General features: G+C 36.7%; 50 protein-coding genes and 1 pseudogene (2 of these 51 only partly in view). 23 read left to right on the top strand and 28 right to left on the bottom strand.

The window, feature by feature from the left end:
• The 6 genes from CLV62_RS04640 to murI all read left to right on the top strand — a co-directional run.
• Nucleotides 1–1,421, top strand: partial view of an ABC transporter ATP-binding protein gene (locus CLV62_RS04640; protein WP_110309624.1) — the 3' portion only. Its footprint begins 346 nt before the window's first position; the window shows 1,421 of its 1,767 coding nt (coding positions 347–1,767); the start codon falls outside the window, past its left edge; it ends in the stop codon at nucleotides 1,419–1,421.
• Between the two features lie 138 nt (nucleotides 1,422–1,559).
• The gene (gene rimP / locus CLV62_RS04635) at nucleotides 1,560–2,027 is read left to right on the top strand and encodes a ribosome assembly cofactor RimP (protein ID WP_110309623.1); all 468 of its coding nucleotides are present in this window, start codon (nucleotides 1,560–1,562) and stop codon (nucleotides 2,025–2,027) included.
• Nucleotides 2,028–2,029: 2 nt separating this feature from the next.
• A complete protein-coding gene (nusA, locus tag CLV62_RS04630) occupies nucleotides 2,030–3,286 on the top strand; it encodes a transcription termination factor NusA (RefSeq protein ID WP_110309622.1) in 1,257 nt (418 codons plus the stop codon).
• Nucleotides 3,287–3,486: 200 nt separating this feature from the next.
• Nucleotides 3,487–6,456 (top strand): translation initiation factor IF-2, encoded by a 2,970-nt coding sequence (infB, locus tag CLV62_RS04625; protein ID WP_110309621.1) that lies wholly within the window; start codon nucleotides 3,487–3,489, stop codon nucleotides 6,454–6,456.
• 294 nt (nucleotides 6,457–6,750) lie between these two features.
• Complete coding sequence (locus CLV62_RS04620) at nucleotides 6,751–7,293, top strand: OmpH family outer membrane protein (protein WP_110309620.1); 543 nt, start codon at nucleotides 6,751–6,753, stop codon at nucleotides 7,291–7,293.
• A 43-nt stretch (nucleotides 7,294–7,336) separates the two neighbouring features.
• On the top strand, nucleotides 7,337–8,173 hold the full coding sequence (gene murI, locus CLV62_RS04615) for a glutamate racemase (RefSeq protein ID WP_110309619.1): 837 nt from the start codon (nucleotides 7,337–7,339) through the stop codon (nucleotides 8,171–8,173).
• Between the two features lie 125 nt (nucleotides 8,174–8,298).
• On the opposite strand, the gene CLV62_RS04610 is transcribed toward murI, so the two are convergent.
• From CLV62_RS04610 to CLV62_RS04580, 7 genes are all read right to left on the bottom strand, one after another.
• Nucleotides 8,299–8,604 (bottom strand): T9SS type A sorting domain-containing protein, encoded by a 306-nt coding sequence (locus tag CLV62_RS04610; RefSeq protein ID WP_110309618.1) that lies wholly within the window; start codon nucleotides 8,602–8,604, stop codon nucleotides 8,299–8,301.
• Nucleotides 8,605–8,680: 76 nt separating this feature from the next.
• Complete coding sequence (locus CLV62_RS04605) at nucleotides 8,681–9,595, bottom strand: ribonuclease Z (RefSeq protein WP_110309617.1); 915 nt, start codon at nucleotides 9,593–9,595, stop codon at nucleotides 8,681–8,683.
• A complete protein-coding gene (locus CLV62_RS04600; protein WP_110309616.1) occupies nucleotides 9,592–10,173 on the bottom strand; it encodes a 7-carboxy-7-deazaguanine synthase QueE in 582 nt (193 codons plus the stop codon). Before CLV62_RS04600 ends, CLV62_RS04605 begins: the two co-directional genes overlap by 4 nt.
• Complete coding sequence (locus CLV62_RS04595; RefSeq protein ID WP_110309615.1) at nucleotides 10,163–10,516, bottom strand: 6-pyruvoyl trahydropterin synthase family protein; 354 nt, start codon at nucleotides 10,514–10,516, stop codon at nucleotides 10,163–10,165. The genes CLV62_RS04600 and CLV62_RS04595 overlap by 11 nt, the downstream gene beginning before the upstream one ends.
• A gap of 85 nt (nucleotides 10,517–10,601) precedes the next feature.
• A complete protein-coding gene (locus tag CLV62_RS04590; protein ID WP_170120014.1) occupies nucleotides 10,602–11,729 on the bottom strand; it encodes an endonuclease/exonuclease/phosphatase family protein in 1,128 nt (375 codons plus the stop codon).
• Nucleotides 11,713–12,597, bottom strand: coding sequence for a rhomboid family protein (locus tag CLV62_RS04585; RefSeq protein ID WP_170120013.1), 885 nt, complete (start codon nucleotides 12,595–12,597; stop codon nucleotides 11,713–11,715). The genes CLV62_RS04590 and CLV62_RS04585 overlap by 17 nt, the downstream gene beginning before the upstream one ends.
• Entirely contained in the window at nucleotides 12,581–13,342 is a 762-nt protein-coding gene (locus tag CLV62_RS04580; RefSeq protein ID WP_110309613.1) for a rhomboid family intramembrane serine protease, read from the bottom strand. Before CLV62_RS04580 ends, CLV62_RS04585 begins: the two co-directional genes overlap by 17 nt.
• A gap of 322 nt (nucleotides 13,343–13,664) precedes the next feature.
• Here CLV62_RS04580 and CLV62_RS04575 point away from each other — a divergent pair, with 322 nt between their 5' ends.
• From CLV62_RS04575 to CLV62_RS04550, 6 genes are all read left to right on the top strand, one after another.
• On the top strand, nucleotides 13,665–13,931 hold the full coding sequence (locus CLV62_RS04575) for an HU family DNA-binding protein (RefSeq protein ID WP_050709651.1): 267 nt from the start codon (nucleotides 13,665–13,667) through the stop codon (nucleotides 13,929–13,931).
• A gap of 322 nt (nucleotides 13,932–14,253) precedes the next feature.
• Nucleotides 14,254–16,053 (top strand): arginine--tRNA ligase, encoded by a 1,800-nt coding sequence (gene argS / locus CLV62_RS04570; protein ID WP_110309612.1) that lies wholly within the window; start codon nucleotides 14,254–14,256, stop codon nucleotides 16,051–16,053.
• Between the two features lie 281 nt (nucleotides 16,054–16,334).
• Entirely contained in the window at nucleotides 16,335–16,889 is a 555-nt protein-coding gene (locus CLV62_RS04565; RefSeq protein WP_110309611.1) for a PspC domain-containing protein, read from the top strand.
• Nucleotides 16,890–17,050: 161 nt separating this feature from the next.
• Nucleotides 17,051–17,416 (top strand): PadR family transcriptional regulator, encoded by a 366-nt coding sequence (locus CLV62_RS04560; RefSeq protein WP_110309610.1) that lies wholly within the window; start codon nucleotides 17,051–17,053, stop codon nucleotides 17,414–17,416.
• A 33-nt stretch (nucleotides 17,417–17,449) separates the two neighbouring features.
• The gene (locus CLV62_RS04555) at nucleotides 17,450–18,868 is read left to right on the top strand and encodes a PspC domain-containing protein (RefSeq protein WP_110309609.1); all 1,419 of its coding nucleotides are present in this window, start codon (nucleotides 17,450–17,452) and stop codon (nucleotides 18,866–18,868) included.
• 199 nt (nucleotides 18,869–19,067) lie between these two features.
• Nucleotides 19,068–19,532: a DUF3836 domain-containing protein gene (locus CLV62_RS04550; protein ID WP_110309608.1), complete on the top strand. Its 465-nt coding sequence runs from the start codon at nucleotides 19,068–19,070 to the stop codon at nucleotides 19,530–19,532.
• An 86-nt stretch (nucleotides 19,533–19,618) separates the two neighbouring features.
• Here CLV62_RS04550 and dusB read toward each other — a convergent pair whose 3' ends face one another.
• A complete protein-coding gene (gene dusB, locus CLV62_RS04545) occupies nucleotides 19,619–20,605 on the bottom strand; it encodes a tRNA dihydrouridine synthase DusB (protein ID WP_110309607.1) in 987 nt (328 codons plus the stop codon).
• 1,004 nt (nucleotides 20,606–21,609) lie between these two features.
• On the opposite strand from dusB, the gene CLV62_RS04540 reads away from it, so the two are divergent.
• From CLV62_RS04540 to CLV62_RS04520, 5 genes are all read left to right on the top strand, one after another.
• Nucleotides 21,610–22,455, top strand: a complete 846-nt coding sequence (locus CLV62_RS04540; RefSeq protein WP_110309606.1) for a prephenate dehydratase — start codon at nucleotides 21,610–21,612, stop codon at nucleotides 22,453–22,455.
• Between the two features lie 125 nt (nucleotides 22,456–22,580).
• Nucleotides 22,581–23,753, top strand: a complete 1,173-nt coding sequence (locus CLV62_RS04535; protein WP_110309605.1) for a pyridoxal phosphate-dependent aminotransferase — start codon at nucleotides 22,581–22,583, stop codon at nucleotides 23,751–23,753.
• Nucleotides 23,754–23,765: 12 nt separating this feature from the next.
• The gene (locus CLV62_RS04530; protein ID WP_110309604.1) at nucleotides 23,766–24,323 is read left to right on the top strand and encodes a GNAT family N-acetyltransferase; all 558 of its coding nucleotides are present in this window, start codon (nucleotides 23,766–23,768) and stop codon (nucleotides 24,321–24,323) included.
• Between the two features lie 101 nt (nucleotides 24,324–24,424).
• Nucleotides 24,425–25,486: a bifunctional 3-deoxy-7-phosphoheptulonate synthase/chorismate mutase type II gene (locus CLV62_RS04525; RefSeq protein WP_110309603.1), complete on the top strand. Its 1,062-nt coding sequence runs from the start codon at nucleotides 24,425–24,427 to the stop codon at nucleotides 25,484–25,486.
• Between the two features lie 82 nt (nucleotides 25,487–25,568).
• The gene (locus tag CLV62_RS04520) at nucleotides 25,569–26,342 is read left to right on the top strand and encodes a prephenate dehydrogenase (protein WP_110309602.1); all 774 of its coding nucleotides are present in this window, start codon (nucleotides 25,569–25,571) and stop codon (nucleotides 26,340–26,342) included.
• Nucleotides 26,343–26,467: 125 nt separating this feature from the next.
• Here the strand turns inward: CLV62_RS04520 and sufB are convergent, their stop codons facing one another.
• Nucleotides 26,468–27,916, bottom strand: coding sequence for a Fe-S cluster assembly protein SufB (gene sufB / locus CLV62_RS04515; protein ID WP_110309601.1), 1,449 nt, complete (start codon nucleotides 27,914–27,916; stop codon nucleotides 26,468–26,470).
• Nucleotides 27,917–28,239: 323 nt separating this feature from the next.
• Between sufB and CLV62_RS04510 the strand changes: the two genes are divergently transcribed.
• From CLV62_RS04510 to queA, 5 genes are all read left to right on the top strand, one after another.
• Entirely contained in the window at nucleotides 28,240–29,118 is an 879-nt protein-coding gene (locus CLV62_RS04510; RefSeq protein ID WP_110309600.1) for a cell division protein FtsX, read from the top strand.
• Nucleotides 29,119–29,168: 50 nt separating this feature from the next.
• Nucleotides 29,169–29,432 carry a DUF3098 domain-containing protein gene (locus tag CLV62_RS04505; RefSeq protein ID WP_110309599.1) on the top strand — a complete coding sequence of 88 codons (264 nt, stop codon included), beginning with the start codon at nucleotides 29,169–29,171 and terminating at the stop codon, nucleotides 29,430–29,432.
• Between the two features lie 44 nt (nucleotides 29,433–29,476).
• Entirely contained in the window at nucleotides 29,477–30,271 is a 795-nt protein-coding gene (locus CLV62_RS04500) for an undecaprenyl-diphosphate phosphatase (protein WP_110309598.1), read from the top strand.
• Nucleotides 30,272–30,427: 156 nt separating this feature from the next.
• Entirely contained in the window at nucleotides 30,428–31,108 is a 681-nt protein-coding gene (gene truB, locus CLV62_RS04495) for a tRNA pseudouridine(55) synthase TruB (RefSeq protein ID WP_110309597.1), read from the top strand.
• A gap of 311 nt (nucleotides 31,109–31,419) precedes the next feature.
• Nucleotides 31,420–32,469 (top strand): tRNA preQ1(34) S-adenosylmethionine ribosyltransferase-isomerase QueA, encoded by a 1,050-nt coding sequence (queA, locus tag CLV62_RS04490; protein WP_110309596.1) that lies wholly within the window; start codon nucleotides 31,420–31,422, stop codon nucleotides 32,467–32,469.
• A 115-nt stretch (nucleotides 32,470–32,584) separates the two neighbouring features.
• On the opposite strand, the gene xylE is transcribed toward queA, so the two are convergent.
• The 17 genes and pseudogenes from xylE to CLV62_RS04405 all read right to left on the bottom strand — a co-directional run bounded on the left by xylE (nucleotide 32,585) and on the right by CLV62_RS04405 (nucleotide 54,699).
• Nucleotides 32,585–34,141: a D-xylose transporter XylE gene (xylE, locus tag CLV62_RS04485; protein WP_110309595.1), complete on the bottom strand. Its 1,557-nt coding sequence runs from the start codon at nucleotides 34,139–34,141 to the stop codon at nucleotides 32,585–32,587.
• 82 nt (nucleotides 34,142–34,223) lie between these two features.
• Nucleotides 34,224–35,552: a xylose isomerase gene (gene xylA / locus CLV62_RS04480; protein ID WP_110309594.1), complete on the bottom strand. Its 1,329-nt coding sequence runs from the start codon at nucleotides 35,550–35,552 to the stop codon at nucleotides 34,224–34,226.
• 57 nt (nucleotides 35,553–35,609) lie between these two features.
• A complete protein-coding gene (locus tag CLV62_RS04475; RefSeq protein ID WP_110309593.1) occupies nucleotides 35,610–37,085 on the bottom strand; it encodes a xylulokinase in 1,476 nt (491 codons plus the stop codon).
• A gap of 79 nt (nucleotides 37,086–37,164) precedes the next feature.
• Complete coding sequence (locus CLV62_RS04470) at nucleotides 37,165–37,890, bottom strand: NUDIX hydrolase (RefSeq protein ID WP_110309592.1); 726 nt, start codon at nucleotides 37,888–37,890, stop codon at nucleotides 37,165–37,167.
• A gap of 337 nt (nucleotides 37,891–38,227) precedes the next feature.
• The gene (locus tag CLV62_RS04465) at nucleotides 38,228–38,596 is read right to left on the bottom strand and encodes a DUF488 domain-containing protein (protein WP_110309591.1); all 369 of its coding nucleotides are present in this window, start codon (nucleotides 38,594–38,596) and stop codon (nucleotides 38,228–38,230) included.
• A 117-nt stretch (nucleotides 38,597–38,713) separates the two neighbouring features.
• Nucleotides 38,714–40,132: an adenosylhomocysteinase gene (gene ahcY / locus CLV62_RS04460; protein ID WP_110309590.1), complete on the bottom strand. Its 1,419-nt coding sequence runs from the start codon at nucleotides 40,130–40,132 to the stop codon at nucleotides 38,714–38,716.
• 197 nt (nucleotides 40,133–40,329) lie between these two features.
• Complete coding sequence (locus CLV62_RS04455; protein ID WP_110309589.1) at nucleotides 40,330–41,148, bottom strand: DUF3108 domain-containing protein; 819 nt, start codon at nucleotides 41,146–41,148, stop codon at nucleotides 40,330–40,332.
• 28 nt (nucleotides 41,149–41,176) lie between these two features.
• The gene (locus tag CLV62_RS04450; protein WP_110309588.1) at nucleotides 41,177–43,168 is read right to left on the bottom strand and encodes an Ig-like domain-containing protein; all 1,992 of its coding nucleotides are present in this window, start codon (nucleotides 43,166–43,168) and stop codon (nucleotides 41,177–41,179) included.
• Between the two features lie 82 nt (nucleotides 43,169–43,250).
• Nucleotides 43,251–44,729, bottom strand: coding sequence for an oligosaccharide flippase family protein (locus CLV62_RS04445; protein WP_170120012.1), 1,479 nt, complete (start codon nucleotides 44,727–44,729; stop codon nucleotides 43,251–43,253).
• Between the two features lie 216 nt (nucleotides 44,730–44,945).
• Entirely contained in the window at nucleotides 44,946–46,577 is a 1,632-nt protein-coding gene (locus CLV62_RS04440) for a hypothetical protein (RefSeq protein ID WP_110309586.1), read from the bottom strand.
• A gap of 120 nt (nucleotides 46,578–46,697) precedes the next feature.
• On the bottom strand, nucleotides 46,698–47,471 hold the full coding sequence (locus CLV62_RS04435) for an SDR family NAD(P)-dependent oxidoreductase (protein WP_110309585.1): 774 nt from the start codon (nucleotides 47,469–47,471) through the stop codon (nucleotides 46,698–46,700).
• Nucleotides 47,472–49,109, bottom strand: a complete 1,638-nt coding sequence (locus CLV62_RS04430; RefSeq protein ID WP_110309584.1) for an ArnT family glycosyltransferase — start codon at nucleotides 49,107–49,109, stop codon at nucleotides 47,472–47,474.
• 31 nt (nucleotides 49,110–49,140) lie between these two features.
• Nucleotides 49,141–49,239, bottom strand: a pseudogene (locus tag CLV62_RS04425) (DUF2179 domain-containing protein); the annotation flags it as partial.
• The gene (locus tag CLV62_RS22335; RefSeq protein ID WP_110309583.1) at nucleotides 49,238–49,957 is read right to left on the bottom strand and encodes a DUF3667 domain-containing protein; all 720 of its coding nucleotides are present in this window, start codon (nucleotides 49,955–49,957) and stop codon (nucleotides 49,238–49,240) included. The gene CLV62_RS22335 and the pseudogene CLV62_RS04425, both read right to left, overlap by 2 nt.
• A 3-nt stretch (nucleotides 49,958–49,960) precedes the next feature.
• The gene (locus CLV62_RS04415; protein WP_110309582.1) at nucleotides 49,961–50,827 is read right to left on the bottom strand and encodes a YitT family protein; all 867 of its coding nucleotides are present in this window, start codon (nucleotides 50,825–50,827) and stop codon (nucleotides 49,961–49,963) included.
• A gap of 11 nt (nucleotides 50,828–50,838) precedes the next feature.
• On the bottom strand, nucleotides 50,839–54,063 hold the full coding sequence (gene leuS, locus CLV62_RS04410; RefSeq protein ID WP_110309581.1) for a leucine--tRNA ligase: 3,225 nt from the start codon (nucleotides 54,061–54,063) through the stop codon (nucleotides 50,839–50,841).
• A 171-nt stretch (nucleotides 54,064–54,234) separates the two neighbouring features.
• Nucleotides 54,235–54,699, bottom strand: a complete 465-nt coding sequence (locus tag CLV62_RS04405) for a TspO/MBR family protein (RefSeq protein WP_110309580.1) — start codon at nucleotides 54,697–54,699, stop codon at nucleotides 54,235–54,237.
• 152 nt (nucleotides 54,700–54,851) lie between these two features.
• Between CLV62_RS04405 and CLV62_RS04400 the strand changes: the two genes are divergently transcribed.
• Complete coding sequence (locus tag CLV62_RS04400) at nucleotides 54,852–55,751, top strand: TIGR01777 family oxidoreductase (protein WP_110309579.1); 900 nt, start codon at nucleotides 54,852–54,854, stop codon at nucleotides 55,749–55,751.
• Between the two features lie 110 nt (nucleotides 55,752–55,861).
• Here the strand turns inward: CLV62_RS04400 and CLV62_RS04395 are convergent, their stop codons facing one another.
• Nucleotides 55,862–57,475 (bottom strand): ABC-F family ATP-binding cassette domain-containing protein, encoded by a 1,614-nt coding sequence (locus CLV62_RS04395; protein WP_110309578.1) that lies wholly within the window; start codon nucleotides 57,473–57,475, stop codon nucleotides 55,862–55,864.
• Nucleotides 57,476–57,551: 76 nt separating this feature from the next.
• On the bottom strand, nucleotides 57,552–57,671 hold the 3' end of the coding sequence (locus tag CLV62_RS04390) for a PDZ domain-containing protein (RefSeq protein ID WP_110309577.1). 1,317 nt of this gene lie beyond the right edge of the window; 120 of the gene's 1,437 nt are visible here — the last part of the coding sequence; the start codon falls outside the window, past its right edge; it ends in the stop codon at nucleotides 57,552–57,554.

Raw genomic sequence — 57,671 nt, 5'->3', positions numbered from 1 at the left:
AGATCTTGCCTATAAAATACTTTGACACACATCAGCATGGTGACTTAATGAGCCGCTACACCAACGATATAGATAAGATTAGCGATGTCTTAACCGATAGTCTATCCGACTTACTATCTAGTGCACTGACTCTTATAGGTATCATTTGCCTGATGCTTTACATAAGTCCTGTTCTCACATTGGTAAGTATGATCACTGTCCCCCTCATGTTTCTGAGTGCTAAACTGATTGTAAAGCAGAGTAAGAAATACTTCAAAGCCCAACAAGAAAAATTAGGCAAGGTAAACGGCTATATAGAAGAAATGATAAGCGGACAGAAAGTTATCAAAGTATTCGGGCATGAGAAAAAAGTAGAAGCCGATTTCGATACACTGAACCAAAACCTAAGAGGAAAAGCCGAAAAAGCTCAATTATATTCAGGTATGATGATGCCTATCATGCAAAACCTGAGTACGTTGAACTATGTAATTATTACTATCGTCGGAGCATTACTTGCCATTTTCAGAGGTTTTGATGTTGGCGGATTAGCTGCCTTTCTTCAATATTCAAGACAATTCGGACGTCCGATTAATGAACTTGCCAGTCTATATAACAACATACAGGCTGCAATAGCAGGTGCTGAACGTATCTTCGAAGTGATAGACGAAGCTCCCGAACCGGAAGATTCACCTAATGCGATTACACTCCCCCATATAAAAGGCGATGTAGTTATGAAAGATGTTTATTTTGGATATAAGCCTGAGAAAATAATATTAAAAGGAATCTCTCTAGAAGCAAAACCGGGAGAAAAAATAGCATTAGTCGGAACTACAGGCGCAGGAAAAACGACAATATTAAACATGTTTCCCCGTTTCTTTGACATCAAATCAGGAGAGATTACTATTGATGGTATTTCCACAAAAGAAATAAAACGCGAAAACCTAAGGCAATCAATGGCAATCGTTTTACAAGATACACATCTATTTACAGGTACCGTACGCGAAAATATCCGATTTGGCCGATTGGAAGCTACAGACCAAGAGGTCGAAGAAGCTGCAAAACTAACCGCTGCCCACTCTTTTATAAAACGCCTGCCACACGGATATGACACTATGCTTGAGAATGATGGAGCGAATCTAAGTCAGGGACAACGACAATTACTTAACATCGCCCGAGCCGCTGTAGCCAATCCTGCAATACTACTCTTGGATGAAGCCACAAGCAACATTGATACCAGAAGCGAACTTCTCATACAGAGAGGACTGGATAAGTTAATGGAAGGCAGAACCAGCTTTATTATCGCCCATAGGCTTTCCACAGTTCGGAATGTAGACAGAATATTAGTCCTCGAACACGGGCAGATTATAGAACAAGGCAGTCACAAAGAATTATTGGAGATGAAAGGAAAATATTATTCGCTGTATGAAGAACAGTTTAAGTGAGTCTTTGTTAGTTAATGATTCGAAAATAAAAAAGTCTTAAAATTTGGAATGTGATATATTTTCCATTATATTTGCATCAATATTAAAGGGGGAGGAGGCTAAAGCTTTCTCCTTTTTCATTCGTTGATATAAATACAGATGATTAATAAATTAGAAATACGAGATATCGCCGAAGACTTTCTGGTAAACTCCGATACGTTTTTAGTAGACGTAATCATAAGACCCGGAAATATTATTATTGTAGAAGTTGACAGCCAAGAAGGAGTCAGCCTGGAAGATTGCATTAAGTTAAGTAAACATATTGAATCGAAACTTGACCGTGATGCTGAAGATTTTGAACTGGAAGTGGGATCTGCAGGAGTAACCTCTCCCTTCAAGATAACCAGACAATATGAGGTAAACATAGGCAATGAGGTCGAAGTTTTGACTAAAGGAGGACAAAAAACGACAGGAGTACTCAAAAGCTGCGATGACAGTGCATTTACCGTGACTATCACCAAAATGGAAAAGCCCGAAGGAGCTAAACGTAAAGTAGCTGTTGAAGAAGATTTGTCTTTCAAATACGATGAAGTAAAATATACAAAATATCTAATCAGATTTAAATAACTATGGCTAAGAAAGAAGTTATAAGCATGATTGATACCTTTTCAGAATTTAAGGACCTGAAAAATATCGACCGTATGACAATGATAAGTGTTCTTGAAGACTCATTCCGCAATGTGATTGCGAAAATGTTTGGGACAGACGAGAATTACGATGTCATTATCAATCCTGACAAAGGAGACTTGGAAATCTGGCGCAATCGTACGATAGTAGAAGATGATGCACTGGAAGATCCAAATATAGAGATTTCTCTTTCCGAAGCTAAAAAAATAGATAAAGATTTTGAAGTCGGTGAAGATGTTACCGATGAAGTTTTCTTTGAAGACTTCGGACGCAGGGCGATCTTAAACTTACGCCAAACTTTGGCTTCAAAAATTCTTGAACTTCAAAAAGACAGCCTTTATAATAAATATAAAGAAAAGATTGGAGAGATTGTTTCCGGAGAGGTATACCAAATCTGGAAAAAAGAAATCCTTCTTTTAGATGACGATAAAGAGGAACTTTTACTACCTAAAACAGAACAAATCCCAAGTGACTTTTTCCGAAAAGGAGAGCACGTGAGAGCTGTAGTAGAAAGAGTTGACAATAAGAATAATAATCCTAAGATCATTCTTTCGAGAACTTCTCCTGTATTCTTGGAAAGATTATTCGAACTTGAAGTTCCCGAAATAAACGACGGATTAATAACAATAAAGAAAATAGCACGCATACCGGGCGAAAGAGCTAAAGTTGCCGTAGAATCGTACGACGACCGCATCGACCCCGTAGGAGCTTGTGTGGGAATGAAAGGATCACGTATACATGGTATCGTTCGTGAGTTGAGAAACGAAAACATCGACATCATCAACTACACATCGAACATGAACCTGTATATACAGAGAGCTTTAAGCCCTGCTAAAATCACTACTATCAAACTGAATGATGAAGAGAGAAAAGCTGAGGTATTCCTTCGCCCCGAAGAGGTTTCTCTTGCCATCGGTAAAGGTGGACTAAACATCAAACTGGCTAGTATGCTTACAGGATACACCATCGACGTATATCGTGACATCGATGAAGTTGACGAGGAGGATATCTACCTGGACGAATTCGGAGACGAAATAGACGAGTGGGTAATCGAGCAACTTAAGAAACTGGGATATGTAACTGCCAAGAGTATTCTTGCAGCCAGTAAAGAGACAATTGCAAAAGAAGCCGATCTGGAAGAAGATACCGTTGAGGAGCTTTTTGCTATTTTACGAGCAGAGTTTGAAGATGAAGAATAACTCTTATTTGGTAATTCTATGATTTCTTAATACTTTTGTATAATCCGAGTTAAGTAAAATATTTTATTTTGCAATTATAATTAACTTTGATTATTGTGCTTACCAAAGCAATAAAAAGGTCTGAGACCCTAAGTATTTGACGGATGCTCAAAAATTTATTCTTTTCAGCCTGTTCAATTTTCATGATTTAAAAAAAACGTATGTCTATAAGATTAATTAAAGTTTCAAAGGATTTGAATGTAGGGATCAATAGTCTTGTTGAATTCCTGCAGAAGAAAGGCTTTGCTGTCGAAGCAAATCCTAATACGAAGATTGACGATGAACAGTATGACCTTCTTGTAAATGAATTTGGCAAAGACAAGAAAATAAAACTAGCCTCCGATAGAAACAAAGAGTTACAAAAGGAAAAGAAGAAAGCTACTCATGACGATTCTTCGGAAGAAGAAGATGAGGATGATGTGGTAATTCCACAACACAGAAAGGTTGAGGAAATAAAAACAGTTGTACCGGAAGATATAAAACCACATATTCAGATTGTAGACAAAATCGATTTGGACAATCTAAACAAAAGTAAAAGTTCAACTTTGACAAAAGAAGAAAAGACAGAGGTAGTTGAGCCTCTACATGTTGAAAAAGAAGAAAGCAAACCTGTTGCTCAAAAAGAAGAGCTGGAAAAACAGGAAGAGAAAGTTGCTGCAAAAGCACCTGAAGTTGAGAAAACAGAGAAAGTTGAAAAAACCGTAGAAGAACCGATAATTGCAGAACCGGTAGTGGTTGCTGAAGTTAAAGAAGAAGCTAAGGTTGTTGTAACAGAAGAAAACACAACAGAAGCAGGTCAATCGAATTCGCCGGAAGGTGACGATGATGTATTCCGACTTAATAATCCTTCTATTAAATCGAATATTGTGCTAAAAGGTACTATTGACCTTAGTGCAATTAACGACAAAACTCGTCCTGCTAAAAAGACAAAAGCAGAAAAGAGAAAAGAACGTATTGATAAAGAATTATCTGACACGAAGAAAGTAAAAGAGAATACCGTTAAACTTTTGAAGAAAGAAAGCGTAGACGAACAAAAGAAAACTCTTAAGCTTGACGATCCGGATGATCCTGCAAGAAAGAAAAGAGCCCGTATCAAAAAAGGGAAAGTGGATATCGAGAAAGGTATTGCTGCTCCCGGAGGAACAAATCCTCACCTTCAAAAAGATAACAAGGCAAAACAAGTCAATACAAATGTACGCAGACCAATTCTTACACCTAAAGCAGCTGTAACAGAAGAGGACGTTCAAAAACAAATAAAAGAAACTCTTGCCAGACTAACCAACAAGGGAGGTAAGGCCAAAGGAGCTAAATATCGTAAAGAAAAAAGAGACGCTGTTTCTCAACGTCAACAAGAAGAGCTTGAACAACAAGAACAAGAGAGCAGAATTCTGAAGATTACCGAATTCGTTACAGCTAATGACTTAGCTAACATGATGAATGTTCCGGTAATTAAAGTAATCTCAACTTGTATGAGCATCGGTATGATGGTATCTATCAACCAACGTTTAGATGCAGAAACAATCAATATCGTTGCCGAAGAGTTCGGATTTAAGACTGAATACGTAAGCGCCGAGGTAGTTGAAGCAATCTCTGAAGAAGAAGATAATGAAGAAGACTTAGAGCCACGTGCACCAATCGTTACCGTAATGGGACACGTTGACCACGGTAAGACTTCATTACTGGATAGAATCCGTCAAACTAATGTTATTGCAGGTGAAGCGGGTGGTATCACTCAACACATCGGAGCATACAATGTAAAGCTTAAAGACGGCAGACCGATGACATTCCTCGATACTCCGGGTCACGAAGCCTTTACAGCGATGCGTGCCCGTGGTGCTAAAGTAACGGATATTGCGATTATCATTGTTGCAGCTGACGATAACGTTATGCCTCAGACAATAGAAGCAATCAACCATGCTGCCGCAGCCGGTGTACCAATGGTTTTTGCCATCAATAAAATAGATAAACCGGGAGCAAATCCTGAAAAAATAAAAGAAACTCTTGCAAACATGAACTACCTTGTAGAATCGTGGGGAGGAAAATACCAATCGCAAGAGATTTCAGCCAAACAAGGTATAGGTATTGATGAACTTTTAGAAAAAGTATTGTTAGAAGCTGAACTTCTTGAATTAAAAGCCAATCCTAACAAACGTGCAACAGGTTCTGTTATAGAATCCTCTCTGGATAAAGGACGTGGATACATCTCCACTATACTTGTTCAGAACGGAACATTAAAACAAGGAGATATTGTTTTAGCAGGAACTTATTTTGGACGTGTAAAAGCAATGTTTAACGAACGTAATCAACGAATCGAAACAGCTTTACCATCTGCACCCGTATTAATCTTAGGATTAAACGGAGCACCTCAGGCGGGAGACATGTTTCACGTTTTGGAATCGGAACAAGAAGCAAGAGATATTGCCAGCAAACGCGAACAATTGCAACGTGAACAAGGATTACGTACTCAGAAAATACTTACACTTGACGATATAGGCCGTCGTATTGCTATCGGTAACTTCCAACAATTAAATGTAATTGTGAAGGGTGACGTGGATGGATCGGTTGAAGCACTTTCCGACTCTTTAATACGTCTGTCTACCGAAGAAATACAAGTGAATGTTATTCACAAAGCAGTAGGAGCTATCTCCGAATCGGATATTACACTTGCCGCAGCATCTGATGCAATTGTAATTGGTTTCCAGGTACGTCCATCGGTTGCCGCCAGAAGAATAGCAGAAAAAGACGGAGTCGAAATTCGTTTATACTCTATCATCTATGATGCGATTGAAGAGATTACTGCTGCAATGGAAGGTATGTTATCACCCGATATCAAAGAAGAGATCACTGCAAACGTTGAAGTACGTGAAGTATTCAAAATTACCAAAGTCGGTACAGTTGCCGGTTGTATGGTGAAAGAAGGTAAGATTAAACGCTCTAATAAGATACGTATCATCCGCGATGGTATCGTGATCTACTCCGGGGATCTGGGCTCATTGAAACGTTTCAAAGACGATGTGAAAGAAGTTGCATTCGGATACGAATGTGGACTGAACATTCACAACTACAATGACCTGAAAGTTGGAGATATAATTGAAGCGTTTGAACAAATTGAAGTAAAGAAAACATTATAATAAAAAGATTTTATTATATTTGTAACCATAACCTAAGAACCAATTGATAGTTGTAACCAAGCAATCATGCCTTGATCGGTGGTATCCCACAAAATATACCACCGAAAACACACAACTATCAATCAGGTACGGCGGTAGAGGCCCGATAAATCTACGCTGAATCTTTGTATTAAGTAAAGGAAAGTATATCATTAAATACTTTCGAATTATAACAGACTATTGCTGTTATGCTTACCAAAGCAACAAAAAGGTCTAAGACCTTAACCATTCAATAATATTAATTTTCATTCTATTATGATGGCCAAAAGAATATTTCTTTCTGCATTACTTATTATATCAATTACATTCATCCATACTATTTCAGCACAGTCAATTCAGACGACTAGCGAAAAAACTGCATACATCAATTCTATTGAATTACTGGAGACAATCCCAGGTAAGGTAGCCGCTTCCAAAGCAATCAGCGAATTGAATCAGAAATACAAAGATGAACTGGCGGTAATGCAAAATGATTACAATAATAAGTATACCGACTTTTTATCCAACCAAAATAAATTAGCCGAAAGCATTAAGTTGAGACGTATGCAGGAACTATATGAATTGGAACAGAATATAAACCGTTTCATGAAAGTAGCTCAGGAAGACGTTGAAAGTCAGGAAGCACAATTGATCGCTCCCCTCCGCGAGAGACTAAAAGAGGTTGTTAATCAGATAGGAATAGAGCAAGGATATACCTGCATATATGACAGGGCTAATCCTGCTATTGCATTCCTTACGCCCAACGCTATCGATGCAAATCCATTGGTAAAAGCCAGATTACAATCAAACAGAAGATAAATCCATCGGATTTTACTTGCCCCCAGATCAAAGAGGCTCAATTATGAAAAAGAATCTCACTCCAGGATCAATCGGAGTATTCGACTCAGGATACGGAGGATTAACCATTCTCTCCGAAATACAAAAGCTACTTCCTCAATACGATTATATTTACTTGGGCGATAACTCGAGGGCACCTTACGGAACCCGATCATTCGATGTAGTATATGAATTTACGAAGCAAGCTGTTTTAGCTCTCTTTGAGCAAGGCTGCAACCTTGTTATACTGGCTTGCAACACAGCCTCAGCAAAGGCGTTGAGAACAATCCAACAAAACGACCTGCCCCATATCAATCCGAACAAAAGAGTACTTGGAATAATACGTCCTACTGCCGAAATTATAGGTAATATAAGTAAAACCCGTCATATAGGTATTGTAGGAACTCCCGGAACTATACAATCGGAATCGTATTCGATAGAAATAAATAAATTATATCCTGACATTATAGTTAACACCCATGCTTGCCCTATGTGGGTTCCAATAGTAGAGAATAACGAATTTAATAGCCCCGGAGCCGATTATTTTATACAGAAAGATATGAATAGTATCTTAAGCAAAGATGAATCTATAGACACGCTTATATTAGGATGCACCCACTACCCTCTTTTACTTGATAAAATCAGACAATATGCACCATCCGGGTTACAGATATTAACTCAGGGGAAATATATCGCTGAAAGCCTCGAAAACTACCTTAACCGCCACCCTGAGATAGAGGAAAACTGCACTAAACATGGAGAAACTAAATATTACACGACAGAATCTGCATCTAAGTTCAAAGAGTCTGCATCCATATTTCTAAATAAGGAAATAGAAGTAGAAAGAGTCAACATAGAATAAAATACAAAGTCTTTGGCTATTTTGTCGAATACTTTACACATACAAATTGAACTCTATAATAATACATTATAGGGTTATTTTTTGTTAGATAGGAAATGGAGAGGTGATAAAATCAGAAAAAGCGGTTATTTAACTACCACTTTCTTTGTTACATTATCTGATTTGAGGATATAATATCCTTTAGGAAGATTTACACGGTTGGAATTTGTTCCACTATTAACGTTGAAAGTCATAACTTTAGTTCCCAAAATATTAAAAACCTCTATAGTACCATCTTGTGGCAGGTTTTCTACTACAAACTTTTCGCCATTGATGGTTAGTTCAACTCCTTGTTTTTCAGAGTCAAACCCATCTTTCCTATCTTGAGAGAACCCCACGAAAGGCAAAGCAAAGAAGGCTGCCAGTATTAATATTTTTATTATCTTTTCCATTTGTTAAATTAGATGCTTACAAATATAATGCTTTTTAGTTAAATTCAACTGGTAAAACACTTTTTTTTTCAGCGTTTTACAATTTTTCCAATAATAATTCGTTAGCAAGAATAGTATGAGGAAAAATCTTCACTGCCTCATCCAAAAACAAGCTGTCGTCAGAGTATCTTGACGAGTAATGACCCAGCATTAATTTCTTCACATTGGCCTTCAAAGCAATCTGTGCAGCCTGCCTTGCCGTTGTGTGTCTGGTATCTCTTGCACGAGCCTTATCCTCTTCCAGAAAAGTAGCCTCATGATACAACAAATCCACTCCCTGTATAATCGGAATTATATCCTCCTTGTATGCTGTATCTGAGCAGAATGCATATTTACGGGAAGCATCCGCCGGTTTAGTCAATCTATTGTTGAGAATAACTTGACCATCCTCTGCAATATAATCCGCACCTTTTTTTATACCTGCCAGATCTTTTATCGGAATATTATAAAATTTAATAGCTGCTCCATCCAGATGTAAATCATTCTCAGCTTCTTCGAAAAGAAATCCCGCACAAGCAACCCGATGATCTAATGGTATAGTGGAAACTTTTACAGATCGATCCTGATAAATTACTTCATGTTTGGTATGATCAAAGGGCTTTATTATTACCTGAAACGATAAATCTTTACAAAAATAGTCTAATTGAGGACGTAAAAGTTTCTCCAGATCGGCAACCGCATGTATAACTAAATCACCGGTTCTACCTAATAAGCCCAAAGTAGATATCAAGCCGATCAAACCAAAACAATGGTCACCATGTAAATGAGAGATAAATATTTGATTCAGACGATTGAAACGTAAACGGGCTCTTCTGAATTGCAGCTGAGTACCCTCACCGCAATCTATCATGAATAATTTTTCTCTGACATTTAAAACTTGTGCTGTGGGAGCATGTTGCATGGTTGGCAAAGCTGAGCCACAACCCAATATATGTAATTCAAATTTATTCATTCGATATGTATCAATTTATGCACCTGCAGGCTTAAACTCCACTGCGGATTCTCTTTCACCAAGTCAACACAGTAACTGACATTATCCGGATTAATCTTATCCCCATCGAATATAGGACTCACAAAATATTTATCAGCTTTTGGAAATACCGATACATCTGGCAATATATTCCCTCTTTCAATTGGAATACGGATTTCATTTACCACAGGAATCTTCTTACGAATGTCCTCATATTTCATTTTAGGACTGCACGTAATATAATCTATCAGAGATGGTACGCGTCGTGTACCGTTTGTTTCTATGGCTTGTTTATAACCTTTATCTCTAAAGAAAGCCACATGCTCATCTTTTAACTGAATAGTAGGTTCACCACCCGTCCAGATAATCCATTTACAAGGGTATACAGCAATAGCCTCAGCTATCTCATCCAAAGTCATATCATCACCTTCTGCAAAATCTGTATCACAAAAAGAACATGTCAGATTACACTGGGTCAGTCTGATAAATATAGAAGGCTCTCCTACTCTACCCCCTTCACCCTGCAATGAATAAAATATTTCATTTACGTTAAGCTTCATATATAGCAGATGTTTTAGGTGTTTCGCAAACTTCGACAGCATATATCTGCGGAATTTCTTTCACGAAAATAGTATACAACTCACGTGCTATGTTTTCGGCTGTAGGATTTACTGAAAACACATCATTCAGGTGCCTGTGATCTAAAGTGTTGTCTATATATTCTTTTATAATACTCAACTCTCTGTAATCTTTTACAAAACCGACCTCATTTAAAGTCTCCGACTTAAGATGAACGGTAATAATATAGTTATGCCCATGCAATCTTGAACAAGGATGATCTTCGGAAAGTCCTTCTAATATATGAGATGCTGAAAAAGCAAACTGTTTACTAATTTTATACATAACTTTTTTTTGAAAATAAATATTCACTGATTATTAAATTGCTCTAACCAGCCTAAGCATTCAATAAAAAACCAGATCTAAGACCTTATTTAAAACTTAAATAAGCCCAAACGGGATAATGGTCCGAAAGTTTAACTTTATCTACTGTACATTGATACGCTTTCAAATTCTTCGAATGCATGATAAAATCTATTCTGAACCAAAAATAATTCTCGTGATAAGTTATTCCCGGTCCAAAACCTGTTTCAGCATATGAATCCAATAAATCCTTCTTTATTGTTTTATACGAATAAGATATCGGACTATCATTAAAATCTCCACAAACAATTACCGCATCAGTAGTTTGCTCTGCCACATAGCGAGCTACCATATCCACCTGAGGGGCTCGCTTCCTGTATGCCAAACCTAGTTTATTATCCAGATTTTGAGCAACTTCATCAAATTTACGGGAATCTCTGACTCTAAGAAAATCTCTATAAAGCTTTTTATCCTTCATTGTTAATCTATTAGATTCCAAATGATTATTTATCACAGTGATTATCTTACCATTTACATCTATCTTATACATCGCAACTCCGTTGTCTGAGGAAACAATAGGAATACTCTGAATAGCTTTGATCGGGTATTTAGAAAAACAAGCCAAACCATAAGCATACCCTCCATTAGTCGGACGCAAAGGTATCACCGAATAATAGGGATACACTTTCAGTACCTTCTGTAAGTTTCTCGTACTGGCATGCTTATCACTGGTAGAAGCCATGTACTCCTGCATACATATGATATCGGCATCTACCGATTTCAGATATTGAACCACAGGCATATCTGCCGTCCACTTCTTGTCCAGTTCCCAATTAAACCCTCTTACATTATAAGACAATATCTTAATACTTCCTTCAGGGGGGCTACTCCGAAATATATTAACAGGGAAATAAGTGATAATCGGACTATAACATATAACCAAAACCACGATATTCAACAGCACCACTTTCCATCTTGATGCAATGCACCAGAAAACAAGTAACAATAAATTAGCTACCAATATAAAAGGGAAAGCCAAACCTAAATAAGCAAATATAAGAGTTCGGGCAGGCGAAATACTCCAACTAAGAAAAGAGCTTAACAGCAATAGTAAGGTAAATATATTTACCCCAAGAACAAAAGATCGAAAGGTACGTCTTAAATATTCAAATATCTGCTTACTTGTTACTGGCATCAAATAATCGTTTTTTTTCATCATCATTCAAGCTATTGTAGCCAGACTGTTTTATCTTGTCCAAGATACGGTCTACCTCCAGAGATTCGCTATGCTTACGCTGATTATAACTTGCATCGTCTTTCGAATTATAATTATTACGCGTAACCCTCATCTTTGGCTTAGCTTTAAATAGATTAACAATCTTATCGATCAAAAGATTAATCCAACGTGTAATATCTTTTCCTTTTCGGTACTGAATTGCGTAATAATAACCGATCAAAGCTCCTCCTATATGAGCAATATGTCCTCCGACATTAGAGCTTCCGCCCAAAGCCAGAAAATCAAGGACAAATATAAATATTGCAATGTATATAATTTTCACACGTCCAAACAGGAGCATCATCACTTCCTGATCTTTATTGTAAAAAGCAGCTCCGAATATAATTGCCATAACCGAAGCCGAGGCTCCGATCATAGATGAAGGATTCATTTTCAGGAAATAAGGTATCGTATTAAATGTCAAAATATAAAAGAGTGCACCGGCAAGCCCGCCCAACACATAGAGGGCAACCAAATTTTTGGGTGTAAAATAAGTCAAAAATATACGTCCGAACCAATACAGCATAAGCATATTAAACAGAATATGCAATATCTCGTAGTGAACAAACATATACGTAAACAACACCCAAATATGTTTGGCTGTAGTACCGATATTAGAAGACACCTCGATATACGCCTGCAAATCGGGAGTTTGCAGCTCAAATAAAACTGCGAACACTCTCAATAATCCAATAACAAGAAACACAGCCACATTGACAATTATCAATTGTGACAATGAATCGCGGTATTTTATGTTATTAAATATTGTTTTAATAGAATTTCCCATCCCTCTTATTATTTCTCCTCCAATATAATACCAGTATAAACCCTGTCAACAATCCACCCAAGTGAGCAAAGTGTGCTACATTATCTCCGGCTCTATCCCATACTCCCATAAATAGTTCCATAATTCCATAAAGAATAACAAAGTATTTGGCTTTAATAGGAACAGGAAAAAACAGAAGCATCAATTCAACATTAGGGAATAACATCCCGAATGCGACAAGAATCCCAAAAACGGCACCCGATGCCCCCACCATTGTCTGATTTAACAAGGCATTGAAATTGCCCAACAATGGATCGGCATAGTTTCGACCCGTACTGATCAGTTCCGCTCCATTTTTATATATCTCCGCAAGAATATCGGGAGACAATGCACTTTCTGCCGAATTGATACGTATATACACAACCAACATATTAAATAATGCAGCTCCGATACCTGTCGTAATGTAATAAAAAAGGAATCGTTTCCCTCCCCATATCATCTCCAATGTTCTGCCGAACATAAAAACGGCAAACATATTAAAAAACACATGCGTGATTCCTGAAGGATCGTGCAAAAACATGTATGTGAAGAGTTGGTGAGGATAAAACAAATCCGACTTAAAATAATGGAGTCCCAGATAAGTCGAAATATCTATTCCTTTATTGGCAAATACAACCTGTACAAGCCAGAACAACACATTTATAATAATTATATTCAATGTTACCGGTGGCACCGATGCAAACATTCCTCCTCTACTCTGATTCATATAAGTAACAGTAAATATTATTTTTACATTTTGAAACTACAAGTATCTCTCGCTATTATACTAACCAAAGTAATAAATAAATCTGAGACCTTATATATTTTTCTATACTCTAATTTTAGGCAAATTTACGTATATTTTTCGTTAGCACAGCTCTAAGAGGCTTAGTTTGGTATTTTTTTAGATCAAAACCCCTTTTAAGGGCTGTTTTTTTATCTTTTTTTTTGATAGTTACTAAACTATAATCTATATTTGGTGTTTAAATATGTAAGTAAGTCGTTAAAATACAGTTTAATTAATTAATTTATTTTTTTATTGCAATATTATGAATAAAACTGAACTGATTAATGCTATTTCAGAAAAAGCTGGACTAAGCAAAGTTGACTCTAAAAAAGCACTAGATGCATTTATTGAAACAGTAGGTGCCGAATTGAAAAAAGGTGAAAAAATTGCTCTTGTGGGCTTCGGTACATATTCTGTATCAGAAAAAGCTGCAAGAAAGGGTATCAATCCCAGAACTAAAGAAGCTATTGATATTCCAGCAAAAAAAGTGGTTAAATTCAAAGCCGGAGCTGAATTATCTGACCTGTAAAATCAGAGCACAAAGATTTAGAAAAGAGGGAAAAGATCTGTAATCTTTTCCTTTTTTTATGTGCGCTTATGATATTATAAGTAAAGGAAAATATTTAATAAACATAACTATCTACCGGCGTTTTGCCCGACCAAAGCAATAAATAATTTTGCAGACTTAAAAGACACCAATAAAAAGCATTCCATTTTCAGAGTATAATAAGCTTCGACTAATGCGCTTATCCAAGTAATAAAACAACCTGACACCTTACCTTTTCAATCCTTTTTTGTAGCTTTGCACCTTAAATTTACAATAGAAAATAAAAGACGAAACTTTTTTAATAATGAAAGTAGAACAAACAATACTGACAAGTATTATTTCGGCAATCAAACATTTATATAATACGGAAGTAGATAGCTCTTTGGTTCAGCTCCAAAAAACAAGAAAGGAATTTAAAGGACATCTTACACTTGTTGCATTTCCTTTTCTGAAAATTTCGAAAAAAGGACCCGAACAAACAGGTCAGGAAATTGGAGAATGGCTGAAAGAAAACAGTCCCGAAGTTGCAGACTTTAACGTTGTAAAGGGTTTTCTAAATCTCGAAATAAACTCATCATGCTGGGTCGGGTTGCTTTCTGATATAAACTCCGAGGAAAATTACGGGATAGTACAACCAACCGATAATTCGCCGTTGGTAATGATCGAGTACTCATCGCCCAATACCAATAAACCTCTCCATTTAGGACATATCCGTAACAACCTCTTGGGATTCGCTCTTGCAGAAGTACTGAAAGCAAACGGATTAAATGTAAAGAAAACCAACATCGTAAATGATAGAGGTATACATATATGTAAATCGATGCTTGCCTGGAAAAAATGGGGTAATGGGGCAACTCCTGAATCTACGGGAGAAAAAGGAGATCACCTTGTAGGTGAATATTATGTTCTATTCGACAAACATTACAAAGCTGAACTGGACAAACTTCAAAGCGAAGGGCTTAGCAAGGAAGAAGCAGAAGCAAAATCGAGCTTAATGGCGGAAGCACGTGAGATGCTTAGAATGTGGGAAGCAGGAGACACCGAAACCGTAGAGTTATGGAAAACCATGAACAGTTGGGTATATGCAGGGTTTGGTGAAACCTACAAAGTATTAGGTGTAGACTTCGACAAGATATACTACGAATCGGAAACCTATCTGGACGGAAAAGAGAAAGTTCTTGAAGGTCTCGAAAAAAATATATTCTACAAAAAAGAAGACGGATCGGTATGGGTTGATCTTTCAGCGGAAGGCCTCGACCAAAAGCTACTGCTTCGTGGCGACGGCACATCCGTGTATATGACTCAGGATATCGGTACTGCCGAGCAACGTTACAAAGATTTTTCTATAGACAAGATGGTCTATGTAGTAGGAAATGAGCAAAATTATCATTTTCAGGTATTATCTATCATTCTTGATAAATTAGGCTTTCAATTTGGGAAAGACTTAGTTCACTTCTCCTACGGAATGGTTGAACTACCCAAAGGTATGGGACGAATGAAATCGAGAGAAGGAACTGTAGTAGATGCCGATGATCTGATTGAAGACATGATAACTACTGCACGGGAAACCTCTGAGGAATTGGGCAAACTTGACAATTGCACGGATGAAGAAGCTGCTAATATCGCACGTATAGTTGGTCTGGGTGCTTTGAAATACTTCATCCTGAAAGTCGATCCTAAAAAGAATATGGTATTCAATCCGGCTGAGTCGATAGATTTCAACGGAAACACGGGTCCATTCATTCAATATACATATGCGCGTATACAATCGGTATTAAGAAAGGCTGCGGAGCAAGGATTGAGTATCCCTCAAAGTTTAGAGAAAGAAACAAACCTTACCGAAAAAGAAACTGCGCTTATACAACTGATTGCCGAATTTGCAAGCACCCTCAAACAGGCGGGAGACGAATATAATCCTGCACTTATTGCAAATTATGTGTATGAGCTGGTAAAAGAGTATAATCAGTTTTATCACGATCACTCTATCTTAAAAGAAGAAGATAAGAACATAAAAGAATTACGATTAACCTTGTCCGCTAATGTGGCCAAAATAGTTAAAACAGGTATGCAGTTATTAGGTATCGAGGTTCCTGACAGAATGTAGGGTCTCAGACCCTTTTATTGATTAGTCTCAATAAAAATAATAGCCTCAGAGAGGAAGTGTATCTAATGCACTTCCTCTTTTTTTCGCCCTTCACAGTTAAATAAAGTTAAATAAACAAATAAGAAAAACACAATAAAAATCTGTATCACAACACATTAAACCAAAACACAAAACCTAGTACAATCCACAAGAAGGTATTATGTATTGCATAGTACTAAAATTATTACATATATTTGCATAACATAAATCATTGCATAGGAGAAAAGCTAAAAATTACAGATATGAAAAAAGTAGTAGAAGTCAATATCGGAGGAATCAATTTCACAATTGAAGATGATGCTTACATTCAATTGAAAGCATATTTATCGAGATTCGAAGCATCCTTACCAAAAGAAGATGCAAAAGAAATAATGGAAGATGTAGAAGCCAGAGTTGCCGAAATATTTCAGAAAGAAATAAAATATCCCAATCAGGTCATTGGAGAAGATTCAGTAAGAGTCGTTATTCAATGTCTTGGGGAAATAGACTCAACTATAAATTCGAATAGTAATTCACAACAAAAAACAAGTAAAAAAATGAAAACAAATAAGAAACTATATCGCAACATGGAAGACAAAGTCTTTGCTGGCGTTTGCGGAGGTCTTGCCTCCTATTTCGAAATAGACACAACAATAATCAGAGCCATCTTTGTTCTTGTATTCTTCTTCGGCGGTTCTGCCCTGCTCGCCTATATTATCCTTTGGGTAATTATGCCGAAAGCTGAAACCGTTATCCAAAAGATGGAAATGAACGGAGAACCTATAACTCCCGAAAATCTTAGAAATTACAGCAAATAAAGCCACAGATCTCTCTTTTGTGACAAACAATATTGCATCCAAGGCCTCGGACTTTCTTATTACCTTGGTATATAAAATATTCAAAGGCAATTATAGCGATAAGGCATCGCTTCAACTATTTAACGTTACTTATTATAACTAACGCATTAAAAAATCAGAATATGGAACCAATTAATGTAGACAACATAAAAGCTCAGATGAGAAAAGGCATTCTCGAGTATTGCATCTTAAGCATCCTTTCAGAAGGTGACGCCTATGCATCTTCGATCATCAATGAGTTGAAAGAATCGGAAATGATAGTGGTTGAAGGAACTTTATATCCCCTGTTAACCAGACAAAAGAATCAGGAGTTACTGTCGTACAGATGGGAAGAATCTACTCAAGGGCCACCCCGTAAGTATTACTCTATCACAGAGAGAGGCAAAGCAGTATTAGCAGAGCTCGACAATGTATGGGCAGATCTGGTAAATACGATTGCCCGCATCCGGAAAAATCAATTTCTGAATGTCCCTGAATCAAATAGTTGATAACAAATAACTACAACTTAACAAAGTACCAAAATGAAAGAGACAATAAAAGCCAGTATAGGAGGATACGCATTCACATTAGATGCAGACGCATACGAGATATTGAAATCTTATCTTGATAATCTGAAGCTCCATTTCGAGAACAAAGAAGACGGCACTGAGATTATTGCAGACATAGAAGCTCGTATGTGCGAACTCCTGCAAATGAAAGCAAGTAAAAGTGAAAATATAATCACGCTGGAAGATGCTAACAGCATTATAGGTATCATGGGGAATCCTGTTGATTTTGAGGAAGAAGCAACAGACACTGATAATAACAGCCAACCCGAAAAGCCTGAGAATACAACAATCCGCAAAAAATTATACAGAGATAAAGAAAACGGAGTTCTCGGAGGGGTTTGCGCCGGACTGGCAAAATTTTTCCACCTCGATCCTGTCATAGTCAGAGTTGCATACGCAGCCAGTATTGCGTTAGCAGGTTTTGCTACGGATAAACTGGCCGGTTATCTCCTTGCTTCCTACTTTCTATTATGGATAGCCATGCCCAAAGCCAGAACTATGGCTCAAAAACTGGCTATGTCGGGAGAAGATCCAAGTATAGAAGCTATAGAAAACAGGACAGCCAAAATTCCAAGAAAAAGAGAAAGCCACATGGGATCTGTACTAGGTTCTATTATTAAAGCAGTGTGTGGAACTATCATATTCATGATTGGAATAGGAATAATTCTACTTGGAGGATTTGCAATATTCTTTCCTGCGATAGTAGACCTTCCTTCTGTTGGCGACTTCTTAATCATATTTGGCTTCTACTCCAGTAATATCAATATTGCATTGGCAATTTTATGGTTCTTACCTGCAATCTGTTTAATATACTTAGGGATTATAATATACACAAAAATCACCCCTAAAGATTTCGTCATATTTGGTATTGCATTTCTGATATGGATTGGTGCAGGCTCTTATATAGGAATAATATCAACCAAACAGGCAAAAAATTATTACGAAGATGCCGATTTCACAGAAAGAGTCCATATAAATACCACATCCGATACGCTGCATGTAAGGCTTCATCCCGATTTACAGAGTGCATATCATTGGGGAAAAAATGAAAATGAACTATATACTTTAGACGGCGATCCTAAATCTTGGTTTGTTTTTCCAAAAGTTCGGGTAAATCAGGATACTATCTATAAAAATTTTGAAATAAAAATAAAAAAGACGGCCTTTGACAGGAGTTTTCAGGCAGCAAAAGCAAAAGCAACGGATGCTAAATTCAGCTATAATATACACGATTCACTGGTACTGCTCAAACCTCATTTGTACAACAGAAATCATCCGTGGAACAGAGAATTATTTGAAATCGAGATAAACAGTCCTCTTAATAAGACAGTAATAATAGATGAACCGATTAATTATCGTCACCATTTTTCTGACTACTGGGATAACGACTAAGTAATCAACAAGGTACATAAGTACAGGAGTAACTCTCAATGCTGTCATCCTTTTATATAACGGACGGGGTAATCACCGTCCCTAGCAAACAGCTCTCTAAAAAAAAGAGAAAATATACTAAAAAGCATTGGATTGTAACAAATAACCTCTTCGAGGAGTCTTATATCTAAACAGCCTTTAATTACAAATACTCAAGATCATGAAAACAATCATAATTACCTTAGCTATTTCAGCTCTTGCACTGATAGCCAATATTGAAAACGCCTCCGGCAAAGAAAGTCTCTATAAAAACAATGAAGTAAATAAACAAGGGCAAATAGTAAAAACAACTGTTTGCAAAGGTGAAGACGACAAAAATCTCATACTTATTAAGCAATACGAGAATAAGTATGACAACAATGGAAATCTTCGGGAGAGAGTATTATCTGTATGGAATTCTAATCAATCGAAATGGAATGCGATTCAGAAATACCAATATGAGTACAGTACTAATGGACAACTCCAAATACTGTCTTATACAACATTCAATGAATCAAATGAAATGTGGGAAAATGAAATAAAATACGCAATGTACACCTATGGTTCGGAAGGTCAGCTACTCACTATAGATTACCTGAACATTGGAGATAAAGGGGTATTAGTTTCCGACTTTAGTTCAAGATAAAATTTTTACTACTAACTCAATTATAGTCGAATACCAGTTGTGAAACCAGTATTCGACTCTTTATTTTCAGGATATCACAAAATGGCTTATTCAAGACCAAACTCTCCCGGGATAGAATCCAATATAGAAAATAATTCGTCAAGAGTTGCAGCCCTCAGCATAGCAATACGGGTCTTTTTGAAATCGGGGATACCTTTAAACAAGTTACTTGCCGCTAAATGCCTGCGGCTATGAATAATGCCTCCTCGCTCTCCCGAATGGTCTACATTCTTTTTAATATAGTCTTTCAGAATATTTAAATACCAGACAAATGATTCATCAGGCAACAACTCTCCCGTTTTAAGGAAATGTTTTACTTCTTTAAATATCCATGGGTTACCGATAGCACCACGGCCTATCATCACTGCATCTACACCCGTTTGATCAAATCGAAATTTGCATTCTTCAGGGGTAGTAACATCGCCATTACCGATAATAGGAATGTGCATACGCTGGTTGTTCTTCACATCTGCAATCAAAGACCAATCAGCATTGTCTCTATACATTTGACTACGGGTTCTGCCGTGAATGGTCAAAGCCTGTATACCCACATCTTGCAATTGCTCGGCAAGTTCTACAATTATTTTCGAGTCATGATCCCAGCCTAAACGGGTTTTCAGCGTAACAGGCAAATTTACAGCCTTTACAACTTCACGTGTTATTTCAACCATAAGTTCCGGCGTTTTCATCATACCCGAACCTGCACCCTTTCCAGCAACCTTCTTTACGGGACAGCCAAAGTTTATATCGATAATATCAGGCTGAGCTTCCTCACAGATTTTGGCAGCCTCTACCATCGCCTCAACCTCCCTGCCATATATTTGTATGGCAACAGGACGCTCAGCTTCGCAGATAATCAGCTTTTCTTTGGTCTTATTTACATGTCTTATCAAAGCATCGCTCGAAACAAACTCCGTATAAACCATGTCTGCTCCAAATTCTTTACACAAAACTCTGAAATCCATATCCGTAACATCTTCCATTGGAGCCAGAAAGACCGGTTGGTCTGTAAAATTTATATTGCTAATTTTCATTACTTTAATTGATTTAGGTCACAGACCTATTTATTATTTCAGCAAGCAGTCTAAGAAAAACGTTATTAGAACCTACTATATCTAAAAAATCGAAGACAAAGTTATATCTAATTCTTTAATTCTCCATTTTTTTATCATAGGTGATATATTTTAGAGTCAAACATTATTACTAAACAGAATAATTCTACCTAACAAGAATATCTCTTAAAAGAACAAGTGTTTTCTCATATAAAATGGAAGTAAGTAATAGCAAAAAACCACCCTTTATAAGCCTACATAAACCATTAAAATGATCATAGATAACTTCAAATAAAATCATTATATCATATATTTATATAGAACATAGGGACACTATAATTAATAAGCAATTTCACAAAAACATAAAATACAATACCTTATTATATAAGATATTACAAATACTATATTCTATTAGACAAACATAACACTAGAAATAATAAAAATAAAAAAATCAACAAAAAACAGCATTTATAACATCTAAAAGAAGGTATAAAAACAGAGTGAAATACAAGATTAGAAATTTACAAATACTATAGTTTTATATAAAGCAATAATTAATGATTGAAAATACGCCTAAAAAACTTCAAAAAGACATTTATATATCCACAAAAAAAGACTGCAAAATACAGTATATATAAGTGATCAATAAAAAAATATGAAAAAAGAATTGCATTTGTCAAAAAAATATTACTTTTGTCAAATCATTTTACGAAAAACAGAACAATGAGAAATTTTTCTTTTGCATACTACTTCTTTTTTTACTTTTACTTTAAAAGGTAAGACAGGATTTTGTATGTAGTAAAGAAAACAACATAATAGATATATAAAATCCTGTCAAGCCTGACGGGATTTTTTCATTTTAAGTATTCCGGAAAAATGAATGAAGTATTTAGAAGCTATAATAATCAATAGATATTATACTTGTCAAAGCAAGAAAAGGTCTCAGATATTAAGTCATATACAAACAAATAATAGAAATTACTCAAATGAGAAAGGTAGCAATTCAAGGAGGACTCGGAGCATATCACGGGATAGCAGCAGAAAACTTTTTTGTAGGAGAAGAGGTTGAAATCGTTCCCTGTATCACATTTAAAGATATTTTTACCTCTATCAAGAAAGATCCGAATATAATCGGGATCATGGCTATTGAGAATACAATTGCAGGTAGTCTCCTACAAAACTATGAATTGCTAAAGACAAATAAGCTACCTATTGCCGGTGAATACAAACAACGTGTATCGCATTGCCTGGCTGCATTACCCGGACAAAGTATACATGACATTAAAGAAGTAACATCTCACCCTATTGCATTGATGCAGTGTGTCGATTTCTTAGAAACTTTACCTAAAGTAAAAGTAGTGGAACACGAGGATACAGCACTTGCAGCAAAAGATATTGCCGATAAAAACCTAGTAGGCACAGCAGCCATATGCAGTACAAGAGCAGCCGAAATATACGGATTAGATATACTAGCGAGGGGAATTGAAACTAACAAGCACAATTTTACTCGCTTTCTTATTTTTGGCAACCGATGGATTGTAGACGAAATACAGAAAGACGAAGTATTAAATAAATCATCTATTGTTTTTACAGTGCCTCACAGCGAGGGAAGCTTATCGCAGGTACTATCTGTACTTTCATTCTATCATGTAAACCTGACTAAGATACAATCGCTTCCTATTATTGGCAGAGAATGGGAATATCAGTTTTATGTAGATATAAAATTCGATAATTATGAACGATATCAACAATCACTGACAGCAATACGTCCATTAATCAGCGATTTGAAAATATTGGGAGATTACCCTGAAGGAAGACAAAGTGAACTATAAAGGTTCGATACCTTTTCATTACTTTGGTGTAGGGGTGTGAACTATATGTTCACCTACAAAAGCCAGATACGCAGGTCTGCCCCTACAACCGGAATTATCATTAAATTGTAACTTTACTTAGAAATATGAGCACGAAACAGATTACTCCGGCAGAGCGCCTCAATTCTATTAGCGAATACTATTTCTCGACAAAACTTAAAGAAGTTGCCGAGATGAATGCAGCAGGCAAAAATGTAATAAGCCTGGGCATAGGAAGCCCCGATCTGCCTCCTTCCAAAGAGACGATAGAGGCTCTATGCGAATCGGCTGTAAAACCAGACGTACACGGATATCAGCCTTACGTAGGTATACCCGAACTACGCTGTGCTTTCGCTGATTGGTACAAGAAATGGTATAAGGTAGATTTAGACCCTTCTCGGGAAGTTCAGCCGCTTATAGGATCTAAGGAAGGAATCTTACATATTTCACTTACATTTCTTAATCCCGGAGATGGTGTACTCATCCCAAATCCCGGTTACCCGACATATACATCAGTTAGTAATCTGGTGCAAGCCAAAATACATACTTACGATCTGGATGAGAACAATAATTGGCAGCCGGATTTTGAGGCTCTCGAAAAAACAGACTTGTCGAATGTAAAATTGATGTGGGTTAATTATCCCAATATGCCTACCGGAGCAAATGCAACAGTAGAATTATATGAGCGTTTGGTCGCGTTCGGTAAGAAACACGGAATTGTAATCGTCAATGATAATCCATATAGCTTTATTTTAAATACAAACAGATTGAGCATCCTGCAAATAGAAGGGGCTAAAGATATTTGTATTGAAATGAATTCGCTCAGCAAATCGCACAATATGCCGGGGTGGCGTATGGCTATGTTGGCATCCAATCCGCAATTTGTACAATGGATACTGAAAGTGAAAAGTAATATCGACAGCGGTCAGTTTAAACCTGTTCAATTAGCAGCTATTGCAGCACTCAACAATTCGGAAGAATGGCATATAGAGAATAATATCAACTTATACACGGCCCGCCGCAAGTATGCAGAGCAAATAATGGATACCTTAGGCTGTACTTTTGATCCGAAGCAAGTAGGTCTGTTCTTATGGGGAAAAATTCCTGATACGTACAAAGACAGTGCTGAACTGGCAGACAAAATTCTATATGAAGCAAATGTATTCCTTACCCCCGGATTTATATTCGGCGATAAAGGCAAAAGATACATCCGCATCTCTCTTTGCTGCAATGAGCAAATGCTGAAAGAGGCTTTGGAAAGAATAAAAAAACTGGCTTAAATTCTATCAGACATGAAATTTGAAGCAATAGAATCAGTCTTAAAGAACGGAGAAACCATAGTTATCCGTGAAGCCCGAATGAACGATGCCGAAGAGCTGGTAGCTGTTGTAAAGGAATATGTTGAAGAGAGTGAATTTATACCCTACACTCAAGGAGAATTTAACCTTACGGCGGATGAAGAAGCCACATGGATCAAATCTCTTATCGACAGCAAAAATAGCCTGCTATTAGTAGCAACATACGATAATCGGATCATTGGGAATATAAGCCTTAACGGAGCCCAAAGAGAAATGATGAAACACACCTCTTGCATTGGTATAGGTATGCTTGCATCATGGAGGGGCAAAGGAGTTGGATCAGCATTTTTTGAGGCTGCAATAAAATGGGCTAAAGAAAATCCATCGATAGAAATTCTTTGGCTGGGAACATACGTAACCAATAAAAATGGAATTGCACTCTATCATAAATTCGGTTTTACAGAGATTGGAAGGCATCCCGATTTTATTAAGCTATCATCTGATGAATATGTAGATGAGATAACAATGACATTAAAGGTTGCGAATATTTAATAGAGGCATGATTCTTTATAAACTCAACTCTGTGATATACCTTTGTGACCTCTGTATGTAAACAAAAAAAGTAATAATCAATAATTAAAATAAAAAACAAGATGAAATTAGAATCAATTTTACTTCCGGGAGTAGACCCGAAAAGACCTTTCGTTATTGCAGGACCTTGCAGTGCCGAAACTGAAGACCAAGTAATGGAAACTGCCAAACAACTGGCAGCTGACGGTATTAAAGTAATGCGTGCCGGAATATGGAAACCCCGTACTAAACCCGGAGGTTTTGAAGGTATCGGAAGCGAAGGCTTAGCTTGGTTGAAGAGAGTGAAAAAAGAAACGGGAATGTATGTTTCTACAGAAGTTGCCACTCAAAAACATGTATACGAAGCTCTTAAATACGGAGTAGATTTACTTTGGATCGGTGCACGTACAACTGCAAACCCTTTTGCTGTACAAGAAATTGCAGAAGCTTTACAAGGAGTCGATATTCCTGTACTAGTAAAGAATCCTGTAAATCCTGATCTCGAATTATGGATCGGTGCACTGGAACGTTTAAGCAATGTTGGTTTAACTAAACTGGGAGCTATACACAGAGGATTCAGTTCTTTCGACAAAAAGATATACCGTAACCTTCCACAATGGCATATACCAATCGAATTGAAACGTCGTTACCCTGATCTTCCGATCATTTGCGACCCTAGCCATATCGGAGGAAAACGCGATTTGATTCAACCGCTTTCTCAACAAGCTATGGATTTGAATTTCGAAGGTCTGATCATCGAAACACATTGCAACCCCGATTCTGCTTGGAGTGATGCTTCTCAACAAGTAACACCTGAGAGATTAAAGGAAATACTAGGTGCATTAATTATACGTGAAGGTAAACAAACAACTGAAGATTTATCAGCTCTTCGCCGTCAAATTGATGAAGCAGACGATCAGTTACTCGAACTTATAGCTAAACGCATGCGTGTTTCCAAAGAGATCGGCACTTTCAAAAAAGAGCATAATATGACTATCGTACAAACCGATCGTTATGATGAAATTCTGACTAAACGTATTGCTCAAGCTACTGAAATGGGTATGAATCCTGAATTTATGCGTGTTATACTAGAAGCTATACACGAAGAATCAGTAAGAGTGCAACTGGATATTTTAAATAAATAAAAGTCGGAAGACCTCTTTATAAAAATTAAATAGCCAGTTGATAAATCAATAAACAACTGGCTATATTTTATAATACACAGTTATGAAAATATTAATATTAGGTGCAGGAAAGATGGGATCTTTCTTTTCTGATGTACTGAGTTCCAATCATGAGGTTGCGATATTTGACACAAACCCCGATCGATTAAAATTCGCTTACAATGTGGTAAGGATGAGTGATCCGAAAGAAATTTCGGAATTCAATCCGGAGTTAGTTATCAATGCGGCAACCGTAAAATATACTATTGATGCATTCAAAACTATTCTGCCATACATTAGCGAAACTTGTATTATCTCGGATATAGCATCGGTAAAAACAGGCTTACAGGAATTTTACGCATCCATAAAACAACCTTTTGCCTCTTCACACCCTATGTTCGGACCTACCTTTGCCGATCTGCGGAACCTTAGCACCCAAAGTGCCATTGTTATATCAGAATCATCGGAAAAGGGTAAAGAGTTCTTTCTGGATTTATACAGAAGCCTACACCTTCAAGTATTTGAATACAGCTTCGATGAGCATGATCAAACGATAGCCTATTCGCTATCTATACCTTTTGCTTCAACTCTGGTATTTGCCTCGGTTATGAAACATCAGGAAGCTCCAGGAACTACTTTCAAAAGACACATGGATATTGCCAAAGGTCTTTTGTCGGAAGACGATTTCCTTTTGACTGAGATTTTATTCAACCCATATACTCCACAACAAGTGGAACAGATAAGAGAAGAACTGGGACAATTGCTTTCAATCATCGAAAAGAAAGATGCCGGTGAAATGTTAGAATTCTTAACGAAAGTGAGAAAAAATATAGAATAGTTGTAGGGGCGTATTGCATACGCCCGTAATTTTTTAGAGCGTATGCAATACGCCCCTACAAAGCAAAAAAAAGAGTATTTCTAATTGAAATACTCTTTTCATTTATATAGTATAAATTATTTCGATCAACCGACGCTACCCTCTAAACTAATTTGGAGTAATTTCTGAGCTTCTACCGCAAATTCCATAGGAAGTTTTTGCATAACTTCTTTTGCATAACCGTTTACAATCAATCCTACTGCATCTTCGGTGGCTATACCTCGTTGATTACAATAAAAAACCTGATCTTCGCTAATCTTGGAAGTTGTAGCCTCGTGTTCTATAATAGCTGAAGAGTTAGCTATTTCGGAATACGGAAATGTATGGGCACCGCATCTATCACCGAGCAATAAACTATCACATTGTGAGTGATTACGGGCATTCTCAGCCTTTGGAGACACCTTTACCAATCCTCTATAAGAGTTCTGACTTTGTCCTGCCGAGATACCTTTAGAAACAATACGGCTTCGGGTATTTTTACCAATGTGAATCATCTTCGTTCCTGTATCTGCTTGCTGATGATGGTTAGTAACTGCAACCGAGTAGAATTCTCCGCTTGAGTTATCTCCGACCAATATACAAGACGGGTACTTCCATGTTATAGCTGAACCTGTTTCAACCTGAGTCCACGATATTTTAGATGATTCTCCTTTACAGATTCCACGTTTAGTTACAAAGTTGTAGATACCGCCTTTACCCTCTTTATCACCCGGATACCAGTTTTGAACAGTCGAATATTTCACTTCTGCACGATCCATAGCAACTATCTCAACAATAGCAGCATGCAGCTGGTTTTCGTCCCTCATAGGAGCAGTACAGCCTTCCAGGTAACTCACATACGAATCGTCATCGGCAACAAGTAAAGTTCTTTCGAACTGACCTGTATTAGCTGCATTGATACGGAAGTAAGTCGAAAGCTCCATCGGGCAACGAACTCCCTTTGGAATATAAGCGAACGAACCGTCACTAAATACAGCCGAGTTTAAAGCCGCAAAATAATTATCCTTGGATGGAACAACCGTCCCTAAGTACTTCTTAACCAAGTCAGGATATTCCTGCACGGCTTCACCGAAAGAACAAAAGATAATTCCTTTTTCGGACAATACATCCCTGAATGTCGTTTTTACTGAAACGCTGTCCATTACAACATCCACAGCCATTCCTACTAATTTTTTTTGCTCGTTTATAGAAATACCTAATTTATCGAATGTCTTCAATAATTCGGGGTCTACCTGATCTAAACTTTCGGGAGCTATTTTTTGTTTTGGAGCCGAATAATAAATTACATCCTGATAGTTAATCTCAGGAATATCTAACTGTGCCCATTCAGGCATTTTCATTGTAAGCCAATGTCTGTAAGCATTCAGTCTGTATTCCAACAACCATTCGGGTTCATTTTTTTTAGATGAAATCAGCCTGATCACATCTTCATTCAAACCCTTACCAATGGATTCGTTTTCTATATCGGTTACGAAACCATATTTATAATCACCGGATGTTATCTCATCCAATATTGTATCTTGATCTTCTTGCATTTTATATTTAATCCTTTAGTACAATTGATATTTTTAATAATAAACCCTTTCTATTATATATGCGAATATATAAAAGATTACACATATATGAAAACAATCAGCCAAGAGGGTTTGTTCTAGCTATAATAAAATCGAGATATTGATCGGCAAAATTAAGACATTCTAATAATCATATTACCCGGTATTCTGGATTTTTATAATTAAAAAACATAAAAAATGCTACAAAACAGCATTATATTTTGTTTCTTTGCACCAAATTAAGGCGTGAAGTATCTAAATCACTCATATCGAAGATACAAAAATAAAAGCAGAGTAAATATTTTATGTCAAAAAATCGTCAACTAAAGACTACATCTCTATTTGGAACCGGTGTAACTACAACTGTAAGTATTACCTTAGTTTTATTTTTACTGGGATTGACTTTTTTTGTAGGAGTTATGGGACGCGAAATCTCATCATTTATAAAAGAGAACCTCAGTATAACGATAGAGTTATCAGACGACACAACAGATGCCGCCGCTGCAAAACTTCAAAAACAGCTTAATGCCAAGCCTTATATAAAATCGGTAACCTTCATCAGTAAAGATGAAATTAAAAAGGAACTGATAGAAGAGTTAGGCGGTGACCCTGAAGAAATACTGGGATATACACCGGCATCAAATTATTTTGACATTACTCTAAAATCCGAATATGCCAATATCGACAGCATCAAGGTGGTTGAGAAAAGCCTTAAAGGACAAAAAATTGTAAAGAGTTTCTTATATAGCGAAGATACGATAGAGATGATCAACTCGAACCTATCGAAGGTAGGAACAGGATTATTGATACTAGCCGTTATATTGATGTTTATATCATTCACTCTTATCAGAAACACTATCCGGCTTAACATTTATGCCAAACGTTTTTTAATAAACACCATGCAATTGGTTGGTGCCACAAATGGTTTTATTCGTAAACCTTTTGTCATTAAAGCAATAGTATATGGTGTGATAGCTGCTATCATCGCAAATATCGGAATCACTGCATTGATATATATGCTGGCTAAAGAGTTTCCTGAAATCATCTCGATAATAAGGATGCAGAATCTGGTTATCCTCTATGTTGTTGTTTTGGCATTAGGTATAATCCTTCCGCTTTTGGCAACCACATCGGCAGTAAACCGATATTTAAATATGAATACAAATAACTTGTATCACGCTTAATATAAAAAGTAAACAAGTGGGCAAGTAAAACGAGTAAACTAAAAAAGAAGATGGAAAAGAAAAATTTTGCATTAGGCAAACTTAATTACATAATATGTGCAGCATCGTTTGCGATTATTATGATTGGTTTTTTATTAATGACAGGCTCGTCAACCAGTATCGAAAGCGGTTTTCAACCTGATATTTTTAGCACGCGACGTATTGTTGCAGGTCCCATGTTTTCTTTTTTTGGTTTCTTACTGATGATAGTCGGAATATTATACCCGAACAAGCAAAAAGACGATTCTTTAGCTCAGGATTCCCCCAAAGCATAACATAACACACCGGAAAATATAAAATAAAACGTACTATTTAAAGAATGGATACACTACAGACTATTATTATAGCCATTGTAGAAGGGCTTACAGAGTTTCTACCAATATCATCGACCGGTCACATGATTATAGCTGAGAAGCTATTAGGCATCGAGAGTACCGATTTCGTTAAAGCATTTACAGTTATCATCCAATTCGGAGCCATATTATCTGTATTAGTTCTTTATTGGAAACGTTTCTTCCAATCGTGGGATTTCTACATTAAATTATTAATCGGATTTATACCTGCTGCTATTTTGGGGCTTTTATTCAATGATGTTATTGATGATATGCTCGAAAACGTATATGTAGTAGCTACAACTTTGGTTTTAGGAGGTATTGTTATGCTATTCGTTGATAAATGGTTTAACTCTCCCGACAAGGACAAAGAAATCACCTATAAGAATGCATTTATTATTGGATGTTTCCAATGTATTGCTATGATTCCCGGCGTATCCCGCTCAATGTCAACTATTGTCGGAGGTATGAGTCAAAAACTGACACGTAAATCGGCTGCCGAATTTTCTTTCTTTCTTGCAGTGCCTACTATGGCAGCGGCAACAGGATATAAATTACTAAAGCTACTGATGCAACCTGACGGGGCTCAGATTCTACAAGACAATATGTCAACCTTAATCATTGGTAATTTAGTTGCATTTGTTGTAGCTATGCTAGCCATTAAATTCTTTATCGGCTATGTAACCAAATACGGATTCAAGCTATTTGGCTGGTACAGAATCGTTTTAGGACTAGGAATTCTTATTTACTTACTTACAGGTCACGACCTGAATATTCTATAAGGTCACAGACCCTATTTATTACTTTGGCAAGTAAGGTCACAGACCTATTTATTGCTTTGGCAAGTATAAAAATAGTTAACAGGTATATGAGTAAACAAACTTTGAGGCTCGTAAATTTAAAAAGATCATTAAATACTTGCTATTATAAAAAAACAGATGGATTTCATTTCGGGAGAAATTATATATATAGATAAACCTTTAAACTGGACATCTTTTGATTTGGTACGGAAATTGCGTAGTAAATTATGTAGAGGTTTGAATATAAAGAAACTGAAAGTTGGTCATGCCGGAACATTAGACCCTTTGGCAACAGGGGTAATGATTATATGTACCGGAAAAAAGACCAAACTTATCGAGACTTTCCAGTATCAGGGAAAGGAATATGTAGCTACTATTAAACTAGGCGCCACTACTCCTTCTTTCGATTTGGAAACGGAAGTAGATAAAACCTTTCCGACCGCGCATATAACAAAAGAGCTGGTCGAGGAAACACTTAAGTCATTTGTTGGACGGATCGAGCAGATTCCCCCGGCATATTCGGCTTGCAAAGTAAACGGTGAAAGAGCTTATAATCTGGCACGTAACGGTGAAGAGGTAGAACTAAAACCGAAAGTACTTGTTATAGATGAGATAGAGTTACTCGATTTCGCCAAAGACAGTATTAAAATACGCGTAGTATGCAGTAAAGGCACTTATATCAGAGCTTTGGCACGAGATATTGGTGAAGCACTTCAATCAGGAGGACATCTTACAGCTCTTATACGTACCCGGATTGGAGAAGTTACTCTAGATCAATGTATGAAGGCAGAAGATATAGATAATATTATCTATCAGTAAACAGCTGACAGGATACCGTAGAGGCTGACTTGTGTGTCTGCCCGAATCAGGAAAAAGTAAACAGTAAAAAAAGAGATAATAAGACAGTAGAAAAAGTGTTACTTTTGTCACTTTTGTCACCTTTTTTATCAGTATCTTTTGATTAACAATCACTTATGAAAGTGAAAAAAGTGACACTTATTACTCATTTACGAGTAACTTTTGTTACTTATTTTGTTTACTTTTTGCGACTAATGAGTCTTTATGGTAGAGATTTTAAAGCTTTGATAGGCATAAATAATAATAAGAAATAAATAAACAGATATATAAATATGAAACTTTCACAATTTAGATTCGATTTTCCAGAGGAACTAATTGCTAGTCATCCTAACAAGAATAGAGATGAATCACGAATGTTAGTTTTCGACCGAAAGACCGGTCAAGTCGAACATAAGCAATTTAAGGACATCCTTGAGTACTTCGATGATAAAGATGTTTTTGTTTTCAACGACACGAAAGTATTTCCTGCACGTCTTTACGGCAATAAAGAGAAAACAGGAGCAAAAATCGAGGTTTTCTTATTACGTGAACTCAACGAAGAATTCCATCTTTGGGATGTATTGGTTGATCCCGCCCGTAAAATAAGAATAGGCAATAAATTGTATTTTGGCGATGATGATTCGATGGTAGCCGAAGTAATTGACAATACAACTTCACGCGGACGTACACTAAGGTTCTTATATGATGGTCCGGCAGAAGAATTCAAGACAGCTCTTTATTCTTTAGGAGAAACACCAATTCCTAAGTATCTGGGTCGTCAGGAGGAAGAAGATGACAAACACAGATACCAAACCATATTTGCAAAAAACGAAGGTGCCGTTGTAGCTCCTGCGGCAGGTATGCACTTCAGCCGTGAATTGCTGAAGCGTATGGAAATAAAAGGGATTGATTTTGCTCATATCACTTTGCACTCAGGATTAGGCAACTACAGAGAAATTGATGTAGAAGACCTTACCAAGCACAAAATGGATTCGGAGCAAATGGAAGTTACACAACATGCTGCCGATATTGTAAATAAAGCAAAAGCGAATGGGGCTAAGATCTGTGCCGTAGGTACATCATCTATGCGAGCTATAGAAACGATCGTAAGTACCGACCATCAGTTAAAAGCAAGCAAGGGATGGACTAACAAGTTTATATTCCCTCCTTATGAGTTTAACATTGCTGATGCCATGGTAACAAACTTACACCTTCCACAATCAACACTACTTATGATGACTGCTGCATTTGGCGGATATGATAAAGTAATGGAATTGTACGAAGAAGCTGTAAAAGAGAAATACCGTTTCGGAACTTATGGCGACTCGATGCTAATTCTTTAAGAAACAAGACATTTTGTCATACATCATAAAAAACGGACGAAAAGCTAAATATTGCTTTTCGTCCGTTTCTTTTTTAATCGCTATACTCGCCTGAGTAATAAAAAGGTCTGTGACCTTATTTTTTCCAAAGCTGTTCCATATCCTCTAAAGTCTTACCTTTTGTTTCAGGAAGGAATTTCCAAACAAACACAGCAGCCAGCACAGACATAGCACCGTATATCCAATAAGCAAATCCATGGTTGAATGTACTTACTAAAGTTTCATTCTTATCCATAATAGGGAAAGTCCACGAAATAAGAAAATTCGACACCCATTGTGCAGCAACTGCGATGGACATCACAGACGATCGTACTGAGTTCGGGAATATTTCAGACAACATAACCCAGCAAACAGGTCCCCATGACATGGCAAACCCTGCAGTGTATGTCAACATAAAAATCAATTTCAAAGTTCCATTCAGGTTTTGAGAGAATGAGGTTCCCAATCCTAACATAGATACAGCCATAATCAATGCACCAATAATCAACAGGGGTTTACGACCGAATTTATCCACAGTCATAATTGCCAATACTGTAAACGACAAGTTTATTATACCGACAATGATGGTTTGTAACAAAGCCGAATCTGTTCCCGATCCCATACTCTTGAAAATCTCAGGAGCATAATACAACACAACATTGATTCCTACAAACTGCTGGAAAGCAGAAAGTAACACCCCAGTTATAATGATAAGGAATCCATAAGAACGGATAGGTACAAACAGAGCTATTATAAAACTACAGATCATTGATATTTCAAGAGCACTTGGTACTCCCGCAAGGGAAAGAGCCAAAAGACCGACAACGAACAAAACTAACCATGTCATCATAAACTTATAATATGGTTTTAATGAGGCTGTTTCATCTTTGTCAAAACTATATTGGATTTCATCCATTTCTTTCTTGGCAGCAGTAGCTCCAACAAGTTTAGTCAGAATATCGAGACCTTTTTCTTTATGCCCTTTCATTATCAACCATCTTGGAGTCTCAGGAGCAAAGAACAACAGTACAAAGAATAGACCCGAAGGAATTGCCAATGAGGCAAACATCCATCTCCAGCCCATTGCATGCAACCATTGAGTATCGCCTTGTTTTGCTATAAAGTAATTAACAAAGTACACAACCAACATACCAAATATAATGGCAAATTGATTGAGAGCGACTAAGCTGCCTCGTTTCTCAGGAGGAGCTATTTCGGCAATATACATAGGAGATACCATAGAAGCAATACCAACCCCTATTCCACCGATGATACGGTAAAAAACGAAATGGTACACAAATGTATGATCCTGTACATCGGGCATATGATAGCCTATTTCAGGCCACGCTGAGCCTATAGCAGCAAACAAAAAGAGGATAGCTGCCGCAAATAAAGCCTTCTTACGACCAAATTGCTGACTTACCCATCCTGCAATAGCAGCTCCGAATATACATCCGATCAAAGCACTACTAATAACAAATCCTTCCATAGCGTTTGCCTCATTGGTTGGCAAACCCATAGGATCAATAAAAAAATGACGGAGAGATTCCACCGTACCCGAAATTACTGCCGTATCGTATCCGAAAAGCAATCCTCCGAGAGTAGCTATAACAGTTAGCCCGATGGTATATGATTTACTAGCTTCGTTTTTCATTAAAATGGTATTAAAAGGTATATAGAAACTATTATAAACAAGCAAGACTCCTTTGGTCTTGCTTGTTTATTTTAAATCATTATTAGATATGCATGTTTACAATAGCTTCATAAAGCTCTTGCTTACCACTGATTTGTGCAGGCTCGCCCGATTTATGAGCAATAGTGCGTAAATCTTCCAGAGTCAGTTTTCCATCTTCAAATGCTTTACCATTACCGCCATTGAATGAAGCATAACGAGCTTCACGCATTTTTGTATAATCTGAGTTTTGAAGTACGTCGGCAGCAATCAACAAACCACGTGCAAATGTATCCATACCCGATACATGAGCGATAAACAAATCTTCGGCATCTGTTGAGTTACGACGAATTTTAGCATCGAAGTTCACACCGCCGTTACCAACACCACCCGCAGGAAGCATTACTAACCACGCTTGAGCCAATTCATACAAGTCGATAGGGAATTGGTCTGTATCCCATCCGTTTTGATTATCTCCACGGTTAGCATCGATACTACCTAATAGACCAGCATCAACAGCTGCTTGTAATTCGTGTTCGAAAGTATGTCCTGCCAATGTAGCATGATTCACTTCGATATTTACTTTGAAATCATTCTCTAAACCATAATGACGGATAAAACCAATTACTGTTTCAGTATCAAAATCGTATTGATGTTTAGTTGGTTCCATTGGTTTAGGCTCGATAAGGAATGTTCCTTTGAAACCTTGTTTACGAGCATAGTCACGAGCCATAATAAGCATACGAGCCAAGTGATCTTTTTCACGCCTCATATCTGTATTCAAAAGGCTCATATAACCTTCGCGTCCTCCCCAGAATACATAATTTGCACCATCAAGAGCAATAGTAGCATCAATCGCATTTTTGATTTGAGTACCTGCGCATGCAACCACATCAAAATTAGGGTTTGTAGCCGCCCCATTCATATAGCGTTCGTTACTGAACACATTGGCAGTACCCCACAGTAATTTGATACCCGAAGCCGCTTGTTTCTCTTTAGCGTATTCTACAATAGCCTGAAGATTTTTTTCGTACTCCACCCAATTGTTGCCCGGCTCAATTAAATCCACATCGTGGAAGCAATAAAAACCGAAGCCCATTTTAGTCATGAACTCAAAACCTGCATCCATTTTATATTTAGCACGGCTAAGTGCATCAGCACCGTTTTTCCAAGGATGATGAATAGTGGGGCCGCCAAACGGATCGCCGCCATCAGCACACAATGTATGCCACCAAGCCATAGCGAAACGCATCCAGTCTTTCATAGACTTGCCCATTACTATTTGTTTTTCGTCATAATAACGAAACGCCAGTGGATTTTTACTTTCTTTTCCTTCAAATTTGATTTTTCCGATATTTGGGAAAAACTCTTTACTTCCTTTTAAAATTTCCATGATCTAGATTTTTGTAATATTTAAATGATTAATTTCTTATCTATTAGGTTTAAAGCCTTATTTGATTAATTCTTTCCAACGTTGATAAGCATCTCTGTACTGACTCGTCTTATCTAACTCAGGCTCCACAACTGATAGTTTCTCAAGAGAACCGAAAGCTTCATCGTTAGAAGCATAAATTCCGACTCCCATACCTGCACCTTTAGCAGCACCCGCAGCCCCATCTGTATTAAACAGTTCGATAGTTGCACCACTTACACTAGCCAAAGTCTGTGCAAAAAGAGGACTCAAAAACATATTGGCATAACCTGCTCTTATAAGATGGATGTTCATACCCATTTCTTTCATAATCTCCATACCATATTCGTATGAAAAGACAATTCCTTCCTGAGCTGCACGTAATAAATCGGATTTATTATGAACATTAAAGTTGATTCCGTGAATAGAGCAATTCACTTCTTTGTTTTCTAAAACACGTTCTGCCCCATTACCGAATGGTATAATAGATACACCGTTAGCCCCTATGGACGATTGTGCTGCCAGATTATTCATATCACCATAAGACAATCCGTCCAATGCCAGATTTCGTCTTAACCATGAATTAAGAATACCTGTACCATTGATACAAAGGAGAACACCCAGACGGGTCTGCTCTTCGGTATAATTGACGTGTGCAAATGTATTTACACGCGATTTTTTATCATAATCCAATTGATCCAATACTCCGTAAACTACCCCCGAAGTTCCGGCAGTAGATGCAATTTCACCGGGGTTGAACACATTTAAGGACAGTGCATTATTCGGTTGATCGCCTGCACGGTATGTAATTGGAGTACCTTGTTTCAAGCCAAGTTCTTTTGCTGCCGTAGCTGAAACTTCGCCTTGAAGTCCGAATATAGGTTTGATCTCGGGAAAAAAACTTTTAGGTATCCCGTAATAATTCAAGACATCCTCCGACAGGCATTTATTCTTAAAATCCCAGAACATACCTTCCGACAATCCTTCGATAGTCATAACGGCATCACCCGATAGTTTCATGGCGATATAATCACCGGGAAGCATCAATTTATCTATCTTTTGGAATATCTCGGGCTCATGTTCTTTCACCCAAGCTAATTTAGAAGCAGTGAAATTTCCGGGAGAGTTAAGTAGATGAGAAAGGCATTTTTCGTGTCCTATAGCATTGAAAGCTTTCTCCCCATAAGGAACCGCACGGCTATCGCACCAGATAATAGAAGGGCGAAGTACTTTCTGATCTTTATCAACAAGTACCAATCCATGCATCTGCCATGTGATACCTATCGCTTTGATGTCCTCACCCTTGATGCCCGATTTTGACATGATTGATTGATGGGCATTTTTCAGATTGTCCCACCACTCTTCGGGCTCTTGCTCTGCCCAACCCGGTTTAACCGCTGTAATTTTCATTTCTTCTTTCGGATAAAAATCCGAAGCTATTATCTTGCCCGAAGCAGCTTCAACCAAGCAGGCTTTCACAGAAGAACTACCTATGTCATATCCTAATAGATACATATATTTTATGTGTTTATGGTTATTAAGGTCACAGACCAGTTTGTTTATCAGTATTAAGTAAGGAAATCGGTTTGCATATTTAGATGCTTGTTTTCAATCTATTGTATGCTTTTTTATCGAACTTATAATAACGTGCTGCACGATGTGATACTCCTAGTTGTTTTTCAGCCAAAGGCAGAACATAAGTCATAGTAGCCACTTTTTTATGAAAATTACGAATATCAATTTTCTTATTATAAATAGACTCGTACAGGCGATGCAATTGGCTAATCGTAAATTTTTGAGGGAGTAAATCGAATACGATAACCGGATCGGTTTCAATCCAACGGCGTATATCAATTAAAGAGGCTTCAACTATTTTATTATGGTCAAATGGCATATCGGGAAGTTCGCTCAACGGGCACCACTCTACTGCTTTATATTTAGTTATATTGCTTACGTTAAGTTTTCTTCCAATTTTACAGAGCGAAAAGTAAGCTACAGTTATCAGTCTGTCAATATCGGGCTTGTATGCCTGATCCAGCCATTTTATATCTTGAGGGTTACTCGCCCTGTCGGGTGCAGCAAAACAACGGAACTGTTTCAAAGTCATACGTCTTATGCCTGTAAGTTCGTACAAGACACGCGAAGCTGCATCATCAACATCTTCATTATCAAAAATAAGACTACCGGGAAGTTTTAATCTTTTAGGATCGTTCTCATCTATGTTGTTACGCTGAACCAAAAGTATATTCAATTGCTCATCGTCAAAACCAAAGACAACACAATCAACAGAGACATAGGTATGTATAAAATTGGTCTTCATGGTATATCTTAAACTAAAAGTTATATCTATATGATTAGGCTTGAACAAATATACAAAATAACTTCAACCACAAAACATATACGAATATAATATCTAGTTAAATATTTGAAACACAATTTATTGTATATTGTACGATAAACAATAAGAATAGCGAGTATATTGTACTATATACAGTAAGATGTCCTGCAAATAAAGGGATAAAATAGTGATATGCAATTTTGTTTAATTATGTTAAAGCAAACAATAAGAAAAATTGAATATTCGAACATTTTAGAACACAAAAAAAGAGATCTAGAAAAACCTCCTTTAAATACAGACTACTTATTCACCAATTATATCAGCTTTTACTTTGCAACAGAGTCTCCAAATATTTTTTGAGAATTATTGCATGATTATGCACAGGATCTTTAGCCGCATATAATAACGTTACAATAGGGTGAAGTTCTATTTCATCAATATAGGTACGCATGTCAGGCGCATTAGCCAACTCTTTCTGATAAGCAATAACAAATGCCTCCCAATTTCTATCAATGCTCTGGTGATACCACTTACGAAGTGAAGAAGAAGGTGTTATATCTTTAGCCCAAAGATCATAATGCAGGTTTTCTTTCTTTACACCTCTTGGCCACAAACGGTCAACTAAAATTCTGAAACCATCACTTTCGTCGAAGTCTTCATAAACACGCTTAATGTTAATTGATGTCATATTTAAAGTAAATTGTATCGTTATACATAGATTAGCTGGAAACAAATATAACAATTTACAAAACAAAAGCCGCCGGATCAAATATGATCCGGCGGCTTTCTATATTATAAAACAGAATTAATATCTATAGTGGTCTGCCTTGAATGGACCATCTACCGGCACATCCAGATAAGCAGCTTGCTCCGGGGTAAGTTTAGTCAGCTTAACACCGATTTGAGCTAAGTGTAAACGTGCAACTTCTTCATCCAAATGCTTAGGCAAACGATATACACCTACTGCATAATCTTTTTGCCATAATTCTATTTGAGCCAATGTTTGGTTTGTAAATGAGTTACTCATCACAAATGAGGGGTGACCTGTTGCACAACCTAAATTAACCAAACGACCTTCTGCCAATAAGAATATCGAATTACCTGTTGGGAAAGTATATTTATCTACCTGAGGTTTAATATTTGTATGCTTAACACCTGCAAAAGTAACCAGCTTATCTACTTGTATTTCGTTGTCGAAGTGACCGATATTACAAACGATAGCCTGATCTTTCATGGCTTTCATGTGGTCTATTGTAATAATATCTTTGTTACCAGTTGTAGTTACATAAATATTACCTTCTTTTACAGCCTCTTCCATAGTTGTCACTTCAAAACCTTCCATAGCAGCTTGTAGCGCACAAATAGGATCGATCTCAGTAACAATCACACGAGCTCCGTATGAGCGTAATGAATGCGCACAACCTTTACCGACATCACCATAACCGGCAACAACGGCAACTTTTCCGGCAATCATTACATCCGTAGCACGTTTGATACCATCAGCCAATGATTCACGACATCCGTACAGATTATCGAATTTCGATTTAGTAACCGAGTCATTTACATTGATAGCAGGAATCAATAATTCGCCACGCTCCATCATCTGATAAAGACGGTGTACACCTGTAGTTGTTTCTTCCGAAACTCCTTTCCAATCGGCTACTGTACGATGCCATCTCTGGCTATCTTCTTTTAAGATTTTGTTTAGAGTATCAAGAATAACTTGTTCTTCGTGATTACCTCCTTTACGATCTATTGTTTTAGCATCATCTTCGGCTTTGAATCCCCAATGAATCAACAATGTAGCATCACCTCCATCGTCAACAATCAAATTAGGACCTTTACCTCCGGGGAAATTAAGAGCCTGCTCGGTACACCACCAATATTCTTCTAATGTTTCGCCTTTCCAAGCAAATACAGGAACACCAGACGCAGCTATTGCAGCAGCAGCATGATCTTGCGTAGAAAATATATTACAACTACACCAGCGAACATCTGCCCCCAGCGTTGTCAATGTTTCTATCAAAACCGCCGTTTGGATAGTCATGTGAAGCGATCCCATAATGCGAGCACCTTTCAAAGGTTTAGAATCTCCGTATTTTTCACGAAGAGCCATTAAACCCGGCATCTCATGCTCACCTATCTCTATTTCTTTTCTACCGAAGTCAGCCAGACTAATGTCTGCAACCAAGTATGGTAAATTGGGCAATAATTCTTTTGACATAAATTGTTATTGTTCTTATTAAGGTCTCAGACCTATTTGTTAATTGGGTAAGTATAATTGCAACTGATAGTTATTTCTTGAAATGTTACAAAAATACTTATTATTAGTTATCCAAGTATTCTTTACAAAGATAGAATTTTTTTACAACTTTTTTCTATAAATAGAAAATGGATAAAGCTCTAAAAATCTGTATTATCTTATTTTACAATATTTACAGGATGCTTAACCCCTTTATAACTTTTCAAGACTGCACGGGTAGAGCCGACCTTTAGTTTTGTTTCTAATTTAACAGGCATACGATTGTTATCGTCGGTAATATATACTTTCATAGCCTCTTTACCTCCATCAAAAGCATCATCTTGAATGTATAGTGTCAATTTCAGGCAATTATATTTCTTATCATCATTAGCCTTTACAGCCTCTTTTCCATTGTATACAATTCGCATACTCACTTTTGACTTCCCTGTTACAAAATTGACTTTTGTCTCCGTTCCAATTTTCATCTGCGGATAGTTCAGAGTACGAGCATAGAAAAGGACACTCATCAAATCATAGGTACAACCCGAAAAGCTAAGAGTCTCATCAAATTTGAAATCTCCGTTTTTATGTCGTATGGCACGAATCTTCACATCATTACCACCCGGGTATGAGTACGTTAATCGTTCTTTAGTATAGTCGCCTCCTTCATGTGCATCCTTGAAGTATGCCAATGGCAATATCCCTTTTGTTGTATAACAAGCCAGAGTATCGCTTAATTCAAATACTTTTCGGGCAAATCCTTGTGATTCCGAGATCAGAGTCATTTTATATGCATCATTACCCGCATATTTTATATTTTGAGTAGACAGTGTTGCATATCCACCTTTAATAGTAGCCGCAAATTTTATATAAAGGTCATAGCTTAATTGTTCGCCTGCATCAAAGTATTTATTATCAACACTACACTGCGACGACGCATTGGTTATCGTCAATAACGACATTGCCAATAAAATTGTCAGTTTATTTAATAGCTTCATTGTCTGTTGTAAATTTCTGTTTCTATTTTCAATACGATTGATTATAATTAGCACCAGTATTCTGATTCTGGTTTTGATTCATCCCATTTGCATTATTCCTATTCGATTTTTGTTGAGATTCTCTTTTTTCGTTCTGGGCATCTCTACGCTCCATCGCTTTCTTGCGTTTCTCGTCATCCTTCGGTTTATTCTTGGTGATATCCAACGGTTTTTGCTTATCCAATGGTGCCCAAAGAACATCCCAATACTCCTTTATCTCCCAGAATGGTTTAAGATCAAGAGCCTTAGAATAATAATACACCATCTCGGGTTGCCTCATTTCCGAATATTCTCCGGTATCCCATTTTCCGTTTCCATTATTATCCACTATGGCCCGCGCATAATATATCCCGGGATTAATAAACTCGAAAGATGCAGCACCATCCTTGACCGGCGCCTGATACATTGCTTTATCCGATTTATCTAATAATTCGACGAAAGCAGGTACACTATCCGGCAAATTCGACATGGAGAATATAAATGATCCGTATTCATCCAGTTTTTTTATTTTAAAAAGAGCCTCCAATCTATCATTCCATAATCCGGAATAACTATGTATTGCTCCCGAATCTACTGCAAACCGGTATTCTTCTCCGAATCTCCATTTATGTTGCAGCTGATATTTACGAGGGTTTAAAGTATCCTGTTTCAGGATATAATTTACATCCGAATATGTGGAATCAGCTTTGAGGCCTAAACGGATTTTACTCTTATCGAAATCCTTTACCGGAAAATCAAATTCAATATCAATATTTCTGTATACATCAAAAGTCTGAGCAATATTAGTAGTAAGAGCTAAGAATGTTATTTCCGGCTCTTTACCTTTCTTTTTCTCGTCTTTAGGAGGTGTCTTTTTCTTAGTCCTGTTTATAAATTTCAACGTATCAGTTACGGATTGTAATAAATTCAAAGAATCGGTCTTATTATAAGACACTTTCAAATTTATAGTATCCATATCAGCGATAGCCTTTTCTGTTATCCAGAATTTCAAAGTATCATTACCGGCTGTCCGTTCGAGTACCGTCCATTCCGATATTCCATATGGAACATCCAAAGGTTCAATTTTCGGCATTTCTGTAGCTGATCCAAAATAAATAGAAATTATATCGTCTGTTAATCGTTCATGTTTTTGCAAATATTGTCGTTTGAAATCCGACGTAAAAGACCGTAATACAACATTATCCGGTAAAAACTTCGTATAGTTTACGGTACGTATAGTATCAACTGTCAAATCTTTATTGAAAATAGTATCCTCGCGAACAGCCCCTTGAACCGTTGGTACAATAATGGTCTCTAAAAAGGCAATGGCCTCAGCCGGATTATCATATTTATAATCTCTGTTTACATCATCCAGGGCGTATAGTTTGTATTCTCCGGGAGCTATACCTTTTATGGTAAATCGACCTAACTCATTAGTTCTCGAAATTCTCTTAAATGGCAATTTAGTGAATGCCGTATCCGACAAATCGGAATGTATACCCACATACATTCCCGATACAGGCTCCAGATTATATGCGGAGAGCACTTTACCCGAGATAGAGAGAGTATCTACAATCTCTCCTGTAGAAAAAGACAAAGCAAAGTTCTCCAATGCATTCTTTTCATTATTATCGACAATAGCATCCGTAAAATCAACGGTATAAGTGGTATTAGCAATTAACGTGTCTTTTAATTCGACTATTACCCTGTTATTTTGAGCACGAATTATAGGGAAATTCTTTTGAGGAGGTGTTACGATCACCTTCTCCATCGGTTTTTCGATTTGCACAAGCTCATCGAACACAATTTGGATTTTGCCACTTTTCACGAATGTCTGATTAGGCTGAGGCGTTGACGATAGAACCTTAGGCGGATCAAAATCATAATCGCCCCCCGAAGGTGACCCGATACTCGCACACGATATAACAATTATACCGGACACGACTAATATTAAATTACGGATCACGTCTTTTCTCACACTCGTGATTGAATATTTAAGCATATGGAGTTTATCTATTTTAGACAAAAGTACGATGTTTTGAGTTATGACTAATTAGAACTGCTGTAAAATATTTATCACCACACTACTTACTGAACAAACCTGATAAAGATTTCAAACGAAAAACCTTATTCAATTTATACAACGAAAACAGAAGTGACAACACCCAAAGAGGTATTCCTGCAATGATAATATAATTTGGTGCATATTTAACAATACAAAAAGCTAATAAAACTAGAATAAAACTAATAAAACCTATTGTAAGATTTTCATTAGTCCATTCAAAACGGCTTAACTTTCGTCCTAACACAAATACCAAAGGTAAATATAGGGAGTAAGCGATAAGATACGCCATACCAACCGAATCGAAATTATAGAATGGAAATAAACAATACATACTTCCTATATATATCAGAAGAAATAAAGTCTCCGAAAAGAAATAGATAAGTCCTTTTCCTTTAGCCAGGAGAATAAAACCCAAAGGCCATGACAAGACCTTAAAGAAAGTTCCTAAAATCTGCCAGTTGAGAATGGCGGCTGCATTCTCAAAATCAAAAGAGTATAATAAAGATAAAACGACCTTAGAAGATAATAACAATAAAACTATCATAGGAACAGCCACTATGAGAACTATATAAGTCTGTTCATTTATCAAAAGTTTGGTTTTTGTATTATCTGCGATAATAGCACATAAACGGGGATAAAAATCGGAACCCATTGACTTCAGTATCAGCATCAAATAAACATTGGTTATAGTCCATGCCGCCTGAAATAACCCTATCGATTCCAGTCCGGCATTCTTGGAAAGAAAAGCTCTGACAAGGAAAAAGCTAAAGGAGGTCAGAATGGAAGCCAAAACAATAAATATACCTACCCGCAACACAGAAGCACCTTTCTTTTTTAGCTGGTCAAAAGATACAGGTACGGATTCCAGATCGATCTTTCTCCTGTAGAAGTATGCACTTAAAAACATGGCAATACTTACAATAATAAACACAGGGACAATTCCATCTAAACGGTAAAAATAATACAGAGGCACTGAAATAAGCAAGCCAAGAGTATTCCAAAGAATGGCAGATTTTACCATATATGATATCCTTCTAAGCCCTTGCAGAACAACCGCTTGTCCGGCAGCCAGAATAGTAAAAAACATAGAAATGGAAAGCAATGCGAATTCAAAAGAATGAGAAGAGTCTCCAAACACCCACAAACTAATAGGGTAGCAAAGAACTAAACAAATGCCTGCTCCCAATGTGGCAAAGATTAATGCCCAACGGTCTATTATTGATATGATATGGTAGAGCCGGCTCTTGTCATCTTCATGGATAGCAGCAATTTCTCGTACACCTGTAGTTTCGATACCTAAACTCGACATAGATTTAATCATGTCCAATGTAGATTGGTATATGCTAATCAATCCCACACCGGCAGCACCTAACAGAATAGCCAAAATCTTATTCCGGATTATACCGATAAGAATAGTTATAATCTGTGAACCGCCAAAAACACTTGTCGATTTCAGAATTTGCTTATATGATTTATTATCTGTCTTATCTGTCGCCAAATCGCTTAACTGTTTATAAGTAATCCCAACTATGTATTATTCTCATAAAGGTAAATCGCTATTGTTATCTGTTGCCAAAGTAATATAAAATCCATGCTCTTAAGTTTCTGACGAACAGACTACAACTTCAGCTTATATATCATGAAAAGATTCAAAATAGCCAAACCATTCTACAAAGAGGCATCTGTAAGAACAATATTTCGTTATTGATACTGATTAATCATTCCAAATAACTGTATAATAATGTTTTCCTCGTCTTATCTTAAATTCAGCAGGATCAATATACTTCAATAAATCATTAGGAATAACATAGGCTGTTTTAGGTGTAGGCACTATCTCATTAGGTAATCCGATTACAACATTGCCATAAGATTTAGCAACCTTAATAGGCCAACCTTCATCGATCCTTGTTTTGGCAAAAATATAAGGGCTCACCGGAGCATAGAACAAGGCATAAGCATGATTAATCTCCGCCGGATAATACACTTTATCAACATCTAAGGTCTGAACAAATTTAACATCTTCCTTAAAGTTATATGAATAGAAAGGAACATATGTTCTTTTATCGAAATACATATATATGAAACTCGAAAACAGCGTAATATAAATACATAAAAAAGTCCACTGCAATAGTTTATTCTGACAAATTTTATAAATACCCAAACCAGTAAAATAAATAACAGGAAACCAAAGCACATTCCAATGCCAGACAGAAGGTTCGACAAATAAAACAATCGGTATAGAAGATATTAGAATTGCTCCAAACAATATACTCAAGAGATCTTTTTCTTTTTTCCCATAATACAATCCAATAATAAACATCGGTAATGAAATTATATTATAAAACACACCATATGGAAAAAATGAATTCAACCTTACCCCGTCAATACCCCATACAAATATTTTAAATGAGATTTTTAAATAATCTATTAAAGTCTGATAGATATCTGTTGTTCCGAAAATAGTGGTCGCATTATGTCTGCCCGCTTCCAGTTGAGTTATTGTAATAAAACCAATCTGATATTGTTCTCCACCTGTAAACAACGAAAATGCAAACAAGATTAAAGGAAAAACAATTAATAAAGAAACCACTAAACTAACAATACAAGCTTGTGTGCTAATTCTCTTTTTCTTTATTAAAAAGAAGAGAAGAAAAACAAACAAAAACGGCAACATAAACCAACTCACACCATATCCATAGGCACTTATGGATAAAAAAGAAAAAGCCAGCAGATAAGATATAAATTGTTTTGCTTGAGTCCTTGCATTATACGCTAGCACGATGAAACAGATACCGATAAGTAAAATATCCGGAAATATATTACAGTCCAACCCGAATCGGCATTTCATAATATGCCACGGATTTATAGCCAAGAATGCTGAAAGGCAAAATACCAAAAGTACATTCTTCTGTGTTTTCCTTAATGTCCAGTAAAAAAAGAGTATAACGAAACTACCAATCAGAGACATTGGTAAACGGTAACTTTCTTCGCTAAGACCAAATAACTTTATGAAAGGAAGCGCTAAATAAGCATACAGAGCACTTTGTCCTGTTCCCCATGATTTAAGATATACCGGATAGGATGCCAGATTACTATCAACGCCAAAATTTGCCAGACACCAAGAGTCGTATGCCCCCATCGGTTCATCAATAAACGAGCCATATGGCAACAGCAAATTAAAACTTCGAACCAAAACTCCTATCAATAGTATCAATTGAAGGAAGTAAAGCTGTCTCCTTTCAACTAAATCCAACCTCTTTTTCGCAAGAAAAATTTCTCTGCCCAGAAATAACAAAACTCCCAACAGAAAGATTATCTGAACGAACATATAATTTTGAAACTCCATTCTTTATATTATCTTATTTTAGAAAACACCTAAACAAACACCACAGAATTAAACACTTAACAAAAATCCGCAAAATAACAGACAGGTCTATGGCAACAGACTGCAAATTTAGTCAATATATCATAAGTGGTATCTTTTATCCACTTTTCTTTTCTCCAAGGCTGAATATAAAGGGAATATAAAAGGAAAAATTCCCCCGAAAAGTTTAAATATACGAAACAAAAAGGAGGGGTACACTCGCTTCTTATCCTGTTCTATTCCTTTTACAATTGCTTTCGCAACAGTTTCTGCAGTTTGTGAAAGAAAAGGAATAAGAGGTTGCTTTCCGTTCGCTGCTTTTTCAAAAAAAGCAGTTCGTGTAGCTACCGGATACACAGCCATCACCTGCAAATCAGAAGCAGCTTCGTATCTGAATGCCTCTATAAATTGATGCAGAGCAGCTTTCGTAGAGCAATACAATGAGTAATATGGCAAAGGAACTTGTGCTACCGCCGAAATAGTACCAACAAAGCATCTGGGCTTATTCGTACCGGATTCTGCGAATTTCTGCAAAGAGTAAATTGGAGAGAACGTATTCAACGCAAAAATATCTTCGGTATGTTTCCAATCCGGATTGGATAATTTTTCTAAAAAGGCATATCCTGCATTGGCTATAAAAACATCAATCTCAACAAAAACCGACTGAGCGTATTCAAATAAACTATCAACACCTCTTTTATTACTTAGGTCTGCCGAAAATGGAAAAACTATTCCGTCTATAGACGGAATAGTTTCAATATGTCGTGCTACGGCTACGATTCTCACACCTTTATAATCAAGTAAAAGTTTCAAAACAGCCAAACCAATTCCTGACGAAGCTCCTGTAAGAACGATATTTTTATTATGTATATCCATTCAATCATTCCAGATAAACGAATAATAATATTTCCCTCGTTTGATCTTAAACTGAGACAAATCGATATACTTCAACAAATCGTTCGGAATAAGATAGCCTGTTTTAGGCTTAGGCTCTATATGCTCAGGAAGCCCCAATATAACATTATCATAAGATTTATAACGAAGTGTTATCGAATCACGATCCAACGTTGTTGCAAATTGAAGGGGAGCAACAGGTTTATAGAAAAGGATAAAAGGATGTTGCATATCACGAGGGTAATATACTTTGTCCAGATTTTGTTCCTGAGAAAATATAATCTCATCCTTAAATGTATAAGAATTAAATGGATTATATATCCTCTTATCAAAATACGTATACAAAAACACGGCAAATATAATACTGTAGATTGAGAAAAATAAAATTTGGTTTTCTTTCGATTTTTCTGCAAACAGATGAATCCCGTAAGCCGTAAAAGCTGTAATGGGGAACCATAATATATTCCAATGATTAACATTAGGCGCAACCAATAAAACGACTAAAAAACAAGAAACGAGCCAAATAAAAAAGATAACAAAAACAGGTTCTTTATCTTTTAACTTCCAGTGTCTGTATATACCAAACGCAAGGAATGGCAACGAAATTACATTATAAAATTCACCATATACAGGAAGTGTGCTTGTAGACATATTATCAACACCAAAAATAAGCAAACGCCCCATATCCTTTATATTCTTCAGAAAGGCCGAAAGTACATTCTCTGCTCCCAGCAATGTAGTGCTTTCATGCCTCCCTGTGCTTAACTTTGTTATAGTCATTTTTCCTATTTGGAATTGATCTCCATCAAAAAATAGAACATAAACAAATAAGAGTAATGGAACAACAATTAGAAATGAGGTCACAACACTTATTATACCCGTGCTCTTATCTATTTTTTTTGCTTTAAACAAATACCATAACATGAGAAGATATAAGAATGGTAAAGCAAACCAGGACACGGCATATCCATAAGCACTAAATGAAATAATGCCAAAACCAATAATATAAAACAGCGATTGTTTACGGCTAAAAGTTGAGTAACAGGCTAGTATAATAAAACAAATACCAATAAAAAGCAGATCAGGAAAGATATTACAATCTACGGCAAATCTGCATTTAATTATGTGCCATGGATTTATTGCAAGAAAAGCTGCAAGACAGAATACCAGCAGTTTATTTTTTTGTGTTTTTCGTAAAGTCCAATAAAAAAACAAAAGGGTAAAGCAACCGATTAGCGACATTGGTAAACGATATGCTTCTGCCGACAAACCAAATACCTTTATAAAAGGTAAAGCAAAATAGGCATATAATGCACTTTGTCCTGTCCCCCATGACTTAAGGTATACAGGATACGAAGCGAGATTACTATCGATCCCGAAATTTGCCAAGCACCAAGAATCAAAAGCTCCCTGAGCCCCATCAATAAAAACACCGTCGGGATAAGAGAGATTGAACAATCGGACAAAAACCCCTATAAATAATATAAACTGAAGTAAATAAAACTGTTTCCTTTCAGTTCGATCCGACAGTTTTTGTGCTACGGTCATTTCCTTATATAAGAATAATAATACTCCTATAAAAAAAGCAATTTGAACAAACATATAACTCTGAAATTCCATATATATATTTTACACTGAATATTTAATTATATCACCTGATTTTATCGAAACCTTCACCATATACCCCACGGACAATATTTTGCGAGACAAAGGCCTTTTCATCAATACTTCTTATAAGCCGAAACATTTCATTTTAAAAAAAATAATATTAATATCACAGTTGCTATGAAAGTGCCAAATATCATCACTGATAATATACTAAATAAGGCTTTCATAGATGTCAAAACCCAATTCTTAGTTTTAAACAGTTGGGTCAGCACCCAAATATTATAACAAATAGATAAAATATTAATTATCCAAAAAATGGATACGGAGGGAAACATATAATATATGGGATAAGATATGATTGATATAAATATCCTTATACCTACTATATATGAATTTATTATTAGGTGCTCTATGTAGTTATAACCTTTTTTTCGGAAGACAAGAAAGGACGACAAAGCAAACAAGGGTATGCTTATTAAAAGGAATAAAGAGTAATGAGAGTAAATAGAATTGAAAAGACCTTTAGTCTGATCCACTTCAATAGTTTCTCCCGGGTATGCTTGAAAAAAATGAACTAAAAAACTGTAAATAGCGGCTACCATAAGCACAAACGCAAAAGGTTTGAAATGCTCTATTCTTTTGCCATCTAAATATCTCTCTATTGTATATCCGGGTCTTACAAGCAATTCCTTGATTGTATATAATATACCTTTGTCTACATGCAATATGCTATGCTGAATTTCGTGCAAAAGATAATGTCGGTCGATGCGCGAAGTCTTGCTGGGTTGTCCACACCTCGCACAATAGTTATCTGTCACTTGAGTATTACAGTTCTTACAGTATGCCTCCTTTACTATCATTATTTATCCTTTTATTTTGTCGAACCCTTCGCCATATACTCCACGAACAGTACTTTGCGAGATAAAGGCCTTTTCATCAATACTTCTTATAAGCCGAAACATTTCAATAGACTCACTACGTTTGGCAAGAACTAAAATAACTTTGGTTGACTTTTTCGTGTACCATCCCATTCCCTCCAATAACGTACAGCCTCTATGTAATTCTTTATTTATAGCATCAGCAATAATCTCATATTTCTCGGATATAATAAGATATTGCACCGATTGCCTCGAGCCATTGATGACCATATCCATAGCGTACGACATAACACCCAATACAATGAGTCCGGCTACAATTTTTTGATAATCGTGGAAAATAAAGAATGAAGATGAAATAACTACAAAATCAAAAAGGAGGACTCCGCGTCCAAAAGAGATATTCTTATACTTACCTATAATCGCTATAAGTGTATCCGATCCTCCTGTACTTCCATTTACACTAAGAACGAGACCGACACCTACTCCGCATATAATACCACCTATCAAACCCGAAAGTAAAGGTTCATTCTCTACAAATGGTTCACTAATTATTTTCTCACAAATGGTTATAAGCAGAGTTAGAGTAAGCACCCCGTAAATGGTTTTTATCATAAACCTAAGTCCTAAAACTTTAAGTGCAATAACAAAAAGAATACTATTAATAAACAGATAGGTATACTGAAAAGGGATGGCTGTCGCATACTCAATAACCAGACCAATACCTGTAGATCCGCCGACAACAATACCCTGTGGTTTAATGAAACCAACCAAGCCTATTGCATACAAGGCGAGACCCAATGTAATATAAACGTAGTCTCTCCAGTAAAACTCTTTAAGATATTTTTTCGGCATATTCTATTTTGTCAGAGTACAATATTTACAATTTTCTTAGGTACAATAATTACTTTCTTAGGTGTCTTACCTTCCAACCATTTTACAGAATTGGCATGTGCCAATACCGTGCTCTCAATCTCCTCATTTGTTGCATCGGCAGCAAATTCTATTGTAAAGCGTGCTTTACCATTAAAGGAAATGGTGTAGTTAATTACACTTTCAACTAAATACTCTTCATTGCATTGAGGCCATACAGCATCGCATACGGTTGTTGTATTTCCTAATGAATGCCACAGTTCTTCTGCAATATGAGGAGCGAAAGGAGCTAAAAGAACAACTAATTCATTTAATATTGCTTTTTTACTGCATTTAAGAGCAGTAAGCTCATTCACGCAAATCATAGAAGCGGATACAGATGTATTGAATGAGAAATTCTCAATATCAAAAGATATTTTCTTGATTAATTTATGAAGAGCTTTTAATTCATCTTTCGTTGGAGCTTCATCCACAACAACAAATTCTTCTCCTTTATAGAATAAAGACCAAAGTTTGCGTAAAAACCTATGTACCCCATCGATACCATTTGTATCCCAAGGTTTAGATAATTCTAATGGCCCTAGAAACATTTCATATAAACGAAGTGTATCAGCACCATATTTTTCAACAATATCATCGGGGTTTACAACGTTATGTAATGACTTAGACATTTTCTCTACGCCATATCCACAAATGTATTTACCATCTTCCAATATAAATTCAGCCTCAGCATAATCAGGACGCCAAGCTTTAAATTTCTCAACATCCAGAACATCGTTATCTACAATATTCACATCAACATGGATAGAAGTCGTTTCATATTGATCTTTCAGATTTAAAGACACAAATTTATTTGTACCATTGATACGATACACAAAATTGCTTCTCCCCTGAATCATTCCCTGATTAATCAACTTCTTGAAAGGCTCATCCTCACACGATACATTAATATCATATAAGAATTTATTCCAGAAACGGCTATAAATCAAGTGACCTGTAGCATGCTCTGTTCCTCCAATGTATAAATCGACACTTCTCCAATACTCATTGGATTCTTTTGAAACCAAAGCCTTATCATTATGCGGATCCATGTATCTCAAATAATATGCAGAAGATCCTGCGAATCCGGGCATAGTATTCAATTCCAATTGGAAGATAGTTGTATTATTTATTTCGGTAACAGATACTGTTTTTTCATTCACAGTATCCCAAGCCCAATTGGTTGCACGCCCTAATGGAGGCTCACCTGTTTCAGTAGGCAAAAATTTATCTACTTCGGGTAATTCTAGGGGTAATTTATCAATAGGTAACATATAAGGCAAACCTTCCTTGTAATACACAGGAAAAGGCTCTCCCCAATAACGTTGACGCGAGAATATAGCATCACGCAAGCGGTAATTGGTTTTTACATGACCCAAATTCTTTTCTTTGATATATTCTTTTGCTTTCTCAATAGCTTCTTTTACTGTCAAGCCATTTAAGAAATCAGAATTAGTTACAATACCTTCTTTGGCATCATAGCTTTCTTCCGATATATCGCATCCTTCAACAAGAGGAATAATAGGTAAACTGAAATATTTTGCAAAAGCGTAGTCACGGCTATCGTGTGCAGGCACAGCCATTATAGCACCTGTACCATATCCGGCAAGTACATAGTCTGAAATCCAGATGGGTATTTCTTTACCGTTCATCGGATTGATAGCATACGACCCTGTAAACACACCCGATATTTTTTTATCCGCTAAACGTTCTCTCTCTGTACGTTTTTTAGTTGCAGCTAAATAAGCATCAACTTCCGCTTTTTGTTCTGCACTTGTTAATTGTGGCACATAATCACTTTCAGGAGCAAGTACCATAAAAGTCACACCAAATACAGTATCGGCACGGGTGGTGAAGACGCACACCTCCTCTAAATCTCCTCCAAAGGAAGAGACTTGCTGATCGCAGAAAGCCTTTATCGTTGATACTACTTTATCAAAGTCTACGACCACTTCATCATTCGTAAATCTGATTATTTTATATCCTAAGTCTCTTAATATTTCTGACCTTTGATTATCTAATTCCTGCTGATTGGGATCGTTATGATATTTACCATCCACTTCAACTATTACACTTTTTTCAAGACAAACAAAATCGACAATAAATTGATCTATTAAATGCTGCCTCCTAAATTTATAACCAATTCCCTTATTACGAAGAGCTTCCCAAAGAATCGACTCATATTCAGTTGGGTTAGATCGCATTTCCTTAGCATTATCTATATTAGAATGCCAGTCCAGCTTGTTAGTAGTATAATTTGGAGGTAATTCTATTCCCCCTCCTTTGGAGGGGGCTAGGGGGCGGTGTATCTTGAATTTCATTTCAGCACCTTCCGATCTTCCGATCCAGTTTTTCTGAGTTTCTTTGATTGAGTCAGTCCAATCTATTTTTTCAAGTCCATCCAACAAACGTTGAGCATATGCAGAAACACGCAAACACCATTGGCGCATTTTACGTTGCTCTACAGGATAGCCACCACGTTCCGAAAGTCCGTTGATAACCTCATCATTTGCTAATACAGTTCCCAGAGCAGGACACCAGTTAACCATCGTTTCACCTAAATAAGCGATACGATAATTCAATAATATTTCCTGTTGTTCTTTTTCTGATTTTGCATTCCATTCTTCCGCAGAAAAGGATAATACTTCACTGCATGCGATATTCATGTCTTTTGTCCCCTGAGATCCAAAAACCTCAATCAATTCGTCAATAGGACGAGCTTGTTGCTCATCATTACAGAAATATGAATTGAACATTTGAATAAATGCCCACTGAGTCCATTTGTAATATTCGGGTTCACATGTGCGGATTTCACGACTCCAATCAAAAGAGAAGCCTATTTTATCCAATTGTTCTTTGTATCTGTTGATATTCTGATTGGTTGTAATTACCGGATGCTGTCCCGTTTGTATAGCATACTGCTCTGCAGGCAATCCATAAGCATCGTACCCCATAGGATGCAAAACATTAAAGCCTTGGAGACGTTTGTGGCGGGCATATATATCTGAAGCAATATAACCCAGAGGATGCCCTACGTGCAGACCTGCTCCCGATGGATAGGGAAACATATCGAGGACATAGTATTTAGGCTTATTGGTTTCTTCACTCACTTTATAGGTTTCATTTTTAACCCAAAAGTCCTGCCAACGTTTTTCTATTTCTTTGAAATTATACTCCATAGCTTAAAATCCATTTTAATGCCACAAAGGTAGTTATTTCTGTTAATAAAAGCATATTAAGGATATAAGCGTTTTTATTGCCTCCATAAATATTGTAGCCAAGTATAAAAACCGGGATAAATTCGAAAGAGTGAAGAAATTACCCCAATATCACAAATTCGAATATAACCATCAGTTATACAACAGAATATAAAAATTAAGATAAGAAGCAAAGCTTACCCACAAGATATAGGGCACAAAAAGAAACGAACTTGTTCTGCGAATAGGATATACACTAAGAGCATAGTAAATAATAACAATCTCAAGCAAAACAATATTAAGCAAACCGGCAACCGGGCTTTGGAAATAAAAGAAGGAAATACTCCATGTAAAGTTCAGGAATAATTGCAAAAGGAATATTTTCACAAAATATCTTTTTTTGCGGCTATTCGAATTTAGAATTAATCCGACAGATACCCCCATAAATATGTACAGAATACTCCAAGCTATAGGAAATACAATATTAGGAGGAGTCAAATCCGGTTTATTTAAATAAGGATACCAATTACTAATAGCATCTGTTTGAAAACGGCTTCCAATGAACCCCACAAAGAAGCAAATGAGAATTGGAATAAGAATCTGTAGTTTTTTCTTCATATCAAATATTGGTCTGTTTTTGTAATTGCACATTTTTTAATCAGAAGCCATCGTTCCTTAAATACACCTAATAATAAAAAGTCTGCGATTTTATTCTTTCTCTTGTAGAACATAAAACCCTATATAAGTGTTCGTTTTATAAAGAATTAGTTATGAATATATTTATCACAGGAGGAACCGGCCTAATAGGAAGCAAACTTATTCCTGATCTTTTACTGGAAGGTCACACAATTACCGCTTTGAGCCGAAATATACAGAAAGCTGAAGCTATATTAGGCAGTCATGTAAAATATTGCGACTCGCTTGAAAAATTAACTTCATTGGATGAATATGATGCTGTAATAAATCTGGCTGGCGAGCCAATCGCCACTAAACGTTGGACAGCTATACAAAAACAGCGACTTTGTCAAAGCCGTTGGCAAATAACCAAAAAGCTAACCCAACTGATAAAAGCGGGAGAAAATCCACCACAAATATTTATTTCGGGATCAGCTATTGGTTATTATGGCAACAAAGAAGATACCATAATTACGGAGGATACAGAATCCCATGAAGAGTTTACAAACAAGCTATGCAAGTCGTGGGAAGCTTTCGCCATGGAGGCTAAAAGCGATAAAACCCGAGTATGCCTTTTGCGAACAGGAATTGTACTATCCACAGAAGGAGGTATGTTAGCAAAAATACTCCCCATCTTCAAACTTGGAGCAGGCAGTATCCTTGGAAGCGGAAATCAATATATTTCGTGGATACATATCAAAGATGTAGTTTCCATTATAAAATACATATTAGAAACAGCTCGGATCGAAGGAGCTATCAACATGACTGCTCCTACACCGATTACCAATAAAGAGTTTTCTAAAAGTTTAGCCAATACTTTGCATAGACCTTGTTTATTTACAGTTCCGGCAGCAATTATCTCTTTATTTATGGGAGAAGCCTCGACCCTTCTTTTAGACGGACAAAGAGCTATCCCTCAAAAACTAGAGCAAAACGGATATCAGTTTAAATTCAGAGAAATCCACAGCGCTCTCATAGATATACTTAAAGATTAACGAACAAAAAAATCCCGAATAAATATTTATTCGGGACTTTAACATTAGTCACAGACCATTGTTTGCATTGTATTGAAATGTTGTCTAAGATTATAAAAGGATCTACAACCTTAGCTATACATTTTTTCTCTTAATGCTTTTATTTCAGGAGAGATAATATAATCATCATAATCCATACGCTTATCAATAGCTCCGTTAGGAGTAAGCTCTATGATACGATTACATACGGTTTGTATGAACTCGTGGTCATGAGAAGACATCAATACATTTCCTTTAAATTGTTTCAATGTATTATTGAAAGCCTGGATAGACTCCAAATCAAGGTGATTTGTTGGTGAATCAAGCACAAGACAGTTTGCATTCTTCATCATCATACGAGCAATCATACAACGCATCTTCTCGCCTCCTGAAAGCACCTTTGCACTCTTCAAAACCTCTTCTCCTGAGAATAACATTCTACCTAAAAATCCTTTCAGATATATTTCACTGGTATCGTCCGAGAACTGACCTAACCAGTCTACAAGATTCTGATCTATTTTAAAGTATTCTGAATTATCCAGTGGAAGATATGCTTCTGTTATGGTTTGTCCCCATTCGAAAGTTCCTTGTGCGGGAGTATCATATCCATTTATAATTTCAAAAAAAGCAGTCATTGCTCTTGGGTCTTTCGATAAGAAAACAATATGATCACCTTTCTCAACATTAAAGCTGATATTATCGAAAAGGTTCACACCTTCAATAGATTTACTAAGACCGTTAACTTCCAAAATTTTATTTCCCGGTTCACGATCAGGAGTAAATATAATTCCCGGATATTTTCTCGACGAAGGCTTAATTTCTTCGATATTAAGCTTCTCTATCATTTTCTTACGGCTGGTAGTTTGTTTCGACTTAGCAACGTTCGCACTAAATCGGCGGATAAATTCTTCAAGCTCTTTCTTCTTCTCCTCAGCCTTCTTATTTTGTTGAGCTTGCTGACGTGAAGCTAATTGGCTCGATTCGTACCAGAAACTATAGTTACCTGCATACATATTGATCTTACCAAAATCAATATCAACAGTATGCGTACAAACCGAATCTAAAAAGTGACGGTCGTGAGATACTACCAAAACCGTATTTTCGAAATTCGATAAATATTGCTCCAACCACATTACGGTTTCAATATCCAAGTCATTGGTAGGCTCATCTAATAGTAAGTTATCAGGATTTCCGAATAGAGCACGGGCAAGTAAGATTCTTACTTTTTGTTTACCACTCATGTCCCTCATCATTTGTTGATGAAATTCATCTTTGATACCTAAACCACTCAACAAACTGGCAACATCATTTTCAGCATTCCAGCCTTCGAGTTCAGCAAATCGCTCTTCCAACTCCGATGCCCTGATACCATCGGCATCCGTGAAATCTTCTTTTGCATACAACGCATCCTTCTCTTTCATTATTTCCGAAAGAATACTATGCCCTTGCAGTACTGTATCCATAACAGTCTGATCGTCATAAGCAAAGTGATCCTGAGACAGAACCGACATACGCTCGTTTGGAGCTAAAGAGAAAGAACCGTGAGTCGCATCCTTTTCTCCACTCAATATTTTCAGGAAAGTAGATTTACCTGCACCATTGGCTCCAATGATACCATAACAATTGCCCGGTGTAAACTTCAAGTTCACATCCTGAAACAAAACTCTCTTACCGAACTGGATTCCTAAATTAGAAACTGTAATCATATTAAATTCAAAATGGTGAGCAGCAGATTAATGTTACTCACCAAGTTATATATTATTTTAATTTAACTTCGGGTACTTAAAGTGCCTTTATGACAACTGACCGTTGAACCTGAGGAGTCACTTTTACATGCTTCTTTTGTCCTTGGCTCTTTATTTCAATATCTAACGTTTTTGGAGGATTAGCTCCCGACACATA

The sequence above is a fragment of the Indolivaga alginatilytica genome (assembly GCF_003201355.1).
GTDB classification, from domain to species: Bacteria; Bacteroidota; Bacteroidia; order Bacteroidales; family Dysgonomonadaceae; genus Dysgonomonas_A; species Dysgonomonas_A alginatilytica.
This window is presented reverse-complemented; position numbering and strand designations above follow the sequence as displayed.

Coding starts and splice junctions, on each gene's coding strand:
- rimP (WP_110309623.1), top strand. CDS start 1,560: ATGATTAATAAATTAGAAATACGAGATATCGCCGAAGACTTTCTGGTA.
- nusA (WP_110309622.1), top strand. CDS start 2,030: ATGGCTAAGAAAGAAGTTATAAGCATGATTGATACCTTTTCAGAATTT.
- infB (WP_110309621.1), top strand. CDS start 3,487: ATGTCTATAAGATTAATTAAAGTTTCAAAGGATTTGAATGTAGGGATC.
- CLV62_RS04620 (WP_110309620.1), top strand. CDS start 6,751: ATGATGGCCAAAAGAATATTTCTTTCTGCATTACTTATTATATCAATT.
- murI (WP_110309619.1), top strand. CDS start 7,337: ATGAAAAAGAATCTCACTCCAGGATCAATCGGAGTATTCGACTCAGGA.
- CLV62_RS04610 (WP_110309618.1), bottom strand. CDS start 8,604: ATGGAAAAGATAATAAAAATATTAATACTGGCAGCCTTCTTTGCTTTG.
- CLV62_RS04605 (WP_110309617.1), bottom strand. CDS start 9,595: ATGAATAAATTTGAATTACATATATTGGGTTGTGGCTCAGCTTTGCCA.
- CLV62_RS04600 (WP_110309616.1), bottom strand. CDS start 10,173: ATGAAGCTTAACGTAAATGAAATATTTTATTCATTGCAGGGTGAAGGG.
- CLV62_RS04595 (WP_110309615.1), bottom strand. CDS start 10,516: ATGTATAAAATTAGTAAACAGTTTGCTTTTTCAGCATCTCATATATTA.
- CLV62_RS04590 (WP_170120014.1), bottom strand. CDS start 11,729: ATGCCAGTAACAAGTAAGCAGATATTTGAATATTTAAGACGTACCTTT.
- CLV62_RS04585 (WP_170120013.1), bottom strand. CDS start 12,597: ATGGGAAATTCTATTAAAACAATATTTAATAACATAAAATACCGCGAT.
- CLV62_RS04580 (WP_110309613.1), bottom strand. CDS start 13,342: ATGAATCAGAGTAGAGGAGGAATGTTTGCATCGGTGCCACCGGTAACA.
- CLV62_RS04575 (WP_050709651.1), top strand. CDS start 13,665: ATGAATAAAACTGAACTGATTAATGCTATTTCAGAAAAAGCTGGACTA.
- argS (WP_110309612.1), top strand. CDS start 14,254: ATGAAAGTAGAACAAACAATACTGACAAGTATTATTTCGGCAATCAAA.
- CLV62_RS04565 (WP_110309611.1), top strand. CDS start 16,335: ATGAAAAAAGTAGTAGAAGTCAATATCGGAGGAATCAATTTCACAATT.
- CLV62_RS04560 (WP_110309610.1), top strand. CDS start 17,051: ATGGAACCAATTAATGTAGACAACATAAAAGCTCAGATGAGAAAAGGC.
- CLV62_RS04555 (WP_110309609.1), top strand. CDS start 17,450: ATGAAAGAGACAATAAAAGCCAGTATAGGAGGATACGCATTCACATTA.
- CLV62_RS04550 (WP_110309608.1), top strand. CDS start 19,068: ATGAAAACAATCATAATTACCTTAGCTATTTCAGCTCTTGCACTGATA.
- dusB (WP_110309607.1), bottom strand. CDS start 20,605: ATGAAAATTAGCAATATAAATTTTACAGACCAACCGGTCTTTCTGGCT.
- CLV62_RS04540 (WP_110309606.1), top strand. CDS start 21,610: ATGAGAAAGGTAGCAATTCAAGGAGGACTCGGAGCATATCACGGGATA.
- CLV62_RS04535 (WP_110309605.1), top strand. CDS start 22,581: ATGAGCACGAAACAGATTACTCCGGCAGAGCGCCTCAATTCTATTAGC.
- CLV62_RS04530 (WP_110309604.1), top strand. CDS start 23,766: ATGAAATTTGAAGCAATAGAATCAGTCTTAAAGAACGGAGAAACCATA.
- CLV62_RS04525 (WP_110309603.1), top strand. CDS start 24,425: ATGAAATTAGAATCAATTTTACTTCCGGGAGTAGACCCGAAAAGACCT.
- CLV62_RS04520 (WP_110309602.1), top strand. CDS start 25,569: ATGAAAATATTAATATTAGGTGCAGGAAAGATGGGATCTTTCTTTTCT.
- sufB (WP_110309601.1), bottom strand. CDS start 27,916: ATGCAAGAAGATCAAGATACAATATTGGATGAGATAACATCCGGTGAT.
- CLV62_RS04510 (WP_110309600.1), top strand. CDS start 28,240: ATGTCAAAAAATCGTCAACTAAAGACTACATCTCTATTTGGAACCGGT.
- CLV62_RS04505 (WP_110309599.1), top strand. CDS start 29,169: ATGGAAAAGAAAAATTTTGCATTAGGCAAACTTAATTACATAATATGT.
- CLV62_RS04500 (WP_110309598.1), top strand. CDS start 29,477: ATGGATACACTACAGACTATTATTATAGCCATTGTAGAAGGGCTTACA.
- truB (WP_110309597.1), top strand. CDS start 30,428: ATGGATTTCATTTCGGGAGAAATTATATATATAGATAAACCTTTAAAC.
- queA (WP_110309596.1), top strand. CDS start 31,420: ATGAAACTTTCACAATTTAGATTCGATTTTCCAGAGGAACTAATTGCT.
- xylE (WP_110309595.1), bottom strand. CDS start 34,141: ATGAAAAACGAAGCTAGTAAATCATATACCATCGGGCTAACTGTTATA.
- xylA (WP_110309594.1), bottom strand. CDS start 35,552: ATGGAAATTTTAAAAGGAAGTAAAGAGTTTTTCCCAAATATCGGAAAA.
- CLV62_RS04475 (WP_110309593.1), bottom strand. CDS start 37,085: ATGTATCTATTAGGATATGACATAGGTAGTTCTTCTGTGAAAGCCTGC.
- CLV62_RS04470 (WP_110309592.1), bottom strand. CDS start 37,890: ATGAAGACCAATTTTATACATACCTATGTCTCTGTTGATTGTGTTGTC.
- CLV62_RS04465 (WP_110309591.1), bottom strand. CDS start 38,596: ATGACATCAATTAACATTAAGCGTGTTTATGAAGACTTCGACGAAAGT.
- ahcY (WP_110309590.1), bottom strand. CDS start 40,132: ATGTCAAAAGAATTATTGCCCAATTTACCATACTTGGTTGCAGACATT.
- CLV62_RS04455 (WP_110309589.1), bottom strand. CDS start 41,148: ATGAAGCTATTAAATAAACTGACAATTTTATTGGCAATGTCGTTATTG.
- CLV62_RS04450 (WP_110309588.1), bottom strand. CDS start 43,168: ATGCTTAAATATTCAATCACGAGTGTGAGAAAAGACGTGATCCGTAAT.
- CLV62_RS04440 (WP_110309586.1), bottom strand. CDS start 46,577: ATGGAGTTTCAAAATTATATGTTCGTTCAGATAATCTTTCTGTTGGGA.
- CLV62_RS04435 (WP_110309585.1), bottom strand. CDS start 47,471: ATGGATATACATAATAAAAATATCGTTCTTACAGGAGCTTCGTCAGGA.
- CLV62_RS04430 (WP_110309584.1), bottom strand. CDS start 49,109: ATGGAATTTCAGAGTTATATGTTTGTTCAAATTGCTTTTTTTATAGGA.
- CLV62_RS22335 (WP_110309583.1), bottom strand. CDS start 49,957: ATGATAGTAAAGGAGGCATACTGTAAGAACTGTAATACTCAAGTGACA.
- CLV62_RS04415 (WP_110309582.1), bottom strand. CDS start 50,827: ATGCCGAAAAAATATCTTAAAGAGTTTTACTGGAGAGACTACGTTTAT.
- leuS (WP_110309581.1), bottom strand. CDS start 54,063: ATGGAGTATAATTTCAAAGAAATAGAAAAACGTTGGCAGGACTTTTGG.
- CLV62_RS04405 (WP_110309580.1), bottom strand. CDS start 54,699: ATGAAGAAAAAACTACAGATTCTTATTCCAATTCTCATTTGCTTCTTT.
- CLV62_RS04400 (WP_110309579.1), top strand. CDS start 54,852: ATGAATATATTTATCACAGGAGGAACCGGCCTAATAGGAAGCAAACTT.
- CLV62_RS04395 (WP_110309578.1), bottom strand. CDS start 57,475: ATGATTACAGTTTCTAATTTAGGAATCCAGTTCGGTAAGAGAGTTTTG.